This window comes from Rhodococcus tukisamuensis NBRC 100609 (assembly GCF_001894985.1).
GTDB classification, from domain to species: Bacteria; Actinomycetota; Actinomycetes; order Mycobacteriales; family Mycobacteriaceae; genus Rhodococcus_G; species Rhodococcus_G tukisamuensis.
Map to the genome: position 1 here is coordinate 1 of NZ_BCXG01000004.1, position 56,942 is coordinate 56,942.

A 56,942-nucleotide genomic window follows, 5' to 3' on the forward strand; every position below is an offset into this window, starting at 1 on the left:
CCGCAGCCGGACCGCAGCTCGATCCGCGGATCCCGGTCCTGCTCCGGCCCAGCGGCACCCTCCAGCTCGGCTGGGACCCCGAGCGCGCCCTGCTGCTCGCCGCGCCCGAGGGTGTGGCGCCCGCGGCGTTGGCGGGGCTGCTGCGCCTGCTCGACGGCCGGCACTCGCGTCCCGACGTGCTCTGGCAGGCGCACCTGATCGGCATCGGCCTCGTCGACATCGCCCGGATCCTCGCCGAACTCGCCGCGGCGGACCTGCTCGTCCCCGCCGCCAGCGGTGCGGATCGATCGGTGCACATCCACGGGCGTGGCCCGCTCTCGGACGGCCTCGCGACCGCGCTGGCCCGGGGTCGGCTGCGGTTGAGCCGGTCGCGCCCGCCCGAGGGGTCCGCGGAGCGATCGGCCCGCCGGGCGGACTGCGTCGTGCTCGCCGACGACCTGGTGCCCGACCCCGGGCTCGTCGCCGAACTCGTCGCCGCCCGGGTCCCCCACCTGCAGGTGCGGTTGCGCGACGGCCGCGGCATCGTCGGGCCACTGGTGCTGCCGGGCCGCACCAGCTGCCTGCGCTGCGCGGACCTGACCCGCAGCGACCGGGACCCCGAGTGGCCGCACCTGGCCGCCCAGCTACTCGGTGCGGTCGGACACGCCGAGCAGGCCACGGTGCTGGCGACCGTCGGCCTGGCGCTGGGCGAGCTGGACACCGTCCTCGACGTCAACCCGGCGCACCCGCCCGCCACGCTCGACACCACCCTCGAACTGGACGTCTCGTCACCGGCGCTGATCAGGCGGCGGTGGCGGCGACATCCCCGGTGCGGATGTCACGAGCCGCCCACCGAGCCCGGGGCGGTGGGCGAACCGGTGGATCGTCAGACATGATGGAGTGGTGTCTGACATCCCCCGCCGCAGCTCCGCCCGCACCGCCAAACTGGCAAGCATTCCGATCGGTATCGCGGGCCGAGCCGCCGTCGGGTTCGGACGCAAGCTGGCGGGCGGCGACCGCGGGGAGATAGACGCGAAGCTCGCCTCGCAGGCCGCCGAACAGCTGTTCACCGTGCTCGGCGAGCTCAAGGGCGGGGCCATGAAGCTCGGGCAGGCACTGAGCGTGATGGAGGCTGCGGTGCCCGAGGAGTTCGCGGAGCCGTACCGGGACGCGCTGACCAAGCTGCAGGCCGAGGCACCGCCGCTGCCCGCCCGCAAGGTGCACAAGGTGCTCGACAGCCAGCTCGGCACCAAGTGGCGCGAACGGTTCAGCAGTTTCGACGACGTGCCCACGGCCTCGGCGAGCATCGGCCAGGTGCACCGCGCGGTGTGGTCGGACGGCCGCGACGTGGCGGTGAAGGTGCAGTACCCCGGGGCCGACGAGGCGTTGCGGGCAGACCTCAAGACCCTGTCGCGGCTCGCCGGGATGTTCAACTCGGTGATGCCCGGCGCGGACGTCAAGCCGGTGCTCGACGAACTGAGCGCGCGCACCGAGGACGAACTGGACTACCGGATCGAGGCGGACAACCAGCGCGCATTCGCGGCCGAGTTCGACGGCGACCCGAAGTTCGCGATCCCCAAGATCGTCGCCAGCGCACCGAAGGTCGTGGTCAGCGAGTGGATGTCGGCGACGCCGCTGTCGACGATCATCACCACGGGGACCGTTCTTCAGCGCAACAGTGCCGGGGCCCTGCTCGCCGAGTTCCACTTCGCCTCCCCGGCCCGGGTGGGTCTGCTGCACTGCGACCCGCACCCGGGCAACTTCATGATGCTGCCCGACGGCCGACTCGGCGTGCTCGACTTCGGTGCCTGCGCCCCGATGCCCGGCGGCCTGCCCCCGGTACTGGGCCGGATGGTCCGCCTCGCCCTCGACCAGCGGTTCAAGGAGCTCACGGAACTGTTGCGCGACAACGGATTCGTGCTCCCCGGCAAGACGGTCACCCACCAGGAGATTTCCGACTACCTGCGTCCGTTCACCGACCCGATCCACACCGAGTCCTTCCATTTCACCCGGACGTGGCTGCAGCGTGCGGCGGGCACGGCGACGGACTTCTCCTCCCAGCACTTCCGTACCGCCCGGGCACTGAACATGCCGGCCGAGTACGTGATGATCTTCCGGGTGCTGCTCGGGTCCGTCGGGATCTGCGCGCAACTCGACGCGGAGGCGCCGTACATGGGGATCCTGACGCAGTGGCTGCCGGGCTTCACCGACGAGGTGCAGCGGGCCGAGTGACAACGGCCCCCTCGCCGGCGCACCGAGTGCTCGGTGCCGTCGTGAACGCGCTGCCTACACTGTGCGATCGTGCGGATCGCGACATTCAACCTCAACGGCATCCGGGCCGCGCAGCGGCGGGGTTTCGAGCAGTGGCTGCGGGAGCGGCGCCCCGACGTGGTCGCGTTGCAGGAGTTGCGAGCACCCGCGTCCGCGATTCCCCCCGACGTGTTCGGCCCGTACCACCTCGCCTACGACGCCGGGACCCTCGCCGGGCGTAACGGCGTCGCTGTCCTCACCCGGCGCGCGCCCGCGGCGGTACGGACCTGGACCGGCACCGCACTGATCCGAGCGCCCGATGAAACTCACACCGACACAGTCGAACTCGGCCCGGTTTCGCTGGCACGGGGACTGCGCGAGTTCGCCGATCAGGGCCGGTACCTCGAGGTGGACCTCGCCGACGCGCCGATCACGGTCGCGTCGCTGTACCTGCCGAAGGGCGGCCTCCCCGCACACCTGCAGAAGCCGGGGCGGATGCGTGAGGCGCCGGACGGCGGCGCCCGCTACGAGCGCAAGATGCGCTTCCTCGACGCTTTCGCGCGTCAGCTGACGCGCTCGCGCCGCGACGCCCGCGCCCAAGGCCGGGAACTGCTGCTCATGGGCGACCTCAACATCGCGCACACCCACCACGACGTGCGGAACTGGCGGCGCAGTGCTCAGGCCGAGGGCTACCTCCCCGAGGAACGTCAGTGGTTCGACTCGATCCTCTCGCCGCGCACGCTCGTGGACGTGGTCCGCAGCCGGCATCCGGACACCGACGGCCCGTACACCTGGTGGTCGTGGCTGGGGCAGTCGTTCACCAACGACGTCGGCTGGCGCATCGACTACCACCTCGCGACGCCGAGGCTCGCTCGGACAGCCGTCGCCGCCGGCACCGACCGCGAACCGGCAGCGGACCGACGGATGAGCGATCACGCCCCCGTCGTGGTCGATTACGACCTCTGATCCGCCGCCGACCCGTCGGTCAGGCGCAGACCGCCACCTTCCGGGGGCGACCGCGGGGACGCTTGCGGGCGATGACGACACCCTGGTCGAGGATCTCGCCGCCCCACACCCCCCACGGCTCGGCACGGTCGAGGGCCGCGCTCAGGCATCGGGCGCGGATGGGGCACTGCACGCACAGGGACTTGGCCTGTTCGAGTTCGGCGGGGGTCTCCGCGAACCAGAGGTCGGGGTTGTCGGCTCGGCACGGCAGCTCGCGTCGCACGACGCCGATCACGGTCGGCTCGCTCGTGGCGGTCCGGAAATCGTCTCGGCAGGTGACGGTTGGCACGTCATGCTCCTTAGGCTTCTTCGGTGGTGTCAGGTCGTGGTGCGAACCTGTAGCCGGGCCTGGAGCTTGGTGCTCGAAACAAGAAGGCCACGGTCCGCTGGTGCGTCCGTGGCCGAGAGGAAGGAGATGATTCCTACCGAGTGATGACTCGGGGTCTACTCCTGGGCACGGACGAGAGGGCTGCTGCGTCGGCTGCATGCACTGCGAGGAGTGCATCTGCTGCGCGATGGCGCAGGACGCGATTCGGCGTCGCCGACCACGCTGCCGCGGGCAGGTGAGCGGCGGGAGCGATGCGAGTGGTCGCTGCGACGCCTGGCGCGCTGCCGTTCCAATCGATCATTGCCAATCACCTCCCTTTCCCTCGTGCGGACTGTGGTTCCTTATTTGGTCCAACGACGGCGAGCCGAAGCTCGCCGCGTCGGAAACCAGGGTATGCGGTCTCCCACAAACCACACAACCCATTTTTGACCTGCGGTTTTCCTACAATCCGGTCACGGCGCCAGTTCCGGGTCGCCGACCGGGGTCTCGCCCCGCACCACCGCGAGGACGTCCTCCCCGTACCGTTCGAGCTTCGCCGCACCGATCCCGGGGATCGCCACCAGGCCGCGGTCGTCCTTCGGCTGCTGTTCGGCGATCGCGGTGAGCGTGGCGTCGCTGAACACCACGTAGGCAGGCACCTTCAGCTCCTTCGACTTCTCGGACCGCCAGGCCTTGAGCGAGTCGAACAACGCGGCGTCGAGGTTCGACGGGCAGGACTCGCAGCGCCCGAGCATCGTCGCCGCGGTGCCGAGCAGCGGCTTGCCGCACACCCGGCAGCGCGGCCGCTTCTTCGGCGTTGCCGCGGGCGCCGCGATCCGGGACGCCGGCGAGTCCTCCGGGATCAGGCCGTGCAGGAAGCGGGACCGACGCCGCGACTTGCGGCCGCCCTCGTTGCGGGCCAACGCCCAGGACAGCTGCAGGTGCTCGCGGGCGCGGGTAACGCCGACGTAGAGCAGTCGCCGCTCCTCCTCGATCGCCGCCTCGTCACCGGGTGACTTGCTGTCCCCCAGCGCGTGCGCGATGGGCAGCGTGCCGTCGGCGAGCCCGACGAGGAACACCGCGTCCCACTCGAGCCCCTTGGCCGCGTGCAGCGAGGCCAGCGTCACGCCCTGCACCGTCGGTGGGTGCCGGGCCTCGGCCCGGGCGGCGAGGTCCCGCAGCAGCCCGGCCAGGTCCAGGTCCGGCTCGTGGGTGAGCAGGTCCTCGGTGAGCTGGACCAGTGCGCCCAGCGAGGCCCAGCGCTCGCGCGCCTGCGCGCCCACCGGTTCGGTGTCGGTGAGCCCGAGCGGCACCAGGACCGCGCGGACCAGGGTGACCAGGGCCGGGCCGTGGTCGGCGCCTTCGGGCAGGTCGTCACGGGACGCGGCCTGACGCAGCGCGGAGACCGCCTGCCGGACCTCCTGCCGCATGAAGAAGCCCTCGCCACCACGCAACTGGTACGGGATGTCGAGTTCGGTCAGGGCCTGCTCGTGCGCCTCCGACTGCGCGTTGATCCGATACAACACCGCGATCTCCGCGGCCGGGGTGCCCGCGGCGATGAGCTTCTGGATCGCCTTCGCCACTCCCGCCGCCTCGGCGGGCTCGTCGTCGAACTCGGCGAACTCCGGCTCGGGCCCGGGCGCGCGCTGACCGATCAGCTGCAGCCGGGAGCCGGCGATCCGGCCGCGGGCCGCGCCGATCACCCGGTTCGCCAGGGAGACCACCTCCGGGGTGGACCGGTAGTCCCGTTCCAGGCGGACGACGGTGGCGTCCGGGAACCGTCGGGAGAAGTCGAGCAGGTAGCGCGGGGTGGCGCCGGTGAAGGAGTAGATGGTCTGGTTCGCGTCGCCGACGACGGTGAGGTCGTCGCGGTCCCCCAGCCACGCGTCGAGCACCCGCTGCTGCAGCGGCGTCACGTCCTGGTACTCGTCCACCACGAAACAGCGGTAACGGTCCCGGAACTCCTCGGCCACCGAGGAGTTCTCCTCGAGTGCGGCGGCGGTGTGCAGCAGGAGGTCGTCGAAGTCCAGCAGCATGCCGTCGCCGCGGACCTTGAGCGCCTCGTAGGCGGCGTACACGTCGGCGACCTTGCCGGGGTCCGCGGGCGGCTCACGCCGGGAGCGGGCCGCAGCCGCCGCGTAGTCCTCCGGCGCGATCAGCGACGCCTTCGACCACTCGATCTCGCCGGCGAGGTCCCGGACGCTCTCGGTGCTGGTGGACAGGCCGGCCCGGTTCGCGGCCTGCGCCACGATGGTGAACTTGCGGTCCAGCAGCTCCCACGGGGTGTCGCCGACCACCTGCGGCCAGAAGTAGCGCAGCTGGCGCAGCGCCGCGGCGTGGAAGGTGCGGGCCTGCACCTGGCTGGCGCCCTCCCCGATGCCGAGGGTGCGCAGCCGGGCCCGCATCTCGCCGGCCGCACGGGCCGTGAACGTGACCGCGAGCACCTGCCCGGCGGAGACGTGACCGCCCGCAACCAGGTGGCCGATCCGTCGGGTGATGGTGCGGGTCTTGCCCGTCCCGGCCCCCGCGAGCACGCAGACAGGGCCGCGCGGGGCCAGTACTGCGGCCGACTGCTGAGGGTCCAGACCGGTGTCGGTGTCGGCGGCTGACATGACGGCCATTCTGTCATCGGCCACCGACATAGGACCCATCGCGTGGGCAACTGGAACAACTCGCGGCCGTCGTGGTGTTGTATCCGCCGTGACTGCAACTGAAACCGCCACCGCCCTGACCATCTACTCCACCACCTGGTGCGGGTACTGCCGCCGACTCAAGAAGCAGCTCGACGAGTCCGGCATCAGCTACGTCGAGATCGACATCGAGGACGATCCCGCGTCCGCCGAGTTCGTCGGCAAGGTCAACGGCGGCAACCACGTGGTGCCGACCGTGAAGTTCGCCGACGGCAGCACCGCCACCAACCCGACGCTCGCCGACGTCAAGAAGGCCCTGGGTCTGTAGCAGTCCCCCGGCGTGGGCCGGGCCGTCAGGCCTTGGCCCACGCCTCGAGCATGCCGCGGGCAATCGACACCGACCCGGGCACCAGCAGACGCGCGTCCGTGTCCGTCGTCCAGTCGCCCGCCGCCAGGGCCGCCTGCACCTCGTCGCGGCCGAACCAGTGCGCCTCCACGATCTCGCCGTCGGCGAAGACCAGGGGCGCGTCGGGGTCCGCGACCGCGGAGAACCCGATCATCACCGACCGCGGGAACGGCCAGGGCTGGCTGCCGAGGTAGCGCACGTCGCGAACCGTGATCCCGACCTCCTCGGAGATCTCCCTGATCACGCAGGTCTCCAGCGACTCGCCCGCCTCCACGAACCCGGCCAGCACGGAGAAGCGACGCTCCGGCCAGTGCGGTCCGCGCGCGAGCAGCACCCGGTCGGCGCCGTCGTGGACCAGACAGATCACCGCCGGATCGGTGCGCGGGAACTCCTCGTGACCGGTGCTGGTGCTGTGCCGTGACCACCCGGACATCGTCGGCGTGGTCGGCGCCCCGTCGACGGCACTGAAGCCCGCGCTGTCGTGCCAGTTCAGCACCGCCACCGCGGTGGTCAGCAGGCCGGCGCTGGAGTCGTCGAGCCGGTGGCCGATCAGCCGCAGGTCGCCGAGCTCGCCGGTCAGCGCCGCGACCCGCACCGCCCACAGGTGGCGGCCGTCGCGCCTGCCCAGGAAGACCGCACCCGGCACCGGCTCGTCGCCGAGGTCGGCGGCGGGTTCGAGCAGCAGCCGGGTGCCGTCGACCCGCACCTGGCCTCGCCGCGTGACCCGCAGCACCGACGCGTCCGCCCAGCCCGCCCGCAGCGCGTCGGTGTCCGCGCGCAGTTCCTCGGCCCGGTCGAGCGCCGAACGGGACAGGAGCGGTTGGTCAGTCATCTGGAAGTCAGCCACGGACCCAACCCTAGGTGCCGACGACGGACTACTTGGTGACCCGGCGGATGTAGAGGAGCCGGTCGCCTTCCTCCACCGCGTCGACCTCGGGCTCGCCGACCCGGAACAACCGGTTCTCGCGCACCACGCCGAGCACGATGTCCGCCAGGTGCCGCGGCGAACCGCCGATCTCGTCCCGCTCGACCTCGCGTTCGGCGATGGCGAATCCGGCCTCCGGGGTGAGCAGGTCCTCGATCATCTCCACGACGGTCGGGGTGGTACGCGCGATGCCGAGCAGGCGGCCCGCGGTCTCCGACGACACGACCACCGAGTCGGCGCCCGACTGGCGCAGCAGGTGCGCGTTGTCGCTCTCCCGGATGGCGGCGACGATCTTGGCCTTCGGACCCACCTCGCGGGCGGTGAGCGTCACCAGCACCGCGGTGTCGTCGCGGTTGGTGGCGACGATGATCGACGCCGCGTTCTGCACACCCGCCAGTCGCAGCACGTCCGACTTGGTGGCGTTGCCGAGCACGGTGACCAGGCCGAGGCCGGCCGCCGCGTCGAGCATCGCCTGGTCGGTGTCGACGACCACGATGTCCGACGGCGCGATGTCGTCGCCGAGCATCGCCTCGACCGCGGTGCGGCCCTTGGTGCCGTATCCGACGACGACGGTGTGATTGCGCACGGACTGCCTCCAACGCTGGATCTTGAATGCCTGGCGGGACCGCTCGGTGAGGACCGTGAGGGTGGTGCCGACCAGGATGATGAGGAACATCACGCGCAGGGGCGTGATGAGGATGACGTTGATGAGCCGGGCGCTCGGCGTGATCGGCGTGATGTCGCCGTACCCGGTGGTCGAGAGCGAGACGGTCGCGTAGTAGAGGCAGTCCAGGAAAGAGAGCTCGTTCTCCTGCGCGTCCCGGTAGCCGTCCCGGTCGATGTAGACCACCAGCACCGCGAGCATGAGGACGGCCACCGCCATCAGGACCCGGCGGAAGATCGCCCGGGACGGGCTCCGCAGGATCTCCGGAATGCGCAGCACACCCACCAGCGTGTAGTCCGGCCGATCGTTCAGCGCGTCCTGATTGCGTAGGCGCGCACGCAATTTACCGGCCATGAGGGGCTTCCTCGTTCGCAGACATCGGCAGGGAGCCTAACCGAGGCGGGTCCGCCCGGTGCACGGACCGATGCCTGACGGTGTGGCCGGTCGTCTTCCCGTGCTCGCGGCCGCCGATCTGCCGCCCCACGCCCGGCACCGCGACGCCGTACGGTCGGGGCATCGCACTCAAATCCAGCACCGCACTCTCGGCGATCCTGCTCGGCGCGGGCACCTTGCACTTCGTGAACCCCAAGCCGTTCGACTCGATCGTGCCGCGGCAGCTGCCCGGCAGCCCCCGGGCGTACACCTACGCCTCGGGCGTCGCGGAGCTGGCGGTCGGGGCGGCGATCGCGGTGCCGCGCACCCGACGGCTCGGCGGCACCCTCGCCGCGGCACTGTTCGTCGCGGTGTTCCCCGCCAACGTGCAGATGGCGGTGGACTGGCTGGGCCGCAGCTCTACGCCCCTGCCGCTCAAGGCCGTCGCGGTCGCGCGGCTGCCCTTGCAGCTGCCCCTGATCGCCGCCGCTCTCAAGGTCCGCCGCGAAGCCGCCTGAGCACGGCGCTTTCGCAATGCGGTGATTTCCTGGTGCGGACGCCGGCTACTCGTCCCGCCCGCCCGCGCTCGCCCCGGCCGTCTCGATGAGTCGGACCAGGTCACCGGCGTCAGGTAGGTCCGCTGGGGAAATGGTGCGCGCGGTCCGCACGTAGTGGAACGCCGCCCGCACCCGTTCGAGCGCGACCGGCGGCTCACCCCGCGCGACCATCCGTGCAGACATCAGCTCCGCCCAGGCCAGCCGGTAGGCGGCCAACTGCATCGCGACGGCGCGTTCGTTCGCGGCCGTGGGTTCGGCGCCGGTCTTCCAGTCGATCACCGTCCAGCCGCCGTCGGGATCGGCGAAGACCGCGTCGATGCGGCCCCGGACCACGGTCCCCGCGAGCGACGTCTCGAACGGCACCTCCACCTCGACCGGGTTGCGGTTCGCCCACTTCGATCGCAGGAACGACTCCTGCAGGACCGACAGGTCGTCGTCGCCGCTGCCCTCGACGTCCGCGGCACCGGGCAACTCGTCCATGTCGAGCAGCGTGGTCGCCCCGAACCGACGCTCGACCCAGGCGTGGAAGGCGGTTCCCCTGCGTGCCAGGGGGTTCGGCGGGAACGGCAACGGCCGACGCAGCCGGGCCGCCAGCTCGTCGGGCGCGGCTGCCAGGTCCACCAGCTGGCTCACGGACAGCTGTGCCGGCAGGGCAACCTCGGCGCGGGCGGCGGCCCTGCGGGCCCGCTCCGCGAGCAGCGCATCCACGTCCGCGGCCCAGCCCTCGGGGTCGTCCTCGGCGGGCGTGTCGTCGGCGGCCGCGTTGTCGGAGCCGAGGGGGTCCGGCTCGCCCTCGGGTTCCGGTTCGGGTTCGGGTTCGGGTTCCGGCGACGCGAGCGCGTCGAGCACCAGCCGGACACCCGCCTGCACCCCGGCCCGCCTGGCCCCCAACGGGTCCGGCGGCCACTGCGCGGCGACGGGGTCCGCGGTCAGCGGGTTCTCCGAGTCCTCCTCGGGTGCGGGTGCCCACGCCTCGACCACCCCGATCGGCTCGTCCGTCTCGTCCGCGGCGAGCACCAACTCGCGGATCTCGCGCAGGAAGTCGGACGGACCCTTCGGCTTGGATCCCGATTCCGGCCAGTGGTGTCCGGACACGTACAGGACCCGCTCGGTACGGGTGAGCGCGACGTAGAACAGCCGCCGGTCCTCGTCGAGCTTGCGCTGGGCCAGTGCCTTCTTGTGCGCAGCGACCGCGTCCTCGAGATCCTTGCGGTCGTAGACGTTCTCCAGGTCGAGCACCGGGATGCCGTCCGCGTCGTCACCGGGCCGGGCCCGGTCCCCGCGCAGGGACGGGGGCAGCTCGCCGACCGCGCCGAGCCAGCTGCCGGAGGCCGTCGAGGACGGGAACACCCCGTCGACCACGTGCGGCACCGCGACCACCTGCCACTCGAGGCCCTTCGCCGAGTGCACGGTGAGCACCTGCACCCGGTCCGGTGCGACCTCCACCTCGCCGGGTGCCAGTCCCTTCTCCACCGTCTCCGCCGCGGCCAGGAAGGCCAGCAGCCCGGTGAGGGTGGCCGAGGGGTTACGGGCGTACCCCGCCACGGCGTCCGCGAACGCGTCGAGGTGTTCGCGACCGGCCCCGCCGGCGCCGGACCAGCTCAGCCGGGCCTGCGCCTCGATGCCGATGCCGAGGACCCGCTCGACCTCCGAGACCAGCTCGGTGAGCGGCTGCCCGATCCGCTCACGCAGCGACGCCAGTTCCCCGGCGAGCGCGCCGATCCGGGCGTAGCCGCGCTTCGAATAGCGTTGAGCGCCACCGGGGTCCGCGATCGCGTCGGCCAGACCCGCGTTCTCCGCCTGCTCCCCCGGCAGTGCCGCCTCGAGCGCCTGGTCCAAGCTTGCCGCGTCGGTGACCGTGCCGCCGGTACCACGGGAGGCGCCGATCGCGAGTTCACGTGCCCGCCGCCAGAGGGCCGCGAGGTCGGCGGCACCGAGCTGCCAACGCGCCCCGGTCAGGACCCGCATCGCGGCGCTGCCGGCCAGGGGGTCGGCCACCATCCGGAGCATCGCGATGACGTCGGCGACCTCCGGGGTGTGCAGCAGTCCGCCCAGTCCCACCACCTCGACGGGCAGGCCCCGTCTGCGCAGCGCGGCGGCCACCGGTGCCGCGTCGGCATTGCGGCGGATCAGCACCGCGGCGGTCGGCGGCGGCTCCCCCACTGCGCGCGCGGCCGCGTACTCCCCCGCGATCCGCTCTGCGACCCAGTCTCGTTCGCGGTCGACGTCCTCGGCGAGCAGCAACCGGATGTCGCCGGCCACGGCCCCGGGACGGGGGCGCAGCTGCTGCACGGGGACACCCCGTTCCCGCAACGGGGCCGAGGCCGCGTTGGCCAGGGTGAGCGCCTCCGGTGGGTTGCGCCAGCTGGTGAGCAGCTCGAGCCGCGGCGCGGGCCGACCGTCCGGCAGCGGGAAGTCGGTGGCGAACCGCGGCAGGTTGGCGGCCGACGCGCCCCGCCAGCCGTAGATGGACTGCATCGGATCGCCGACCGCGGTCAGCGCGAGTCCGCCGTCCTCGCCCCCGCCGAACAGCGACGACAGCAGCACACGCTGCGCGTGCCCGGTGTCCTGGTACTCGTCGAGGAGCACCACCCGGAACCGGTGCCGCTCGGCGCGGCCGACCTCGGGATGCTCCGCGGCGACGCGCGCGGCGAGCGACATCTGACTGCCGAAGTCCAGGGCGCCCTCCCGGCGGAGCGCCTCGGCCACCCGCCGCACCAACGGCAGCAGCGCGACCCGCTCGTGCTGGGTGTCGAGCAGCGCCAGCAGCTCCTTCTTCGGGCCGCCGCGTTGGCGGGGACCGGCGGGCAGCGTGTGCACCAGCTTGTCCAGCTCGGTGTGCGCCTCGCGCAGGTCCTCCGGCTCCACCAGGTGCTCGGCCAGCTGACCCGACAGGGCGAGCACCGCCTCGGTCAACGAGGTGGGGTTGCGGTCGGTGTCGAGGTCGCCGTCCCAGGAGCTGACCACGCGGTGCGCGAGCTGCCACAGCGCCGTCTCCGAGAGCAGTTCGGCGGACGGTTCCATCGGCAGCAGCAGTCCGTGCTCGGTGAGCAGCCGGCCCGCGTACGAGTGGTAGGTGCTGACCTCCGGTTCGCCGGCGAGGATCCGGCCGCGCAGGCCGCCGCTGGGGTCGAGCGAACGCAGCAGGTCAGAACCGGCCAACCGCGCGAGGCGCTGCCGGATTCGGCTGGTGAGTTGCTGCGCGGCCTTGCGGGTGAAGGTGAGTCCGAGGACCTGCTCGGGGTCGACCATGCCGTTCGCGACGAGCCAGACCACCCGGGCGGCCATCGTCTCGGTCTTGCCGGCGCCCGCGCCGGCGACCACCAACGTCGGGCCGATCGGCGCTGCGATCACCGCCGCCTGCTCCTCGGTGGGCGGGTGCTGGCCGAGGGCGAGTGCGAGCTGGGCGGGGCTGACCCGGGGTTCGCCCGGATGCCGGGCGGTCATTCTTCGGTCACCTGTCGTCCGGTCTCCTGGGCGGGGCAGCTCGAGAACACCGGGCAGTGCCGGCAGCCCTCGTTGGGGCGGGCCCAGAAGTGTGGGCCCTGGGTCGCGGCCGCGGCGCCGTGTACGACGTCCAGCCACTGCGCCTGCGACTCCTCGTCGAGCGGCGGTTGCAACCGCTGTGCCGCACCCTCCTTCTGGTGCGGTGCGGCCACGAACACCAGCCGGCCACCGCCCGGCGCGGTCGCCGGCTCGCCGTCGATCGCGCCCGCCAGCACCGCCAACTGGTAGGTCGCGAGCTGCGCGTGCTGCTGCGCGGCCTCCCTGCTCACCGGGGCTCGCGCCGTCTTGACGTCGACGATGACGGGCCGGCCGTCGGCGTCACGCTCGAGCCGGTCGATCCGGCCGCGCAGGTGGATCGACGGCTCCCCCTCGGCGCGCGGCTCGAGCACCCCGTCGACCGCGACCTCGACGCCGATCTCGGTGAGTTCGCGGCGCGAGAGCCGCAGCCACTCGGAGAAGGAGTCGAGCATCTGGCCGGTGCGGTCCATCTCGCGCCGCGAGTACCACTGCGACCCGAGATCCACCGCGTCCCACGCGGTCGCCAGCGCCCGGCGCACCTGGTCCGGCGGCAGGTTGCCGGCCAACGCCTGCACCAGGGTGTGCACCAGGGTGCCCGCCACCGCAGTGGTGTTCTCCCCGTCGGTGCCGCCGTGCCGCTCGAGGACCCATCGCAGCGGGCAGGCGTCGAGTTGTTCGATGGTCGAGGGCGAGAGGGGAACCGGGCCGTCCTCGACGTCCCAGAGGGTGGCCTCGGTACTGACGCCGGCCACGCCGTACCAGTGGTCCGGGTGCGCGCCGCGGACCCCGGCGCGGGCCAGTCGGGCCAGCTGCCGGGCGGCCCTGACCTGCATCTGCGGGTCACTCTCGGCCAGTTCGGGGTCACACACCACGCGCCGCAACTCGGCGACGAGCGCGGGCAGCGCCAGCACCCGTCCCGCCGGCAGCGGTGCGGGCGGCAACGTCGAGTCCGCGGGCTCGCCGTCGACCACCCCGCCGCCGAGGAGTTCGTCGACGAAGCGGGAGGGCACCAGGTCGGTGTCGCCGGTGGCGGAGTTCACCGCGGTGACCAGGAGCGAGCGCCGGGCCCGACTGCAGGCCAACAGGAACAGCCGTCGCTCCTCGGCCAGCAGGGGCGCGGTGCGCGAGAGCCGAGCCTCACTGCCCGGCGTGGCATCGCCGACACCGGCGGTGAGGTCGACAAGCGCCTCGGTGCCGAGGAGGGTCCCGCGGGACCGCAGGCCCGGCCACAAACCCTCCTGCACGCCGGCGACCACCACGACGTCCCACTCCCGGCCGACCGCCGAGTGCGCGCTGAGCACCGACACCGACTCCCCCGGCACCGCCGCCGCAGAGCGTGGGTCGCTCGGGATCTCCTGTTCGGAAAGGTATTCCACGAAACCGGCGAGGCTCGCCCGCGGCAACCGGTCCACGTAGTTGGCGGCCCGGTCGAACAGTGCCACCACCGCGTCGAGGTCCCGGTCCGCCTGCGCGCCGATGGGGCCGCCGCGGACCGACGCCGCCGCCCACCGCTTCTCCAGTCCGGTGGCGCGCCAGCAGGTCCACAGCACGGTCTCCACCCCACGGCCCTGCCGGTGCGCGGCCCGAGCCTGGCCGAGGATCTTGAGCACCCGCCGCAGCGCGGCGAACTCGACGTCGGTGAGGGCGGCGGTCAGGTCGCCGTGTTCGTCCTCCCCGTCCACGATCAGCTGCCGCAGCAGTTCTGCGGAGTCTCGTTCGCCGCCCGCGGCCAGCTCGACGCGGCGCAGTCCGCGGCGCAGCCGCCGCAGCGTCACCGGATCCGCGCCGCCGACGGGGCCGGACACCAGTGCCAGCGCGTCCTCTCCAGTGAACTCGCCGCCCGCCACGGCCCGCATCGCCAGGAGCAGACCGCCGACCGCGTGCTGGCGGGCGAGCGGCAGTTCGGACGCCGCGGTGGTCACCGGCACCCCGGCCGCCAGCAGCGCGCGGCGCAGCGGGGCCAGTGCCCGCGGCACCGACCGGACGACGACCGCCATCTTCGACCACGGCACCTCGTCGTGCAGATGCGCCCGACGCAGGGTGTCCGCGATCAATGCGGACTCCTTGCCCTGGGTGGCGAGTACCTCCACGTGCACCCGGCCCGGGTCCGCGCCGGGGACGGTGGAAGCACCGCGGTGCGGGGGCAGTCCGGGCAGCCGGCCGGCGACCGAACCCACCAGTTCCCCGATCCGTGCGGCGTTGCGGTACGCGGTGTCGAGCACCACCTGCCGGTCCGACCCGTTCTCGGCGAGGTCCATCAGGAACCGCGAGTCCGCGCCACGGAAGCCGAACACCGCCTGGTCCGGGTCCCCGGCGACCACGGCCGACTCGGCACCGGTCCCGAGCAGCCGGACCAGTTCGGCCGCCTGCGGGTCGAGGTGCTGGGCGTCGTCCACGTACAGGTGCCGGATGCGGTGGCGCTCCCGCTGGAGCAGGTCCGGGTCGGTGGCGAAGGCCGTCAGCGCGGCGCCGACCAGTTCGGCGGCGTCGAGCGCGGGCGCGGTCGCCTCCGGCGCCTCCACCCCGACGGCACCGCGCAGCAGCATCACCTGCTCGTACCGGGTGGCGAACTGCCCGGCCGCCACCCACTCCGGCCGCGAGTGGGCGTGGCCCAGCTCGATCAGGTCTTCGGGCCCGAGGCCGCGTTCACCGGCCCGCAGCATCAGGTCCCGCAACTCGACCGCGAAGCCGGTCATCGGCAGCGCGGGCCGGAGCCGCTCCGGCCAGTACTCGGCGCCGTCGGTGACGTCGCCACGCAACATCTCCCGCAGCACCGCGTCCTGCTCGGCGCCGGTGATCAGCCGCGGCGGCGGATTGGCGTGCGCCGCGGCCTGCAACCGCAGCACCGCGAAGGCATAGGAGTGCACGGTCCGCACCAGCGGTTCGCGGGTGGCGCGGGCAGGTCCCGTATCGAACAGCCCCGCGGTGATCGCCTCGCGCACCGCGGTGGCGGCCTTGCGTGAATGTGTCAGCACCAGAACCGATTCCGGGCTCCCACCGGGACCGCTGATCCGGGCCGCCGCGAGGTCCACCAGCAGTGAGGTCTTCCCGGTGCCGGGTCCGCCGAGCACCTGCCAGGGCCGCCAGCCGTAGCCGTGCTCACGCGGACCGGGCCCGTCCTGGGCCAGCAACCGCTGGACCTGCGGACCCCACTCCCGCGTCGGGGCTGCGTCGGGGGCACGGCGGACCAGCGTCGCGAGCGAACGCTCCGCCGTGTCCCGTCCACCCCTGCTCGTCATGACAGGAATTCCATCACGGGCCACCGACAGCCCCGCCGCCCGCTCGGGAACGTCGGTGGGATCGGGCAGGATGGCACCCGTGAGCGATCTCGAGATCCACCGGTACGGGCCCGCGGACGGCCCGGTCGTACTCGGCCTGCACGGGATGACCGGGCATGGGCAACGCTGGCAGCACCTGGCCGAGCGGTACCTCCCGCAGGCCCGGGTGATCGCGCCCGACCTCCGAGGGCACGGCCGCTCCACCTGGGCGCCGCCGTGGGGCCTCGCGGATCAGGTCGACAGCCTCGTCGCCCTGCTCGAGACGGAAACGAGCGAGCCCGTGGTGGTGGCCGGGCACTCGTACGGCGGCGCGATCGCCATACATCTCGCCCGCCGGGTACCGGAACGGGTGCGGGCGCTCGTCCTGCTCGATCCCGCGCTCGGCATGAACCCCGCCCAGATGCTCGAGATCGCGGACCTGACGGTGCGCTACCCCGACTACACGGACGCGGCGGAGGCCCGCTCGGAGAAGGTGCACGGAGCCTGGGCGGGCGTCGACACCGAGGTGCTCGACGCAGAGATGGCCGAGCACCTCGTCGAACTCGAGGGCGGCCGAGTCGGCTGGCGCTACTCCGTACCCGCCGTGGTGGCGTCGTGGGGCGAACTGGCCCGCCCCGCCGTGTTGCCTCCCCCGGACCTGCCGACGGTGCTGGTGCCCGCGATGCGGGTGCAGCCGCCGTACCTGTCACCCGACTACCGTTCGGAACTAGCCGCCCACCTCGGCGACCGACTGACCGTCGTGGAGATGGATGTCGACCACATGGTGGCCCAGGCCCGGCCGGGCGAGGTCGCCGCCCTGATCGAGAAGCTGCTCTAGCGGTGGCGGCCACCACCGAGGAACAGATCGAGCGGGTCCGCGCCCTCGTCGCCGCGATCCCGCCGGGCAAGGTGGCGACCTACGGTGACATCGCGGCCGCGGCCGGGTTGTCGAGCGCCCGCACGGTCGGCTGGATCATGCGGACCGACGCCGCCGACCTGCCGTGGCACCGGGTGCTCGGCGCCTCCGGCCGGCCGGCCGCACATCTCGCGCACCGACAGATCTCCAAACTCGCACTGGAAGGCGTCCCGATCAACGACGGCCGGGTGGACCTGCGCGCGGCCCGGCACCACTTCTGATCGGATTCACTCGCCGACGTCCTCCGCTCACGTCGATGCCGTGAGCAGGTCGACGCCGGGACCAGGTTGTGCGCCAACGAGGCTCGTGCCGTGCCGCCGGTCCGCCGGCGGCACGGCACGACCCGTCAGCAGGCGACGGTGATCGTGTACTCCCCTGCGCCGGACACTGGCACCGAGACCCGCGAACCGCCGGCGACCGAGCGGACCGTTCCCGCTCCGATGTTGGTACCCGAGACCTCGGGTACGGCGCAGCGAGCGGGAACCCAGAGGTCCGCCGACACCCCGGCCCGGTCCGCGACGCCCTCGACCTCGAGGGCTCCACTGGGCACGTCGGCGCGGATCGCGGTCAGCTCGCCGGGGACCGCGCGCGGGTAGGCCCGGCTCAGGATGGCCCGGATGGGGCTGTCCGCCGGGAAGCTCTCGAACTCGCCGAACTCTCCAGCCTGGCACCAGTCCGGACGGTTCTCGCGATGCTGGACGTTGTGCGGGTCACCGCACGCCTGCTTCCACTGCCACCAGGTGCCTCCGACCAGGTACGCGTCCTCCTGCGCGGCGTACCGGGCGACCTTCTCCGGGTTGCTCGCGTCGTCACCGAAGAAGCCCCACTCGCCCGAGAAGAACGGTGTTCCGCCGTAGCCTTCCGCCGCCTTCGCGGCAGCGGCAAAGCCCGACTCGATACTGCCGACCGCGAGCGGCAGCGACTCGTTGTAGATGTGCGGCGCGTAGACCAGGTTGGGATCCGAGGTGAACCTGGGTTCGCCCGACGAACCGGCCGAACCTGCCGAGCCCGTCGCCGGACCCGGTGTCGGGAGCAGGCTGGAGGCCACCGACGGCTCGAAGTACGCGGTGTGGCTGAAGCCGCCCGGCACCGATGCCTCGGCGGCCCGAATGGCAGGAATCAGTCGGTCGTACATCGCGCCGAGTCGCAGGTAGTCGTTGATGCCCACCGACAGGCCGGGACTGGGCTCGTTGAGCAGGTCGTATCCGACCACGGTCGGGTCCGCGGCGAAGCGCCGGACCACGAACTCCCACGACTTGATGAACTCGCCCTGGATGCCGTTGACGTCGTTGTAGAAGTTCTCGAACGACTGCTGCACCACCACCGACACCTCGCGCGAGTCAGCGAGTCGGCAGGTCGCCAGACCGCCCATCGTCGCGGTAGCCCAGGCCGGGGCACCGTCCCAGCCGACCGAGGTCGCCAGCGGCGCAGGGCAGCTCACGCCGTCCGGCGTGGCGACCGCGGGACCCCAGGCGTCCTGGTGCATGTCCAGGATGACGCCGATGTCGTGCGCCTTCGCCCATTCCGTCGCCTGCGCGATCTTGTCGAGGTACGAGTGGTCGAAGACGCCCCGCTGCGGCTCGATCAGCGACCAGCTCATGATCAGCCGGACGACGTTGAAGCCCTGGGTCGCGATGCCCGCGAAGTCCGCCTCCGTGAGCGGCATCGTCGGGTCGAGGTCGGGGAACTCCTGGTAGTACTCGCCGAGTCCGTTGACATTGATCCCGCGTAGGAGGACCGTCCGACCGAGGTCGTCGACGATGCGCGGTGCCCCGGAGGTGCTGGTCGACAACCGGCCGTCGCCCGGTTCGGCCGGCGCCGCGACCGCTGTCGCCCCGCCCGCTGCCATCGTCGCCGCACACAGCAGCGCCGTCACAGCCGTCTTCAATCGGAATTTGGACCGCATACGTCGGGCACTCACCTTCTTCTCGAGGCATCGCGCGGCCAGACACACCACGCCTGCCGGGACATTATTGGTCACTTGTTCAGTTCGCGTTCACATTTCGCCCAAATCGCCCCGCGCACAGCACTGATGGCAGGCTCGAGCCATGACCGGCGAACGCAACCTCGACGTCCTGCTCGCCACCATGGATCCGGTCTGCCGCGAGGGCACCTTCGTGTTCGTCTTCCTCGCAGACCCGAATGCGGCCGACGGCCTGACGGCCGCCGCCACGGTCGCCGAGGAGAACGGACTCTCGCTGGTCGTCACCAAGCGCGACGCCGACATCCGCGGCTGGACCTACCACTTCGAGGCCGGCTGGATCACCCTGCGGGTGCACTCCGCACTCGACGCGGTGGGGTTGACCGCCGCGGTGAGCGGGCGGCTCGCCGGGATCGGGATCAGCTGCAACGTGATCGCCGGGTACCACCACGACCATCTCTTGGTGCCCGTCGCCGACGTGCCGCGCGCACTGGACGCGTTGACGGAACTGGCGGGCGAGCACCGGAGATGACGGAACTCCACCTGGCCCTGGCCACACTGTCGGACCCTCGAGCAAATCGGTGTTGGAACCAGCAACGACAACCCACTGCTGCACATACCTTTTACACAGTTCACCAGGCGAAACATCATTGTTATCGAATGTGCGTGCGAGTAGAATTTGGTGTATGAAACTCGACGCCAGGCTCACCGACCCCGCCCGGGTCGAGGCATGGCGACTCGACGAAACCGAGATTCTGGCGGCGGTGCCCGAGCTGGTTCAGGACATGCGCAGACGCGACGCCCTCCTCGTCCGACTGGTCCGCGAGGCCGACCAGCGTTGCCTCCCCGAACACGCCGGCGCCGCCGACACCGCCTCCTGGCTCGCCGGCGCCACCCGGATGCACCGTGCCCGCGCCGCCCAGATCGTCCGCCTCTCACGCGAACTCCCCCTGCACCCGCAGATGGCCGACGTGCTGGACGAGGGACGGATCGAACTCGCCCACGTCCAGGTGATCGTCAACTTCCTGGACCGCCTCGCGAAACTCACCCGCGACTTCGACATCGAACCCGCCGAAACCGACTGGGAGCACCCCGACCCCGAGACCGGACGCCCAGACGACTGCGAGGCCTACCTGCTCATCGCCGCCCAGGTCGAAGACCCCACACAGCTCCGCAACAGGGCCCGTGAACTGGAGATCCTGTTCGAGCGCGACAACGACCTGCCGTCCGACGCAGAGAACCCCGAACTCAACGAGTTCCACGCCAGCGCCACCCTGGGCGGTCGGGTGCTCGTGAAGGGCAGTTTCGACGCCGAGACCGGCGAAGCCTTGCAGACCGCCCTGTCCGGCCTGTCGAAGCCGCACCCGAGCACCGACGAGCATGGGCACCTCGTACGCGACCCTCGCTCCGCTGCCAAGCGCCGCGCCGACGCCCTCGGACAGATCATCCGCGGACACCTCGACAACGCACGCGGACCGATGGAGGGCGGCGAACGACCCCATGTCACCGTGACCATCGACGTCGACGCACTACGGGATGCGGTGTCCGTGACAGCGAAGGTGCCCGTGACCGGAGCGTGGCGAGACAACGACTGGGACTACCACTCCGACAACGCAACCGGACCCGTCGACGGGCGCGAAGGCTGCACCAGCCCCGCAGGATCGAGGCCACCCCGCCGCTACCGCCGCAGACGGCACGCCACCATGCCCTGGGCCGGCCCGATCTCCGCCGCCGTCGCCGCACGCATCTCCTGCGACGCCCAGGTCACCCCGATCTTCGTCGACCGAGAAGGCAACCCCCTCGACGTAGGCCGCACCACCCGCATCATCTCCCCGAAACTACGGAAAGCCCTGGTGGCGAGGGACTGCGGCTGCGCCTTCCCCGGCTGCGGCCGACCCGCCGCCTGGACCGACGCCCACCATATTTGGCATTGGTCCAATGGCGGTCCGACCGCACTGTCGAACCTGGTGCTGCTCTGCAAGAAGCACCACACCATCATCCACAAGAACCACTGGGCAGTGAAGATCGAATCAGACGGATTTCCTTGGTTCACCCCACCCGCCTGGGTGGACCCGTTGCGAAGACCACGGCCCGCTCACAACCGGCACGCTATCCACGGAGTCTGACCCGCAGGCACGGATGCGGTACGTCACCAAGCGATGACCTGCACCCACCACAACCAGACCGGTTGCGGCCGAGAAACCCTCGGCCGCAACCGGTCTGCGCTACATCAAGGGTGGGGCCAGTCAGCACTCCTGGCCACGACCCTCGGCTTACCCGAAATCAAAGTTCCAGCCCTGGCGCGTTGGCAATGGCCTGCAACTGGTCCAGCGTCATCACCGTCCCCGGCGCCGCGTCGTCGAGGCTGACCTGGACCCGAGTCCCGGACGGCCGGGTGACGGTGACAATGCCGGGCTCGGTTCGGGTGAGCACAGAGCCGTCCGGCAGGGTGGTGAAGGTGGTGCGGCGCCGGTCACTCGGCTCCTGCGGCTCGACGGGAAGCTGGTGGCGACCACTGATCGATACCAGGAGCCGGCCGGATCCATCCGGTCCGCTCACATCCAATTCCTCGCAGACGCTGGACCGGTCGTAGGTGGACAGCTGCAGCGACCCGAGCCGGCGGTCGAGGCTCACCCCTGTCGGCGCGTGCTCGCGCCACACCTCGTCGAGCGCGGCGTTCAGTCGCTGCACTGTCTCTCGGCTCAGTGGCGTGCCGGCGTCGACACCACCGCGGCACTCCGCCGGCGGCTGCGCCGTGCCGGCCGGGACGGGCGCGGTGACCCGCAGTCCAGGCGTAGTGGCGAGGGCGGTGAGCTCGTCGACGGTCAGCGGCACAGTTCCGCTGTTCCGCCTCGCCTGCACCGGCTCCGCCCAGTTCTCGTCGCCCGCCGACGCGTCGACAAATGTGCCGTCGGGCAGGTGCGCGGTCACCCGGCGGACCAGGTTCCGGTTGCCTCCGTATTCGTTCCAGGTGTCCTGTGAGTCCACCACGGTGCCGTCCGGAAACGTGGTCCGGCGGTCGAGTTGGCCTGCAACGCATTCCGGTATCTCCCGAGCCGACTGGCGCACCCGGACATCGAGCATCCCGACGGCGGCGCCACGGGTGAGCAGTCCCTGCGCCGACGTCGAGCCGCCGATGTCCTCCGCCCTCACTCCCTCGGGCAGTTCGGAGGTGAACACCGGGATCGGCTGGAACCACAACGACTCGCTCGGGCCCGCAAACTCGAGACGGACGGTGTCCGGTAGCGCGGACCGCAGGGCGTCGGACATGGCGGTGGCCTTCGGCCCGTTGAACCACGGGTAGCTCGGGTTGTCGTAGCTCTGCTCGCCCGCGTACCCCACCATGAAGCCCTTGCCGCCCGACGGCGGCTCCACCCGCTCGCAGCCCGGTATCTCGACGGGATAGACGACGGTCGGGGTCACCCTCGACACCGGCGACGCCTCGTCCTCCGCCGAGGACGATGCACCCGGATCGTGCAGCAGACCGGCGACGATCACGCCGACCGCCACCACCGCGACCACCACCAGCGCGTCCGCCCAGCCGACCCGCCTGGCATTGCCGTCCAGCTCACCCATCAGTCCCCCGCTCCTCGCGCCCGGCCCGCGAGCCCGGGCGTCAGAGTCCTGTCGCCGGATTCTCGAGCGGCGTTACGGGTAACACGCCCCGACCCGGCGCCGACACACCCCACGAGGGCCGCTCACGGTTCGCGACAGGCCGGTTCGCCCGCGAACCCGCCGTCGCTACTACCTCCCGAGGGGCGTGTATGAGAACACCGACAGTGACTGCCGTTGTCTGTGCGGCGCTGATCGCCGCGGCAGCCACCGCCTGCGGAGGCGACACGGAGCCACCCATGCCGACCGCCCAGACCTCGGCGGTGCAGGCCTCAGCACAACCGTCCGAGACACAGTCGTCCGAGACAGTGCCGTCCGAGACACAGGCGATCGAGTCGGCGCCCTCGACAACACAATCCACCCCCACAACCGAGGACACCGAAACCGAGGACACCGACACCGCCACGACGAACCAGCCCACCGCCGACACCATCAGTGGACAGGGCCGATGCCTGGACCCGGACTCGACGGGCGTGCGCGACGCCGTCGCCGGCCTGGACCAGGCGCCTTACGGCTGGATCGTCGGCGCCGCGTCCGAGGACCCGCTGGGCTCCTGCCCCGACCTGTTGTGGGTGGTGGCGGACGTGCAGGCCGGTACCGCCAGCTCACCGCGCCACGTCCTGTTCTTCCACGACGGCCGCTACCTCGGCACCGCGACCGCCGAGCCGTACTCCTTCACCCACGTCGCGGGCACGACCGGCGACACCGTCACGGTCGAGTACCGGTGGCTCGCCGAGGACGAACCGAACTGCTGTCCCGCCGGTGGGCCGGCCGCGATCGACTACACCTGGGACGGGACCCGGGTGGTGATGGAGCAGCCGCTGCCGCAGGCGATGCTCGACTCCTACCACCGCTGAGACTCCCCAGGTTCTCCCGGCAGTCGAGCAGACCTCTGGCGCACCCGGCTTCCTACACTCGTCCCATGCCGACGCCGTCGCCCCATACCGATGCAGCCATCCAGATCCGGTGGGTCCAGGGCCCGAGTGCCTCGCGGTCCGCGCCGCCGACCACGGCGGAGGAGGCCGTCGCGCTGCTCGAACGGGGCAGCGCGGCCTTTTCCCGGGTGGGCGCGGAATCGATCGAATTTCACGTCGACCGAGAGGCTTTCGGCATCGCGCACGACGACACGGACGGCATCCTGACCCAGCGTCCGTTCGCTGCCGTGCTGAGCTGCTCGGACGCCCGCGTGCCGATCGAGCTGACCCTCGGTCGCGCGGCCAACGACCTGTTCGTGGTGCGGGTCGCGGGCAACGTCCCCGGGTCCGACTGCCGAGGCAGCCTCCACTACGCGGCCGAACACCTCCCGAGCGTGCAGCTGTTCACGGTCATCGGGCACTCGCAGTGCGGGGCCGTGACGGCGGCGGTCGACGCGATGCTCGAGCCGCACCGGTACCTGCAGATCGCCTCGGACGCGCCCCTGCGCGGGATCATCGACTCCCTGCTCGCCGGCGTGCATTTCGCCGATCGTGCGCTCACCCACGTGCACGGAACCCAGGTCCGGGACTCCCCGCACTACCGCACCCGGATGATCACCCTGGCCACCCTCGCCAACACCGCCCTCACCGCGGCCGTCCTGCGACGGGACCTGAGCCGACCGACCGCCTTCGGCGTCTACAAGCTCGCCACCCGCAACGTCGGGGTCCGCCGCGCCGAGGGCTGGGTGCCCACGCTCGAGATGGCGCCGCAGGACGACAGCGAGCTCACGGCGATCGTGGAGAACGCGGCCCGGTCCCTGACGGTGTGATCCGCCCCGACGTCCTACCGGGTGTCCGCACTCCCCGCGTGCGAGCATGGACTGATGACCCACGGCCAGGCGAGATTTGACGCGATCGTCCTAGCGGGCGGCTCCGGCAGCCGGATGGGCGGCGTCGACAAGCCCTCGATCGAGGTCGCCGGGCGGTCCATGCTCGACACCGCCCTGGACGCCGTGGCCGACGCGAGCGCCGTGGTGGTGGTCGGCCCGCACCGCGCCGGCCTCGCCCCCACCGTCCGGCAGACGCAGGAGTCGCCGCCGGGCTCCGGCCCGGTCGCGGCGGTTGCCGCGGGCCTGGCCGAACTCGGTGATGCCGAGCTGGTCGTCGTCCTGGCCGCCGACCTCCCGTTCATCACCCCCGCGGCGATCGCCACCCTCGCCGCCGCCCTGGTCTCGGGCCCCACCGCGGACGCGGCGTTCGCCGTGGACGAGTCCGGCCGGGTGCAGTTCCTGCTGGGGCTCTGGCGCGTGGACGCGCTGGCCTCCCGACTGCGTGCCCTCGGTGCCGACGGACCCGCCAACCAGCCGATGAAGGTTTTGGTCCCCAAAAACCATGCGACGGTGCTCATGTCGGGCATCTCCGACTGCGACACCGACGCGGACCTGGCCCGGGCGCGGGCTCGCAGCACCGGCCCCCTGGCGAGCGGTTCCGCCACCGAGCTGAGCCTCGACGAGGCCCGCGCTCGCGTGCACCGCGGGGTCGACATGCTGACCGTGCGCACGCTCGCCCCGGTACGGGCGCTGGGCGGCGCGCTCGCCCGACCCCTGACCGCGGCCGCTCCGCTGCCCCGCCTCGCCGTCTCCGCCATGGACGGTTACGCCGTATCCGGTTCCGGACCTTGGCAACTCGACCCGATGATCCGGTACGCCGGATCCGAGGACGAGCTCGAGCTACCGGACGGACACGCGGTACGCATCGCCACCGGCGCCCACCTGCCGACCGGCGCCGACGCGGTGCTGCGCGACGAGCACGTCGACGCCACCGGCACCACCTTGCGCCGCAGGCCCGACGCCCCGGTCCGCGACGACACCCGCCGACGCGGCGAGGACTGGCACGAGGGTGACGAGCTGGCCCCGGCCGGCACGCCGGTCACCCCCGCGCTGGCCTCGGTGGCGCTGAGCGCCGAGGTCGGCGAGCTCGCGGTCCGCGGTCCGGTGCGGGCACGAATTGTGGTCAGCGGGGACGAGATCCGCCGCGACGGCCCGCTGCGTCCAGGGCAGACCCGGGACTCGCTCGGCCCGCTGATGCCGCAGTTCCTGTCCTGGTGCGGGGTACACACCGCCACCGAGGCCCACCTGCGTGACACCGCCGGCGGCTTCGACGAACTGCTGGCCCCGTCGACCGGGCTCGCCACCGCCGAGCACCTGGTGGTGATCGTCGGCGCGACCGGGGGCGGCGCCGCCGACCACCTGCGTCTGGCCCTGGACCGACGGGGCGCCCGCACGCTGGTGGGCCGGGTGCGCTGCCGTCCCGGTGGGTCGCAGGTGGTGGCGACGCTGCCCGACGGCCGGGTGGTGCTGGGCCTGCCCGGCAACCCCTACGCGGCCGTCGTGACGCTGCTGGCAATGACGCCGACCCTGGTCGCCGCGCTGACCGGCGTGCCGCGTCCGCCTGTGGTCACCGGGGCGGTGGTCAACGCGGCGGAGGTCGGCGCGGACGTCGCCCGCCTGGTGCCGGTCACCCGGCTGGCGGACGGCCGCTGGCGAGCCGTCGCCGGGTTCCGGACCGCGCACCTCGCCGGCCTGATCGGGGCCGACGCCCTCGCGGTCATCGAACCGGGAGCACCCGACGGCGGTCACGCCGAACTGCTGACGCTGCCCCGCTGACGCGGCCTTCGTGCGTCGACTGCGCCGACCCGCGGTAGCGGTCCACGAGCAGGCGCACCAGGTCCGGGTGCACCCCGAGCGGCTGCGCCACCCCGTCGGCGCCGGCGTCACCCAGCCTCCGGTGAAAGAGCCCGTCCGCCAACAGGTACGACGCCACGAACACCCGCCGGCGGCCGCCGGCCCGAAGCCGCCGCACCACGTCCGGTACCCGCGGCTGCGCCGTCGCAACGTAGCCGATGTGGACGCGGTCCTCGACCAGCTCGGCCAGCAGCGCGGCGCCGCGGCGCACGTCCGCGAGCGCGCGCGGGTCCGAGGAGCCCGCGGCGGCAAGCACCACCGCGTCGCCCGGCCGCCAGCCCGCCTCGCGGAGCCGTTGGCGGAGCACCCGCGCCAGCACCGGGTCGGGACCCAGCGCGGCGGTGACCCGGACGTCAGGGTGCCCGGAGTCTGCGACCTCGCGCGGCACGTCAGTGTGCACGTGGTAACCGGACGCCAGGAACGCCGGCACCACGACGGCGGGCCCGTCGAGGTCCCGCAGCACCTCCGCGGGCGACGGGCCGAGCACGTCCACGAACGCGACGCGGGTGGTCCCCACCGCGGACGACACCTCGTCCGCGAGCGCGGCGACCATGTCGACACCGCGGGTACTGCGGGTGCCGTGCGCCACCAGCACGAGCGACGGCGCGCTCACGTCTGCGGCCCGTCGTCGTTCCCGCCCGCCTCGTCGCAGGTATCCGCGTGGGCACAGTCGGTGGTGTCCAGCGCCAGCCGGTAGCCGCGTTTGACTATGGTCTGCACCATCTTCGGGGCACCGAGCCCGGCCCGCAGTCGCGCGATCGCCGTCTCCACCGCGTGGGTGTCCTCGCCGCCACCAGGCAGCACGGACAGCAGTTCCTCCCGGGTGACCACCCGACCGGGGACCCGGGTCAGGGTGCGGGTCAGGGCCATCGCCGCGGGCGGCAGCGGCCGGACCTCGCCGTCGACCACGACGCAGCCGCCGCGCACCGCCAACGAGTGACCTGCCGCCTGGAGCGTCACCGACCGACGCGGCAGTTCCTCGGCGATGTGCCGGGCCAGCGACCCAAGTCGGGCCCGGCCCGGCATCGTGGTGGGGACGCCGAGCGCCTCGAGCGGCGCCGCCGTGACCGGGCCGACGCAGACCGCCAGCACGGGACCACCGAACGCCTGGAGCAACGAGTTGATCAAGCCGATCTCCTTGGCGCGCATCAGCATCGACGCCACCGCGGGCGCGCTGGTGAAGCTGACCGCGTCGAGTCCCCCGGCCGCCGTCAGCTCGATCAGCCGGTCCATCGCGGTCTGGTCGTCGGGCGGGGTCCACCGGTACACCGGCACCGGCACCACGTGGGCGCCGGCGATCCGGAGCACCTCGCACAGGTCCGGCAGCGGCTCCCACTCGGTGGCGGCGCCGTGCATCTGTACCGCGATCCGCCGGCCCTCGATTCCCTCCGCCAGCAGGTGGTCGATGACCTCGGCCGAGGACTCGGAGGCCGGCGACCACTCCTCCCGCAGGCCGGCGGCCCGGATCGCGCCCGTCGCCTTCGGTCCCCTGGCCAGCAGCCGCGACGAGGACAGCGCGCCGCGCAGGTCCTCCGCGCTGCCCCATCCCTCCGCGGCCTCCATCCATCCGCGGAACCCGATCCCGGTGGTGGCGATCGCGATCTCCGGCGGGTTGTCGATCAGGTCCTGCGTGACGCGCTCGAGTTCCGCGTCGTCGACGAGCGGGATGATCCGGATCGCGGGGGCGAGCACCACGTTCGCCCCGCGTCGGGTCAACAGGGTGGTGAACTCCTCGGAACGCCGGGCTGCGGTCACCCCGATCGTGAACCCGCGCAGCGGATCACCGGTGTTCGCAACGCTCACGCCGCGCCCGCCCCGGACACCAGGACGCTGGGCACCTGCAGGGAGTCGTGTGCCTGCAGGGAGCCATCTGCCTGCAGCGAGCTGTGCACCTGCACCACCCCTGCCCAGACCCGCACGTCGTAGACCGGCAACCGCACCGACGGCTCGTCCAGGCAGCGGCCGTCGACCAGCGAGAACGCCTGCTTGAGCAGCGGCGAGACCACGATCGGTTCGCCGGCCCGGTCCCCGACCAGGCCTCGCGACATCACCGCGGCCCGGCCGTACGGATCGATGTTCCCCACCGCGTGCAGGCTGCCGTCCTCGAGCAGGAACAGCGCCACCTGCTCGCGGCCGCGCAGCAGCACGGCGACCCCGAGTCCGGGGATCAGCCGACTCAACGGACAGGCCGAGGTCCACTCGAGCCGGCCGTCGTGCACGCTCTCGCGTCCGGCGCCGGTCATGCGGTGGGTGTTGATGTCGATCTCGGTCATGACGGTCCTCCCTTGTCCCGGCCCTATTTCTAGTTGGGGGGTGTTTCCTCGGCGTTAAGTCGGCATTCCCGCTCCGTAAGGAGTGCCCGGCACCACTTCGTTGGGGTGCCGGACACGGCTGAGGGGCCTACAGCTCGACGGGCACGGCCGGCGCAGCCGCCGGGACCGCGGGCATCCCGATCAACACCGGGACCTTCCGGGCGCCGGAGTCGTCGAACGCGACCGTGGGGTCCGCCTCGTCCGGCGCGTTGACGAAGGACACGAACCGGGAGAGCTTCTCCGGGTCGTCGAGCACCCCCGCCCACTCGTCCCGGTAGCCGTCGACGTGCTTGGCCATTGCGGCCTCGAGCTCCGCGGCGATCCCGAGGCTGTCCTCGCACACCACGGCCTTGAGGTGGTCGAGGCCGCCGTCGAGGGCCTCGACCCACGGCGCGGTGCGCTGGAGCCGGTCGGCGGTGCGGATGTAGAACATCAGGTACCGGTCGATGTAGCGGACCAGGGTCTCGTCGTCGAGCCCGCCGGCCAGCAACTGGGCGTGCTTCGGGGACTGGCCTCCGTTGCCGCCGACGTAGAGGTTCCAGCCGTTCTCGGTGGCGATGACGCCGACGTCCTTGCCCCGCGCCTCCGCGCACTCGCGGGCACAGCCCGACACCCCGAACTTCAGCTTGTGCGGCGACCGGAGACCGCGGTAGCGGTTCTCCAGGTTCACCGCCATCCCGACCGAGTCCTGCACGCCGTACCGGCACCAGGTGGACCCGACGCAGCTCTTCACGGTGCGAAGCGACTTGCCGTACGCCTGACCGGACTCCATGCCGGCGTCCACCAGGCGCTTCCAGATCGCCGGCAGCTGCTCGACGCGGGCGCCGAACAGGTCGATCCGCTGGCCACCGGTGACCTTGGTGTACAGACCGAAGTCACGGGCCACCTCGCCGATCACGATCAGCTGCTCCGGCGTGCACTCGCCGCCCGGCATCCGCGGCACCACCGAGTAGGTGCCGTTGCGCTGGATGTTGGCCAGGAAGTGGTCGTTGGTGTCCTGCAACGACGCCTGGCTGCGGTGCAGGATGTGGTCGGAGTCGGTGGAGGCAAGGATCGACGCCACCACCGGCTTGCAGATGTCGCAGCCGGACCCCTTGCCGTACTTGGCGATCAACGCGGAGAAGGTGCGGGTTCCGGTGGCCTGGACGATCTGGAACAGCTCGGCCCGGGACTGCTCGAAGTGCTCGCAGAGTGCCTTCGACATCACCACCCCGGACGACGCCAGCAGTGCCTTCACCGTCGGCAGGCAACCGCCGCAGGTGGTGCCGGCGTTGGTGCAGGCCTTCACCGCCGCGATGTCGCAGGCGCCGTCGGCGATCGCACCGCAGATCGTGCCCTTCGTGACGCCGTTGCACGAGCACACCTCGGCGTCGTCGGGAAGCGCTCCGGCACCGGGCTTCTCGCCGGCCGGCGAGATCAGGGCGGCCGGATCGCCGGGCAGTTCCCGGCCGACCAGTGGCCGCAGCGACGAGTACGCGGACGCGTCGCCGACCAGGATGCCGCCGAGCAGCGTCTTGGCGTCGTCGGAGACCACCAGCTTGGCGTAGGTCCCCTTGGCCGCGTCGCTGAGCACCACCGCGAGCGCGCCGGGCGTCTGCCCGTGCGCATCACCGAAGCTGGCGACGTCGACGCCCATCAGCTTGAGCTTGGTGGACAGGTCCGCCCCCGGGAACTCGGCCGCGCCGCCGAGCAGGCGGTCGGCGACGATCTCGGCGGTGGTGTAGCCCGGCGCCACCAGCCCGTAGCAGCGTCCCTCGACGGCGGCGCACTCACCTATCGCGTACACGTCCGGGTCGGAGGTGCGGCAGCCGAGGTCGGTGAGGATGCCGCCTCGTTCGGCGACGTCCAGTCCGGCCTCGCGGGCCAGCTGGTCGCGGGGGCGGACCCCCGCCGAGAACACCAGCACGGCCGCCTCGAGTACCGAGCCGTCGGACAGTTCGACCGAGATTCCTTCGGGCCCTTCGGTGATCGACGAGGTCGACACGCCGGTATGCACGACCAGGCCGAGGGCGGTGACCAGCCGTTCGAGCAGCGCGCCGCCGCCCTCGTCCACCTGGGCCGGCATCAGTCGCGGGTTGTACTCGACCACGTGCGGGGTCATCCCCATCAGCTTGAGCGCATTGGCGGCCTCCAGCCCCAGCAGGCCACCGCCGACCACGACGCCCACCGCGCCCGGGCCGCCCTGCTCGGCCCGCTCCCGGATTCCGTCCAGGTCGTCCAGGGTGCGGTAGACGAAGCAGCCGTCCAGTTCGTGTCCGGGGACCGGCGGCACGAAGGGGTAGGAGCCGGTGGCCATCACCAGCGAGTCGTAGGCCAGCACCTCGCCCGCCGTGGTGGTGACCGTGCGCCCTGCCCTGTCGATCGACGCCGCGGACTCGCCGACCCGCAGGTCGACCAGGACGTCGCCCGGGTAGTCGTTGCCGGCGAGCGCGAGTTCCTTTGCGTCCCACGACCCGACGTAGGACGAGAGTCCCACCCGGTCGTAGGCGGGCAGGCGCTCCTCGCACAGGACGGTCACCCGCCACTGCCCCGCGTCGTCCCGCGCACGGAGCGCCTCGACGAACCGGTGCCCCACCATTCCGTGTCCGACCACCACTACCGACTTGCTGTTCATGCCGCGTCCTCCCGGTCGATCGAATGCTGTGCTGTGTGCCCGGTGCCCGCCGGGTCTGCGATGGTCACGGCCGCTGCTGCTCAGACCAGGACCGCGGCGCGGTCGTCGTCGGCGGCGTCCGCGGCCCGACTCGGGCGGCGCAGGAACACCGCCCACGTGACGGCCAGACACACCACGTAGAAGCCGAGGAACACCCAGAACGCCATGGTCGCGGACTTCGCGGGGCTGTTGTAGGACGCCCGCAGCACCAGGTTGATGCCGACGCCGCCGAGTCCGCCGATCGCCCCGGCGAAGCCGATCAGCGCGCCGGACATGGTGCGCGACCAGGCCGCCCGGCCCGCCTTGTCGAGGTCGCCGCGCGACTGCGCCTTGGCCTCGAAGATCGAGGGGATCATCTTGTACACCGAGCCGTTGCCCAGCCCGGACAGCAGGAACAGGGCGATGAAACCGAGCACCAGCGTCACCATCACCGGCCCGCTGGCGGCACCGGCGGTCGCGTCGTCGACGGTGCCCGCCGCGACCAGCACCGAGGCCGCCAGTGCCATCGCACCGAAGGTGTAGAGGGTGATCTTGCCGCCGCCGATGCGGTCGGCGAGGGCGCCGCCGAGGGGCCGGGCGATCGAACCGAGCAGCGGGCCGATGAACGCGATCTGCGCGGCATGCAGGGCGGCCTGCGCCGGGGTGTCCCCGCTGGCGAGGAAGTTGATCTGCAGCACCTGGCCGAAGGCGAAGGAGAACCCGATGAACGACCCGAACGTGCCGATGTACAGGAACGAGATGATCCACGAGTCCCGGAACTTCAGGGCCCGTCCCATGGCCCGCAGGTCCGCGGTCTGACCGCCGAGGTTGTCCATGTACAGCGCGGCACCGACGGCCGCGACACCGCAGAACACCAGGTAGACGGCGCACACGATCCACGGGGCGGTGTTGCCGACGGTCGCGATGACGAGCAGACCGATCAGCTGGATCACCGGCACCCCGATGTTGCCGCCGCCCGCATTGAGCCCGAGCGCCCAGCCCTTTAGCCGCTGCGGGTAGAAGGCGTTGATGTTGGTCATCGAGGAGGCGAAGTTACCGCCGCCGACCCCCGCCAGCGCCGCGACCAGTAGGAACACGGTGTATGAGTAGCCCGGGTTGAGCATCAGGTAGAGGGTGGCGAGCAGCGGGACGAGGAGCACCAGCGCACTGAAGACCGTCCAGTTGCGACCACCGAACCGAGCCGTCGCGACGGTGTACGGGATCCGCATCAGCGAACCGACCAGGGTCGGGACGGCCACCAGGAAGAACTTCCCGGCGGGGTCGATGCCGTACACGTCGGCGGGCATGAAGAGCACCATCACCGACCAGATGGACCAGACCGAGAAACCGACGTGCTCGGCGATCACCGACCAGATCAGGTTGCGGCGGGCGATCTCCTTCCCGCCGGACTCCCAGGCTTCGGTGTCCTCGGCGTCCCAGTGCGGGATGTAGTGGTTGCGGGAGAGCAGGTTCTCGGCGGTCACAGGGCCTCCTCGATGGCGTGGGAGACCCGACACTACGAGCGAGATGTTGCCCCGGTGCTGCCGACCGTGACTCGGCAGTGAACTTGCGCTCACCCGGCTCCGACGCCTGCGGTGAGAACAAACCCGCAGGTAAACGGGGTGCTACCGGATGTGAACCGGTGTTACCGGGCCGTGGCCGGACCCCAGGAGTCCTCCAGGTAACGCGGCTTGCACGCCACATACCCCGACACCAGGATCACCGCGACGGCACCGAGCAACAGGCCGAACGGCCACGCCCAGCCACCGGTGACGTCGTGCAGCACTCCGAACAGCAGCGGCCCCAGGCAGGCGACGGCATAACCGAGGCCCTGGGTGAAACCGGACAGCGCGGCGGAGCCGGCGCCGGTACGGGTGCGCAGGTTGATCAGGGTCAGCGACATCGGGAAGGTGCTCGGCCCCAGGCCGACCAGGAGGATCCACAGCACCGGCGCCCCCATCGGGGCGAAGAGCAGCCCGGCGAAGCCGATCAGGTAGAACACCGCGCAGCCCACCACGACGGGGTACGGGTTCGCGATCCGCGCGCACAGCGCGGGCGCACCGATTGCGGAGATGAACCCGACCGCGGCGAACAGTCCGACCATGGTGCCGCCGAAACCGGCGCTCGCCCCGGCCTCGGTGAGGATCTTCGGCACCCAGGTGAACAGGGAGTACGTGATCAGCGAGGTCATGCCGAACATGCCGGCCATCCCCCAGGCCACCGGCGAACGCCAGGCCTGCCCGTGCGGCTCGGCCGGGTTCGCGACGTACTCGGCGCTGGTGTCGAGGCGGTCGTGGCCGCGGCGTGAGACGACGATCGAGATCCACGGGACGGCGGCCGCGAAGGCGATCAGCGACCACATGCCGAGCGAGAACCGCCAGCCCTGCGCTTCGGCGACCGGCACCGCCACCAGTGCGGGCAGCACGGTCCCGACCTGCACGCAGGTGATGTAGATGGTGCTCATCATCGCGACCCGGTCGGAGAAGTACCGCTTGACCAGCGGCGGGATCACCACGTTGCCGATGCCCATGCCGCCGAGCGCCAACGCCGAGAGAGCCAGCAGCGACCACGTGTCGGACATCGCGGACCTGGTGGCGATGCCCACTCCGGTCATCGCCACCGATGCCAGGGCCACCCGCTCGAGCCCGAATCGCAGCGCCAGCCGGGGCGTGCACAGGCCCGCGACCGCGAACAGCGCGGTGGGCAGCATGCCGAAGACACCGACGACGGTGGAGCCGAATCCGATCTCGGCGCTGATCTGGTCGAGCAGCGGGGTGAGCGAGGTGACCGCGGTGCGCAGGGTGAGCGCGGAGAGCACGATTGCGACGAGGACGGTCAGCCGTCCGGCGACCAGCGCCCGCTTCGGAATCGTCCGCCGCTGCTCGATCGCCACCGTCATCACACACCCACTCTTCTCTGTCTCGGTACGTCGTCCAAAATCATAGGATGACCCGATGATGCCGTGCAACCGGGTTAAGATGCGGCCACCACCACCCGACGGAGAGGGAACCGTGCAACCCGTTCGCCGAACCAGCCTCATCGCCCAGGTCACCGACCAGTTGCGCGACGAGATCACCGCCGGCGCCTGGCCGGTCGGGTCCCGGATCCCGACCGAACCGGAACTGGCCGAGCTGACCGGGACCGGGCGCAACACGGTCCGCGAGGCCGTCCAGGCACTGGTGCACGCGGGGATGCTCGAGCGCCGGCAGGGCTCGGGAACCTACGTCATCGGCACCAGCGACCTCGGCGGCACGCTGGCGAAGTACTTCGCGTCGGCGCACGAACGGGACGTACTCGAGCTGCGCCAGGCCCTCGACGTGACGGCGGCCGCACTGGCCGCCCGGCGCCGCGACGACGCCGACGTCGCGAACCTGCGCGAGCTGCTGGCGACCCGAAACGAGTTGTGGCGCAATCCCGAGGCGGCCACCGGCGACGCCGGCCGCGACGCGGTCGCGGCCGACCTGGCCCTGCACCGGGCGATCGTGGCCGCCAGCCACAACGAGGTCTACCTCGAGTTCTACGACTCGCTGCTGCCCGCCATCGAGCACACCATCAACCTCGGTCCGGTGGCTGCGTCACACTCCTACGAGGCCGAACACGACGAGCTGGTGCGGGCCGTGGTCGACGGGGACGTCGAGGGGGCCGCGACCGCGGCCCGGCGGTTCCTCACCGAGTTGATCGCCAAGGCAACTCCCCCCGCCGCCCCCTGACGACGCCGCAACACCACGGCGCCGCAACACCGACGATCGCGGCTACGCCCAGGCCAGGACGTCGTCGTTGGCCAGCCGCGGAAGCCGGTCGAACCAGGGGTCGACACCGGGGTGGCCGATGTTCACCACCAGCACGGACTTGAAACGGCCGTCCGGGAAGAACTCCGCGTCGACGCCGGCCTTGTCGAACCCGCCCATCGGGCCCGCCGCCAGGCCCTGCGCGCGAACGGCGAGGGTGAAGTACGCGGACTGCAGGGCCGCGTTGAACTCGGCGGCGGAGGTCCGGGCGCCGTCGTTGGCGGCGTAGACGTCCTTGAGTTCCGGCCGGAACGGCAGCAGCGCCGGGATGTGCTCGTGGAACTCGGCGTCCATCGCCAGCACCGCGACGACCGGCGCCGACTGCGCCTTGGCGCGGTTGCCCTCGGCCAGGTTCGGGACCAGCCGGGCCTTGCCCTCCTCGGTGCGCACGAACACCACCCGCAACGGCTGAGTGTTGGCGGCCGTGGGGGCCCACTTGGCCAGTTCCCAGATGCCGACGAGTTCCGCGTCCGTGACCGGTTCGGCGGAGAAGGTGTTGGCAGTGCGCGCCTGCGTGAAGAGCAGTTCCCGGCCGGCCTCGTCGAGCGGCGCGGTGGCGTGCGGGGTGAGGTCGTCGATCAGCTCGGACATGATGCTTCTTTCTCCGTGGTCGCTATGAAAAAACTAGTCGCTACACAGACGGTAGCACTCGACTAGGATGGCGGCATGGCGAGCGAGGCAGCGACAACACACGAGCCCCGGGTCTGTGACGCGGCCCTCGCGCGGGCGTTCACCTTCCTCGGCAAGCGCTGGAACGGCGTGCTGCTGGGCACCCTGATCAACGGCCCGGCCGGGTTCTCCGAACTCAAGCGGGCGGTCACGGGCATCAGCGACTCGATGCTCTCCGAGCGCCTCACCGAACTCACCGGCGCCGGCCTGGTCCAGCGCACGGTCGAGCCGGGTCCCCCGGTCGCGGTGGACTACCGGCTCACGCCCGCCGGGCACGCGCTGCTGCCCGCACTCAGCGCGCTCACCACCTGGGCCGCGGAGAACCTGCCCGAGTAGGACACCGCCGTGTCGGCCAGGAACCCAGTCGGGCGGATCGACGGACGGACTAGAGCATCAGCCGGATCAGGTCGCCGGTGCGCAGCAGTCCGGGGAACGCCTCCGACGTCGACCTCGGGTGCAGTGCATGCACCGCAAGCCGGAAGATCAAGGCACGCAACAGCATCTGCGGCCACTCCGGGAGGTCTTCCCAGCGGCCGATCAGTTCCTCGTCGGCCCCGCCCCAGGACAGCGCATCGACCACGACCACGCCCGCGGCCCAGGCCGCGGGCCGCCAGTACGGGGTGATGTCGGTGATGCCCGGCGCATCCGCACCCGAGAACAGCACCGTGCCGAACAGGTCGCCGTGCACCAACTGGTCCGGGCTGCGCACCGGCTTGCGCAGCGTCGCAAGCTGGCTGATCAGCTCGATGCTGGTGCGTCCGTCCGCCGACGACGGCTCGAACTGGCCCTTGACCCCACGCAGCGGCACCTGCTCCCAGGCCGCCCGGTCGGCCGCGACGAAGACGTCGACGTCCTCCCACGGCGCCACCGGGGGCTGCACCAGGAACCGCGGTCGCTCCAGCGCCGCGGTCGCCGCATGCAGGCGCACCGACAGCGAGACCACCTCGTCGTGCCGCGGCTCCGGCGACCCTGGAATGAATGTGTCTGCGCGCCAACCCGACACGACGTACCTGCCGTCGGTGGCCCGTACCGGCCGCGCCAGCCGGACCCCGTCCGCCTCGAGCGTCTCCCGCACCTTCGCCGACCAGGCGGCGCGGGCGTGATCGGCCACCGCCGAGAGCACCACGTCGTCGCAGAGCCAGCCGCCGTCCCAGTCACTGCCCAGCGGGATCGGGTCCACTTCTCGAAGCCCGAACGTGGACCGGACGTGCGCGGGGGGTTCGACAGAGCTCACGGCGACCACGCTACCGTTGCCAGCCCGCGCCACCGAGTAGACGCGCCCTGCCGGGACCGTTCCCGGGGCCGGTCAGTACACCGGCAGCGAACTGTCCACCTGACTCACCCAGGCCATCACGCCGCCCTGCAGGTGGGTCGCGTCGGCGAAACCGGCCTTCTTCAGCGCGGCCAACGCCTCGGCCGACCGAATTCCGGTCTTGCAGTGCAGCACGATGGGACGGTCCTGCGGCAGCTCGGCGAGCGCCTCCCCCGACAGGATCCGGTCCTTGGGGATCAACGTCGCACCCGGCAGGTGCACGATGTCCCACTCGACCGGCTCGCGCACGTCGATCAGCTCGATCTCGCGGCCGGCCGCCAGCATCGCCGCCAGTTCCGGCGCGGTGACCGTCGACCCGGTCGCGGCGGCGGCGGCGTCCTCGGAGACGACCCCGCAGAAGGCGTCGTAGTCGATCAGTTCGGTGATCGGCTCGCGCGCCGGGTCGCGGCGCAGCCGCACGGTTCGGTAGCTCATCTCGAGCGCGTCGTAGATCATCAGCCGGCCGAGCAGCGACTCGCCGATGCCGGTGATCAGCTTGATCGCCTCGGTCGCCATGATGGAACCGACGGACGCGCACAGCACGCCGAGTACGCCGCCCTCGGCGCACGACGGCACCATCCCCGGCGGCGGCGCCTCCGGGTAGAGGTCGCGATAGTTCAGCCCGCGCCCGTCCGGGGCGGCATCCCAGAACACCGACGCCTGTCCCTCGAACCGGTAGATCGAGCCCCACACGTACGGCCGGCCCGCGAGCACGGCCGCGTCGTTGACCAGGTACCGGGTCGCGAAGTTGTCGGTGCCGTCGAGGATCAGGTCGTACTGGGAGAACAGCGCGACGGCGTTGTCGGGTTCGAGCCGGAACTGGTGCAGCCGAACCTCGACGTTCGAGTTGATCCCCAGTATCGACTCGCGGGCGCTCTCGGCCTTGGGCCGACCGACGTCGGACTGCCCGTGGATGACCTGCCGCTGCAGATTCGACTCGTCCACCTCGTCGAACTCGACGATGCCGATCGTGCCCACGCCGGCCGCCGCCAGGTACAGCAGCGCCGGCGAACCGAGCCCGCCCGCGCCGATCACCAGCACGCGCGCGTTCTTGAGCCGTTTCTGCCCGACCATCCCGACGTCGGGGATGATCAGGTGACGGCTGTAGCGGGCGACCTCCTCCCGGCTCAGCTCGGCGGCCGGCTCGACCAGCGGCGGCAGCGGCCGACGCGTGGGCTGCGACTTGGGGGACGGGGTGGACGACACTTTCGGCTCCTCGGTACTGCGCTCTCCGGCGGAGCGCATTCGGCGGCGGCACTGACTGAGGTCGGCGCGCACCCCTGCAGGTGCAACGCCTCGCACGATCCCACTCTTCCACGGAACGCGGCGTCCGCGGCTACCGTCTAGCCGCACCCGAAGTCCGTCCCAGTACAAACCATGAGGAGCACGATGACCGCCGGCCACACCCCGACCAGCTACACCGCCGAGGTCCCGGTGCGGTGGTCCGACATGGACGTCTTCCAGCACGTCAACCACGCCCGCATGGTGACCCTGCTCGAGGAGTCGCGAATCGACTGGCTGCGCGGCGTGGACCCGGAGGTCGCGGCGATGCTGCAGAACTCCGTGGTCGCGCACCTCGACGTGCGCTACCGCACCCCGCTGACCCACCACGACAGCCCGCTGTCGGTGACGATGTGGCTCGAACGGGTGCGCTCCGTGGACCTGACCATCCGGTACGAGGTGCGTGCGGCCGGCGCGGCAGCCGACTCGCGGCCCGCGGTCCGGGCCACCACCCAGCTCGCGCTGGGCGACCCGCACACCCAGAGCCTGCGCCGGCTCACCGCCGAGGAGCGCGAGCAGCTGGCGCCGTGGGTGCACGAGGCCGGCAGCTGACCACTGGCCACTAGCCCCTCGGATACGGCCAGGGGTTGAAGCGGCAGGTCTTGCCGTCCATCGGGACGACGCCCTCCGGGTCCAGCTTCGCGATGTCGTTGTTGGAGGTGCCGAAGGTCTGCTGCATCATCACCGGCGCGAGACCGCCGTCCGCCTCGCACGGCTGGTGCTGCTGGTAGCCGACGGCGTGCCCGACCTCGTGGTTGATCTGGTACTGGCGGTACGAGCCGATGTCGCCCTGGAAGCCCACGGCGCCCCGCACCCAGCGCGGCTCGTTGAGCACCACCCGGTTGATGCCCGGGTTGTAGCAGGACACCTCGAGCTGGATGTCGTACCCGCAGGCCTCCCGGATCGACATCTGCGAGGTCAGCGAGATCCGGAAGGTGGGTTCCCCGCTGTCGATGCGACGGAAGGCGAACCGCTGGTCGTGGGTCCAGCTCTTCGGGTTGGACAGGGTCTCGTCGACCATCCGTCCGAAGGACTCGTCACCACCGAAACCGGCGGTGTCGACGCCGTCCTCGACCTCGACCGTGTAGGTGAAGACCTCCTCCGCACCGTGGCCGACCTGGTCTCGGGTGCCCGGCACCACGTGCCAGGTGCCCGCGCCGGTCACCGTGAACGGGCCGCCCTCGGGCAGCGAACCGGCCGGGATCGACTCCGCGAAGTTGCCGTCGGCCTTCGGCGGCACCCCGATCACGTCGGTGCCCTCGGTGCTGGTGCTGCGCGCGCCGAAGCCGGGGTCGACGGCCGCGGTCTGGTCGGTGACGACGCCGCCGCGGACCGCGTCGACAAGCACCAGCACCGTCACCACCAGCAGGATCGGGATCGCGTAGGCACGCCACCCGTACACGGCGACGAACTTCCCGAGCTTGCTCTGCTTGCGTGCCTGGCGTTCCGGACGAGGGGTCCGGGGCCGTCCGACGTCGCGGCTGGTGGGGTCCCACTGGGCCCGCAACGGCTGGTGCGAGCCCACCCGCCGGGCGTCGGAGTCGTCCGGATTCCAGCCCTCGTCGCGGTCCTCGTCCGGGTCGCCACCGTCGCCTGGACCAAGCGGGATGCTGCCCCGCAGCCGCGGTCCACCTCGATCAGTCACCCAGCCAGAATCTCACAGACCGCCGCCGGCGCCATCCGGCGCGCCGGATCCGGCCCGCTCCGCGGCACCGCGGAGCAGGTCCGCAATGGCGGCCGCGGACTCGACCGGCGCCTCCCGTTGAGCCATGTGCCCGACCCCCTCCAGCACCCGCAATCGGCCGCCGGGGATCGCCTCGGCGACCCGGCGCGCGAGCCCCACCCCGACCAGTCGATCGGCCTCGCCCCAGATCACCAGGGCCGGTGCGAGCACCGCCCGGGCCGCGCCCCAGTGGCGGCCACGACCTGCCGTCCAGCTGTGCAGCAACGAGGTGAAGGTGCGGGCGACCGCCACCGCCGACCACGACATGGCGGCCCGGTCCTCGGCCAACGTCACGTCCTGACCGAGCCGCACCGGGTCGATGCCGGACGGGTCGCCGCCCCACACCGCGGCGATCTCCGCCCGCACCTGCTGCTCCGCCGGCACCCGCGCCATCAGCCCCGCCGCCCAGCCGCCGAGGACCGGAACGGCGGGCAGCGACAGCGGCAGGTAGGCCAGCCGTCGCGGCTGCGGCCGCAGGTCGGGGAAGGCGGGCGAGATCAGTGTCAGCGTGCGTACGAGATCCGGCCGACGACCGGCGACCCGGACCGCGACCGCCCCGCCCAACGAGTTCCCCACCAGGTGCGCCGGGCCGATCCGTTCGAGGTACTCGATCGTCAGCAGCACCAGCCGGTCCACCGAGTAGTCGCCGTCGGCGGCCGGCCCGGAGTAGCCGTGCCCCGGAAAGTCGAGCGCATGCCCGTCGACGAGCGGACTCAACAACGCCGCGAGGTCGGTCCAGGCGAGCGAGGATCCGCCGAGACCGTGCAGGTACAGGCCCGGCTGGGCGCCCGCGCCGCCGGGAGTGCGGCGCACGTTCACCCGGTTCCCGCCGAGCTCGATCTCGGTGGCCGGCCACGGCGGCGAGCACTGGTCGAGGTCACCGAGTCCGCGACCTGGAATACTCATGCGTACAGCATGCGCCATTGCGCCGTTGTCCCGGAGACCGTCCGGGTAGTCTTCGATAACTTTGTGCACCCGGTGCAGGGAGCAAGCTCACCACGGCACCAGCTGCGACGGTGACAAAGCAAGATGGGAACCACCATGACTGAACTCGCCGATCGGGCCACGTCCGATCGCTCCACGGCGCCTGCCGCCCCTGCCAAGCGCAGCACCCGGCTGCCGCGCGACGCCCGCCGACTGCAGCTGCTGCAGGCGGCCAGCGAGGTGTTCGTGGCCCGCGGCTACCACTCGGCAGGCATGGACGAGATCGCCGAGTGTGCGGGCGTCAGCAAGCCGGTCCTGTACCAGCACTTCCCCGGCAAGCTCGAGCTCTACCTCGCGGTGCTGCAGAGCTACGTCGACAGCCTGATCTCCGGCGTGCGACAGGCCCTGCGCTCGACCACCGACAACCGGCAGCGCGTGCGCGCGGCGGTCCAGGCCTTCTTCGACTTCGTCGACAACGACAGCCAGGGCTACCGGCTGGTGTTCGAGTCCGACCTGATGGGCGACCCGCAGGTGCTCGCCCGCGTCGACCAGGCCACCGAGGCCTGCGTGGACGCCGTCTTCGACCTGGTCAGCCACGACTCGGGACTGGACCCCTACCGGGCCCGGATCCTGGCCGTCGGCCTCGTCGGCACCAGCCAGTTCACCGCCCGGTACTGGTTGCAGGCCAACCGGCCCATCCCCAAGGAGGAGGCGGTGGACACCACCGTCGTGCTCGCCTGGGGCGGCCTGTCCCACGTGCCCCTGCACTCCTAGGCACTCGAGCACTCCGGCACTCGAGACACCGAAGGACACGAAGACGGGGCGCGGAATTGTCCGCGCCCCGTCTTCGTGTCCGGATCCTTCTCGTTCCGGTGCGACTAGCTGGTCGAGGCGAACCCGACCTTGCGGATGTCGGACGGGCCGATCTCCACGTATGCCACCTTGCTGGCCTGGACCAGGAACTTGCGTCCCTTGTCGTCGGTGAGCGCGAGCATCCCGGCCGAGTCGCCACTGAACGCGGCGGCCACCAGCGCCTCGACCTCTTCCGAGGTCTGGCTGCTGTTCACGTTGAGCTCACGCGGGCTGTCAGAAACGCCGATCTTGACCTCCACGGCCAACCTCCGAAATCTCGTGCCATCACTACCGCTGCCCAGGCTAGTGCAGCGACCGGGCCCGACGCGGCGTCCACGCTGTGCCGAGAGCGAACAGCGCGCGACCGTGCGGGTCAGACCAGTCCGAGGACCGCCATCCGTTCGGCGTGCCGTTCCTGCATGCGGTCGAACAGCGCCGCGATGCCGTTGAGGTCGCCGCTGGCGGTGATCACCAGTTCCGTCAACGCCTCGCGCTGCGCCATCACGTACTGCGCCTGGGTGATCGCCTCGCCGAGCAGGCGCCGGCCCCAGAGCATCAGCCGGTCCTTGACCTGGGTGCTCGACGCGACGGCCGCGCTCACCTCGTGCACCACGAACTCCGAGTGCCCGGTCTCGGCCAGCACCTCCCGCACCACGTCGGCCACCGACGGGTCCAGCGAGTCCGCGATCTCGCGGTAGAAGTCGGCGGCGATCCCGTCGCCGACGTGCGCCTTGACCAGGGCTTCGAGCCAGGTCGACGGGTGGGTGGCGGAGTGGAAGTCGTCGAGCGGCGTGACGAACGGCGCCATCGCCTCGTACACGTCGTGGCCGCGGGCGGTGATCGTCGTCTCGAGCGTCTCGAAGTGCTGCATCTCCGCGCCCGCCATCCGGGCGAGCGCGACCCGGCCCTGCAGCGTCGGGGACATCCGCGCGTCCTCCGCGAGGCGGTAGAAGGCGGAGATCTCGCCGTACGCGAGAACGGCGAACAGTTCGCCCACTCCCGGGTGATCGGCGGCGATGGCTGGCGTCAACGAATCCGAGGAATTGGCTCCCATGCGGACAGCCTAGACGTACGGTTGCCCGCCGATTCCGCGGCGCGGCCACCCGACGCGCGGGTGACATTCGCCATGCATGCACCCGATCCGGCAGTGGCGCAAGTTACCATGGACGCGGGCAGCCGCCCGTTGCCCGCCACAACAGGGCCGACGAGTTCTCACCGGCGGCCCACAGATAATGTGCGCGCACCTGATCTCGAGGTCCCTTCCCGCGCCGCGCCGAGATCCCCGTGATCTCCCCGCTGGCAGCAGGAAGCGCGACTCACGGACGAGGGCACCGACATCGGCCGACACCCGGCCTGGCCCCCAAGCTCGTGCGCGCGTGCCAACGAGGAAGGCCAGACCCCTGAGCAAGATCACTATCGACCACGAAGACGACGCGACCGAAACAACGTTGTCCGCCCAGCTCGACGAGACGCACATTGCCCCCACCTTCGCCGAACTCGGCGTCCGGGACGAGATCGTCCGGGCCCTCGCCGAGATCGGCATCGACCGCACCTTCGCGATCCAGGAACTGACGCTGCCGCTCGCGTTGGCCGGCGACGACCTGATCGGCCAGGCCCGCACCGGCATGGGCAAGACCTTCGGCTTCGGCGTGCCGCTGCTGCACCGCATCGCCACCGGCGACACGGGCACCGCGACGCTCGACGGCACCCCCCGCGCGCTGATCATCGTGCCGACCCGCGAGCTGTGCGTCCAGGTCACCGAGGACCTGGTCAACGCGAGCAAGTACCTGAAGGCAGGCGACCGCAAGCTCGAGGTGCTCTCGATCTACGGCGGACGCCCGTACGAGACCCAGATCGCCGCGCTCCAGAAGGGTGTCGACGTCGTCGTCGGCACCCCGGGCCGGCTGCTCGACCTGGCCAAGCAGGGCCATCTGATCCTGGGCAAGATCGGCGTCCTGGTGCTCGACGAGGCCGACGAGATGCTCGACCTCGGCTTCCTGCCGGACATCGAGCGGATCCTCGGCATGGTCCCCACCAAGCGTCAGACGATGCTGTTCTCGGCCACCATGCCGGGCCCGATCATCACCCTCGCGCGCACCTTCCTGACGCAGCCGACGCACATCCGCGCCGAGGAGCCCGAGTCCTCCGCCGTCCACGACCGCACCACCCAGCACGTCTACCGCGCGCACGCGCTGGACAAGGCCGAGATGGTCGCCCGCGTGCTGCAGGCCGAGGGCCGCGGCGCCACCATGATCTTCACCCGCACCAAGCGGACCGCGCAGAAGGTCGCCGACGACCTCGCGGAGCGTGGCTTCTCGGTCGGCGCCGTGCACGGCGACCTCGGCCAGGTCGCCCGTGAGAAGGCGCTCAAGGGCTTCCGCACCGGCAAGGTCGACGTCCTGGTCGCCACCGACGTGGCCGCCCGCGGCATCGACATCGACGACGTCACGCACGTCATCAACTACCAGTGCCCCGAGGACGAGAAGACCTACGTGCACCGGATCGGCCGCACCGGCCGCGCGGGCCGCACCGGCATCGCGGTCACCCTGGTCGACTGGGACGACATCCCCCGCTGGCAGCTGATCGACAAGGCCCTCGACCTGGGCATGCCGGACCCCGTCGAGACGTACTCCAGCTCCGAGCACCTGTACGCGGACCTGGCCATCCCGGCAGGCGCGAAGGGCACGGTCCGCCGGCAGAAGGCCGAGCGCGCCGAGTCCGAGTCCACCGACGAGACCAGCTCGACCGCGACGCGTTCCGCCGAGACGGCCGAGAAGTCGGAGCGGCCGCGTCGCGCCCACCCCCGCAAGCGCACCCGCGGCGGACGCAGCACCGACGAGACCAACGCTGCCGCAGCGGTTTCCGACGCTCCGGCCACGGACACCACCGCGCCGTCCGGCGACGGCACCGCCCCCGCTCGGCGTCGGCGTCGTCGCCGCAAGCCCGCTGCGGCGGCGGGCGCGGCCACCGCAGTCGCAGCCTCGGAGTAACCGACTGCCGATGCTCGCACCCGAGCGGCGCACCCGCGTCGACCTGTTGGCCGCCGGCGCGATCGCGCTCGTTGTGCTGCTCGCGGCCGGGGTGATCTGGCTCCGTAGCGATGCCCGGGGTACCACCTCGGTCACCGCGCGGACGCCGGCCACCCCGGCCGACTCGGCACTGTCCGTGCCCGAGTCCCTGACCGAGGCGTGGCGCGCCGCCAGCGGCGCCACCACCGCCCCGATCGTCGTCGGCGGTGCCGTCGTCACCGCCGACGACGGCACCGTCACCGGACGCGACCGCGCGACCGGCGACGAGATCTGGCACTACCGGCGGGACATGCCGCTGTGCGGCGCGATCGGGGCCTGGAACACCGCCGTCGCGGTGTACCGGGACCGGTCCGGCTGCGGCCAGGTCACCCAGCTCGACGGCTCGACCGGAACCCGTGAGGCCCAGCGCAACAGCGAAGCCGACGACGTGGTGGCGCTCTCCGAGGACGGCACCTACGCGACGGCCCGCGGCTCCACCCGGCTGGAGGTGTGGCGTTCCGACCTGGTCCGCACCCTCGAGTACGGGCGGGTGGACGCGCCGGTGAACCCGAAGGCACAGCCGCGCACCGGGTGCGAGCTCCTCTCCTCCGGCTCGAGCAGCGGCCGCCTCGCGGTGGTCGAGCGGTGCCCGGACGAGACGGCGGCCCGGCTGAGCGTGCAGAACCCGGCCCCCAAGGACAACACCGAGCCCGAGGAGTACGGCACCACCCTGCTCGACGACGCCGGCGAGGACGTCCGGGTGATCGCGGTCTCCGGCGACCGCACCGCGTTGTACCTGCCCCCGGGGCCGGCCTCGACTCCCGGCAGCGGCGGACGGATCGGGGTCTACGACGGCACCGGCGCGATCGTGGACCAGTTCCCGGTCGCCGGCGAGGTCTCCCCCACAGCTGTGGCCGTCAAGGTCGGATCCACCTTCACGTGGTGGACCGGTTCACGCGTGATTGCTTTGCGCACAACAGATTTAACGCCGACCTGGACGTTCGACGGAGCGCTCGGCCCCGGCACCGCGATGGCCGGCCAGATCCTGGTGCCGGTGGCCGACGCCGTCGCCGTGCTCGACGCCGCCACCGGCGCCCAGATCCACCGCATCCCGGTGGACCGCTCGCCCGCACCGACCGGCGCGGGCGACCCGATCAGGTCCGCCGCGCTCGGGTCGATGCTCCTCGAGCAGCGCGGCGACGAGGTCGTCGCGCTGCACTGAGCTGAGCCGGGGCGCCGGCTAGCCCGCCGGGTTGAACGTCTCGAGCGCCGCGCCCGTGTCCCAGTGCGCCGTCAACTGCCGGGCCAACTCGCGATAAGCCTGCGCTCCCTTGGACTTTCGGCCAGCCAGTACCGTCGCCCCGGAGGCCGTCGCCTCCGCGAACTTCACGGTCCGTGGGATCGGCGGCGCCAGGACCGGCAGCTCGTAGCGGTCCGCGACGTCGGAGAGCACGTCCCGGCTGTGGGTGGTGCGCGCGTCGTACAGGGTCGGCAGGGCACCGAGCAGCTGCAGGTTCGGGTTGGTGATCTGCTGGACCTCGCTGACCGTCCGCAGCAGCTGTCCGACGCCGCGGTGCGCCAGCGTCTCGCACTGCAACGGCACGAGCACGGCGTCCGCAGCGGTCAGGCCGTTGAGGGTGAGCACGCCGAGGGACGGCGGGCAGTCGATCAGCACGGTGTCGAAATCGCCGTCCAGCGTCGCGATGGCGCGCTTGAGCGCGAACTCACGCCCCGGGCGCATCAGCAGCACCGCCTCCGCGCCGGCCAGGTCGATGGTCGCGGGCGCCAGCGACAGCCCTTCGGAGGTCGGCAGGATCACCTCACGCAGGGACACCTCGCCGGTCAGCACGTCGTGCACCGACGACTCCAACCGGTCGGGGTTGTGCCCCAACGAGAAGGTCAGGCAGCCCTGCGGGTCGAGGTCGACCACCAAGACCTTGCGTCCGAGCGCGGCCAAAGCCGCCCCCAGAGACGCCACCGTGGTCGTCTTGGCGACCCCACCCTTTTGATTCGCCACAGCGAGCACAGTTGTCACGGCTGTGATCTTTGCGCAATTCACGCCGGGTGGCGAGCGCTGGAACTTAATGGCCCTGGCATCATCGAGTCCATGACCGTCGCCGACCCCCGCATCGTCCTGCTCCGGCACGGCGAGACGGAGTGGTCGCGCACCGGCCGCCACACCGGCCGCACCGACGTCCCGATGACCACCGCCGGCCAGGAGCAGGCCCGGCGCGCGGGGGCGCGGGTGGCCGCGCTCGGCCTGCGTGACCCGCTGGTGCTCTCCAGCCCCCGGCAGCGGTCCGTACGGACGGCGGAACTCGCCGGTCTCGACGCCCGCGAGTGGGACGCGCTGGCCGAGTGGGACTACGGGCAGTACGAGGGCCTGACGACGCCGCAGATCCGCGAGCAGGTCCCGCAGTGGACCGTCTGGACCCATCCGTGCCCGGGCGGCGAGCCCGCCGACACCGTGGCTGCCCGGGCCGACATGGTGCTGGCCATCGCGCTCTCACGACTCGACGACCGGGACGTGGTCCTGGTCGGGCACGGCCACTTCTCCCGCGCCCTGCTGGCGCGCTGGGCGGGTCTGCCGGTCGCGGCCGGCAACCGGTTCGGCATGTTCCCCGGCGCGGTCTCCGTGCTCGGTTTCGAACACGGCGTCCAGCAGGTCGTCTCCCACAACCTCACCTGACCCGGCAACCGAACAGAAACCGGCCACCCGAGAAGAAAGCAGGCAACACATGATCCGGCGGGCCACCCCCGACGACGTCACGGCCGTCACCGGCCTGATCTACGACCTCGCCGAGTACGAGAAGGCCCGGCACGAGTGCACGGTCACCGAGGAGCAGATCGCCACGGCGCTGTTCGGCGACACACCCGCGGCGTTCTGCCACGTCGCCGAGGAGTCGGGCAAGGTGGTCGGCCTGGCCCTGTGGTTCCTGAACTTCTCCACCTGGGACGGCGTGCACGGGATCTACCTCGAGGACCTGTTCGTGCAGCCCGAGTTCCGCGGCGCCGGGCACGGCAAGTCGCTGCTGACGGCACTGGCCCGCGAGTGCGTGGACCGCGGCTACTCGCGGATGAGCTGGGCGGTGCTGAAGTGGAACACGCCGTCGATCGAGTTCTACGACTCGCTCGGCGCGCAGCCGCAGGACGAGTGGACCACCTACCGGCTCTCCGGCGCCCCGCTCGCGGCGCTCGGCGGACGCTAGTCGGCGTCCTTCTCTCCGAACTCCTCGTCGACCCCGTACGCCGCGGCCATCCAGCGGCTGGTCGGGCCGCTGAACAAAAGCAGCAGCGCGGGCACCACCACGAGGCCCAGCAGGGTGCCGTAGACCGGCTGGTCGGAGCCGGTCATCAACGACCACACCACTGGCAGCAGCAGCAGCTGGGCGAGCACGGCGAGGGAGCGACCCCAGCGGCGCCCCCGCAGCAGCGCGATGCCGCCGGCGAGCACACCACCGCCGAGGACGCCCGCCCAGGCGGCGGTGCCGTAGCTGCTGGCGATGCTCTGGTCGTGTCCCTGCAGGCCGCGCACGACCAGGATCGCGGCCAGTACCAGCGCGACGACCCCCTCCAGGGTCACCAGCACACCCGCCCAACGGACGGTGTTCGGCAGGACGGGTGAGACGGACGACGGTTGCTCGGACACGCCGCCAGCCTAGCCGGGCTAGGGTTGCTACCCGTGCGTGCGCTGCTGATCGTCAACCCCAATGCGACTTCCACCACTCCCGCGGCCCGCGACCTGCTCGCGCATGCGCTGTCGAGCCGGGTCGAGGTCCGGGTGGTGACGACCACACATCGCGGTCACGCCGCGGAGCTCGCGCGGAGGGCATCCCTCGAGGGCGTCCGGCTGATCATCGTGCACGGCGGCGACGGGACCGTGAACGAGGTGATCAACGGCCTTCTCGGCGCACCGGAACCCGACACCATGAGCGCGGTGACGTTCGGGCCGACGCCGCTGGTCGCCGTCGTGCCGGGCGGGTCCGCGAATGTGTTCGCCCGTTCACTCGGCATCGACGCCGACCCGGTGGTCGCGACGAACCAGCTGATCGAACTGCTCGAACTGCGGGAGCGTCGACGCGTCGGGCTCGGCCACTGCGACGGCCGCTGGTTCACCTTCAACGCCGGAATGGGGTTCGACGCGCAGGTGTGCGAGGCCATCGACGCGAGCCGCGCCAATGGGCACGCGGCGACGCCGAGCCGGTATGTCCGCACCGCCCTCCGCGCCTTCCTGCGCAACCGCCGCCTCGCGCCGACGCTGACGGTGCACACCCCGGGGCACGAACCGGTCGACGGCGTGCACTACGCCTTCGTGTCCAATTCGAGCCCGTGGACGTACCTGAACGCCCGGCCGGTCCGGGTCAACCCGGAGACCGCGTTCGAGACCGGCCTCGGCGTCTTCGCGATGCGGACGACGAGCGTCACGACCACCCTGCGACTGATCCGGCAGATGCTGACCCCGGGCTCACAACCGAAGTCCCGCAAGCTTTTTCGGACCGACAACGTGCCCCGGGTGCGAATCGTCGCGACTGCGCCGATCGGCCTGCAACTGGACGGCGACTACATCGGGATGCGCAGCGAAGTGGAGTTCGTCTCGGTGCCGGACGCCCTGACGGTCATTGCCCCCAGCCGAGCGTGACGAGATTGCCCACAGCCGGGCCTGGCGGACCGTCCGACCGGACAAAGTTCAGGGGAAATTCTACGCTACTAGTGCATTACCGCCTCGCGCGGGGTAGAAAGTAACGCACACCACAGCTGCGGCAAACGTAGAGTGAGTTACCCCACGGAGTGGTCAAATTCTATTGACTTCCAGCGTGTTCGTGAAAGCATTCACAAGCAACAGCGTGGAAACAATGTCCACCGAGCGCATGAACGATGCGATACGAAACGAAGCGGTGCCGAACGCACCCGTACTAAGGAGCAGAGCCATGGACTGGCGCCACAATGCAATCTGTCGCGACGAGGACCCGGAACTGTTCTTCCCCGTGGGAAACAGTGGCCCGGCCATCGCGCAGATCGCGGACGCCAAGCTGGTGTGCAACCGCTGCCCCGTGACCGCCGACTGCCTGTCCTGGGCCCTCGAGTCCGGCCAGGACGCGGGCGTCTGGGGCGGCATGGGCGAGGACGAGCGTCGCGCCCTCAAGCGTCGCAACGCGCGCACCCGGGCACGCAGCGCGGTCTGACCAGCAGTATACGAATGGGCCCGGCACCTGGTGGTGCCGGGCCTCAGTCGTCTCCGGGGACCTGCCGTCCGGGTGGCTCAGCCGTCGCCGTTCCGCAGCCGGGGCCGCTCGCTCAGGACCGGCCGGCGCGTCGACCCAACGGCACCCGCAGCGACGCGTCCGTGCCGCTGCCCTCGGCCGGTTCCAGGCCCACCGATCCACCCAGTTCCGCCGACACCAGGGTGCGGACGATCTGCAGCCCCAGCCGGTCGGAGCCTTCCAGGCTGAACCCCGGCGGCAGGCCCTTCCCGTCGTCGTGGATGACCACGTCCAGCCAGCGGGCCGAACGCCGCACGATCATCGTCACCGTCCCGGGCACTCCCGGGTCGAAGGCGTGCTCGATGGCGTTCTGGACCAGTTCCGTCAGCACCATCACCAGCGGGGTGGCCCGTTCGGCCGGGAAGACGCCGAAGCTGCCCTCCCGTCGGATCTGGACGGGGCTCCCCACCACCGCGACGTCGGCCATGATCGGGGTGAGCCGGTCGACCACCTCGTCGAGGTTGACCTCCTCGTCGACCGACATCGACAGCGTGTCGTGCACCAGCGCGATCGAACTGACCCTGCGGACCGACTCGCTCAGTGCCTGACGGGCCTCCTCGTTGTTGGTGCGCCTGGCCTGCAGCCGCAGCAGCGCCGCCACCGTCTGCAGGTTGTTCTTCACCCGGTGGTGGATCTCCCGGATGGTGGCGTCCTTGCTCAGCAACGCCCGGTCCCGGCGCTTGACCTCCGTGACGTCGCGGATCAGCACCACCGCACCCGACGGCTGCCCGCCCGGGCGCAGCACCAGGGTGCGCAGCAACACGGTGGCGCCTCGCGCCTCCACCTCCATCCGCTTGCCGGCCTTGCCCTCGAGCGCGCCGCGGATGTCGTCGGCGATGTACTGGGCGTCGAACGGGTCGGTGATCAGCGTCCGCATCACCGCCGGCAGGTCGCGGCTCTTGAGGCTCGTCGTGGTCAGCCCCATCCGGTGGTACGCGGACAGCGCGTTCGGGCTGGCGTAGATGACCGTCCCGTCGGTGTCGAGCCGGATGAACCCGTCACCCGCCCGCGGACTCGACAGAATCTCGCTGTGCTCCTCGGGCGTCGGGAACGTGCCCTCGCTGATCATCTGGCACAGTTCCCCCGCGCAGTCGAGGTAGGCGACCTCGAGCGGGCTGGACTGCCGCTTCTGAGTGGGGTTGGTGTCGCGGCTCAGGACGGCGATGACCTCGCCGGCGCAGCGGACCGGCACGGCCTCGCGGCGAACCGGGGTCCCCTCCGCGGCGGGGTCGTCGTCGACGCGGATGATCCGCCACTCCTCGAAGGCCTTGCGCACGTGTGGGTGCTCGTCGTCTGAGACCACCGAACCGACGGCGTCCTCCGCGAAGGCGGTCGGCGCGGTGGTCGGCCGGCACTGCGCGACGCACACCACCTCACCCACGCCGGGCGCGTCGGGGTCGTCGCGGTCGGCGGCGACCCAGAGCAATACGTCGGCGAAGGACAGGTCGGCCAGCAGCTGCCACTCCCCGACCACCCGCTGCAGGTGGTCCACCGCCTCGCCGGGCAGGTCGGTGTGTTCGGCCAGCAGGTCACTGAGAGTGGACATCGTCGTCTGCGCGTCGGGTCAGGAGATGACGGCGATCAGGTCGCCCTGCTGGATCACGTCGCCCACCGTCACGCCGAGCGAGGTGACCGTGCCCGGCACCTCCGCGAGCACCGGAATCTCCATCTTCATCGACTCCAGGATCACCAGGGTGTCGCCCTCCTGGACCTCGTCGCCTTCGGCGACAACGACCTGGTAGACGGTGGAAACCATCTCCGCACGCACATCTTCCGCCATCGAGCACCTCGCTTGTATCGACCGTCAGTGAAGTACAGCCAACCACACGTGGGAGAATGTCCCGGAGCGAGATCTGAGGGAAGGAGACAACCATGGGTAAGCGTGGTCGCAAGAAGCGCAGCCGTAAGGGCAACAAGGCCAACCACGGCAAGCGTCCCAACGCCTGACGCGTCGTAGGTAGCAACACCCAGAAGGCCGGGGCACCGCAAGGTGCCCCGGCATTCTGGCGTATCCGAGCACTGAGGGGTCCCGCACGTAGTCCGCCCTTCGAGTTCCCGTTCGTTCGTTCTGCCACCAAGGCTCGACCATCGTCCATAGGATGTCCCGAACGTGTTCGGGGGCATGCGATTCCAAGGAACCTCGGCGCGGATCCCGCGTCACCTGCCCTCGATCGGAGACCCGTGCCCCTCTCGTCGACAACTATGGTCCGCCCCAGCCTGCGCCGCCTCACCGCGGCGGTGGTCACCGCCGCACTGCTCGCCGGTGGACTCGCTGCCGGCGCCGGCACCTCGGGGGCCACCGGGTCGGCGATTCTTCTCGGCGAGGCCACCGGATCCGCCGACCTCACCGCCGGATCCTCCGGCCTGACGGCCGGGTCCACGGACCTGGTGGCTGCCACCGGGTCGTCGAGCAACAATCCCGACCTTCCCCGCACCGCCACCCGCACGGTCGAGAACGTCTCCGCCACCCGGGAAGTGATCGGCGACAACACGGGCCTGCCCGGCGACACCGTGACCTACCGCACCACCGTCGCCGCGACGGCGGCACCGGACCGTCTGGTCACCCGGATAGCCGATCTGCCCAGCCACGTCCAGGTCTACGTCCCCGGCAGCGCGAAGGTCACCTACACGGCCGCCGACGGCACCCGGACGACCGAGGCCGTCACCCCGGTCCGGACCACCGCGGCAAACGGCCTCGACTCCTTGGCGGTCTCGGGTCCCGGTTGGCCGATCTCCGCCGAGTCCGGCGCCACGCTGGTCTACGAGATCACCTACCGGTGGACAGACGACAACGTCGTCAACCTCACCATGTTCCCCACCACGCGACTCGACACCGGCGTCGCCCTCGACGTCACCGGACTCGGCACCGTCGGCTGGACCGCGATGGGCGCCCTCGCCGGTTGCGAGCAGTACTGCGTGTGGAGGCTGTTCGACGCATTCGAGTTCATCGGCCAACGGTCCGGCAGCTGAACCACTGGGCATCGAAATGCCGTGATCCACAACGAGATTGAATGTCAGGGCACTACCTCATTCATCCAGGGCGGACCGCCTCGCGCAACTGCTCCACCGCCTTGCCGCGGGCGGACGAAGTGTCCCGAGGATGCGATGCACGAGGGCCGGGGCACCGCTGCATGCCCCGGCCCTCGTGCGTCTGCCGAACGGGCGGCTTCCTGACCAACGGTCGAGAGCACACCCCGACAACCGCCCGGTCGTGCGGCCGCGCAATTCCCCCGTTCGTCCACCACGTCGGGCATCCGCCCATAGGCTGACGCGCACACGGCCGGGAGGACCAGCCGGTCTGTTTGTGCCCATGCCTTCCACTCCTTCACCCCCCCCCACTCGAACCCCTCGTCCTTCCGCTGCCGAACGGAGATCCGATGCCCCGCCCGTCCCTGCTCACCCGCCCGACGGCCCGCCGCCTCGCGGATCGATCTCCGCGGCAGGCCCTCCATGGAGGACGGGGTGACCTACACCGGCGTCGGTATCGACGTCACCGGGCTGGGCACCCTGGACTGACCCCTCATGACCACCTCCTTCGGCAGCCCCCACAGGGCCCGTTCGAGAGCCGACCCAGCCAGCTCCGGCTTCCGTCGTCTAAATACCATTAGACACAACAGTTTTCACAATTGCCGTCCAGGCAGGACGGTCATCCATACGATGGCCACAGCATGGCCGAGGGATCAATCTCCCGCCCCGGCTTGCATCGAAGAATTCACCCCAGAACGGAGACCCATGTCCTCACCGACCCGTCCCGCGGTCCGACGTCTCGCGTCGGTCCTCGCGGCCACCGCACTGCTCACCGGCGGCATCGTCGCAGGAGCCGGCACCGCCGCAGCCAGCCTGCCCGTCACCGACGATTGCGAGGGTCAGTACTACCCCTGCCACGGCCCACAAGGATCCGCGGAAATTGCATTGCGGGAGGCCACTACAGCCATTCTCAACCCAGTGCTGGTGCCGTTGCTGTCTGCCTACAAATCCGTTTTCAACAACACAGGCTCACTAGCCGAATGACGAACGAGGGCCGCCCGAGACAGCTTCCCGGGCCGCCCCCTTCGTCGCATGCGGCTCTGGTCGGGGCCTATCCTGGCGATGATCGTGGTGATGCAGAGCTGGATCCGCAGGCGCCCACGCAGTCCGTCCGGGCGTATCCGCATCACACCGGCTACTTGGCGCCGCGGTGCTTCGCACGGCGAATCACCGTTTAACAGAACAATTTCCACGTTTCGTCACCGGTCGGTCGCCGCTCTCGTACGCTGATCCGCGCGCAGTCGCGGACCAGCCGGAACGATTCGCCTCACGACATCGTGCTCCGCAGGGAAGTACTGGCCGCCCGCACTCGACCACGGCACCCAACCCGAATCGGAGAACGCTGCATGCCCCTCGCCACCCTCACCCGCCTCGCCGCCGCCGCGGCGACGGCCACAGTCCTGCTCCTCACCGGCACCGGGGTCGCCGGCGCCGCCGGATCGGCGGACCTGCTCAACGGCCTCGGCTCCACGGTGAACAACCCCGACCTCACCGCGACCGCCACCAAGGCGCACGGCAACCTGTCGGTCACCCGCGAGATCATCGGCAAGAACACCGGGCACGCCGGCGAAACCCTCACCTACCGCACCACGGTCTCCGCCGCCGACGGCCCCGCGCGCAACGTCACCCGCATCAAGGAGCTCATCGAAAAGCCACACAACGGCACCTATCTCACCGAGGTCTCGGGAAAGCTCACCTACACCGACGCCACGGGTGCGCGGGTCACCGACGCCCTGCGTCCGTCCGGCATCGGCACCGTCACCGGGTCGTGGCCGGTCGACGCCGCCACCGGCGCCACCGTGGTCCACGAGACCACCTACCAGTGGAACGATCCGAATGTGGGCCTCGGACCCAAGCCGCCCTGCTCCGGCGAGTGCCCTCCCGTGGACCCGGCGGCCCTGAACAGTTCGGTGAGCGTCGACGTCACCGGCCTCGCCACCCTCGACTGGAACCCGACGGGAGTACTGGCCAGCTGCACCTTCGACTGCTCGAACCTCTGGCCGCTCGCTCCGGTGCTCGGGCCCTTCAGCATGCTCACCTCGCAGAGCTGATCGCCGCGACCACAGGCTTCCGCCGACTCCGGCGCCACCGCGGTCCTCGAGATCACTGTCGGTGGATGGATTTCCGAGGCAGGCCTCCATGGAGGAGGGGGTGACCCCTGATGACGACCTCCTTCGGCAGGCTCCACAAGGGCCCTTTCGACAGCTGACCCCGCCGACCCTGCATCCGGCTCTCGATCGTCTAAATACAGTTATGCACAACGATTTTCACCGTTTCCGACCGGGCAGGCCGGTCATCCATACGATGGCCACAGCATGGCCGGGGGATCAATCGCCAACTCCGGCCCGCATCGAAGAATTCACCCTACGAACGGAGACCCATGCCCTCACCGACCCGTCCCGCGGTCCGACGGCTGGCGTCGGCTCTCGCCGCCACCGCACTGCTCACCGGCGGCATCGCCGCAGGAACCGGCACTGCCGCAGCCGGCCTGCCCGTCACGGACGTGTGCGGTGGCCCCCCGCCGTGCGTGCAACCCCCAACCGGATCCGCGGCAGTCGGCATGGAAGCCTTGGCATTCGTCGTCCTCCCCGTGAATTCCTGGTTCGCCGCGAACTTCACCGACGCGGGCTCACTGGACGGCGGACTACCCGGATCCGGGACCTGAACGACAGACGAGGGCCGTCCCGGGACACTTCCGGGGCGGCCCTCGTCGTCGCTGCTGAGCTAGCTTTCCAGATCGGCGGTCGGGGCGAGGATCGTGTGGTGCGCAGTCGAAATACTGTTCAACAGAACACTTTTCGAGTTTCACGTCACCCACCGCTCCCACCCGCTACGATGACTCGCACGCGGTCGGGGGACCATTCGGTGCGTTTTCGTGCCTCTACGGCTCGGTCCTCCAGGCCGCACACCGTCCAGACGCGATGCGCAGGAGATCGCGCGTCTGCCGACCAGCAGACACATTCCTCTCACCCTCATGCCACGATCCTCGGTCTTCCGCCGCACTCGCGGCGGCAGACGCGGGCTCGCCCGCCTCGTCACGGTGGCCGCGACCGCCCTCCTCGCCACCGGCGCAGTGACCGGAGTCGCAGGCGCAGCCGGATCCGCAGACCTCGGCTCGCTGTCAGACGACTCGTCACGGACCGCGACGAAGGTGTACGACAACATCACCGTCACCCGCGAGATCGTCGACACGAACGTCGGACTCCCCGGCGACACCTTCACCTACCGCACCACCATCTCTGCCGTCGACGGCCCCGCCCGTCAGGTCACCCGCATCGAGGAAACTCCTGAAGGCCCGGCACCGCGCCTCCGCAACTGCTACCACCGAACCGGCGCCACAGTGACGTACACGGATGCAACCGGTAGCCGAGTCACCGATACCGTCATGCGCGTGGCCGCGACCGGTTCGTGGACCGTCGATGCCGCCACGGGCGCCACCGTGGTCTACGAGAGCACGTACCTGGATCGATCCGAACATCGGCACCATGGAGGGAATTGATTGCGGGGTCCGTGTCCGTCCGTGGACTCGGTGGACCTCGACACCGCGGTGAGCATCGACATCAGCGGCCTCGGCACCCTCGACTGGCACCCGACCGGCGTGACAGCCACCTGCCTCTCCAGCTGCAGCTCGATGCTGACCGCGCCGCTCCAAATTGCACGCGACCCCCTGCGGCTGTTCACCGCACAGAGCTGACCACCGCGCCTGTCGGGGGCGTGCTCACCTCCACACTTGCGGGCGAGCAGCGACTTCACCTTGGCCTCGATGCGTACGCCTCGAAGCAGGATCCGCAGTCCTTCATGTGCCGGCGCAGCCAGCGCGGGTGGACTCGTTGCACTCGTTGTCCAGCATCAATCAGACGTCGGCGATCACCACAGAGCAGTCCAACTTCTCGAACTCGTTGGAATGCGACCGGAGTCCCCTCGGTGGGCTGCGACCCGAGCGAGGATTCGACAAACATGGACTCCGGGATTGCCGTCCCGGCAGACGGCCCCGACCCCCTCACCTGGGCCACGGCGAATCCGTCAATTCGCCTTCTCGACCGCCGCGTATGGGCTAGCGTTCCGCGCCAGAGTCGGGGGACCAATCGGTATGTTTCGGTGTCGCCACGTCCTCCGCCTCCTGACCGTTCACCACACGACCACCCAGGAGAACCCGTGCCCCACACCTC

General features: G+C 71.1%; 55 protein-coding genes and 1 pseudogene (1 of these 56 running past the window's edge). 30 read left to right on the forward strand and 26 right to left on the reverse strand.

The window, feature by feature from the left end:
- From RT2_RS05510 to RT2_RS05520, 3 genes are all read left to right on the forward strand, one after another.
- Positions 1-875, forward strand: an 875-nt coding sequence (locus tag RT2_RS05510) for a hypothetical protein (RefSeq protein WP_072843547.1), incomplete at its 5' end; no start/stop codon positions are given.
- Positions 876-882: 7 nt separating this feature from the next.
- A complete protein-coding gene (locus RT2_RS05515; protein ID WP_072843780.1) occupies positions 883-2,211 on the forward strand; it encodes an ABC1 kinase family protein in 1,329 nt (442 codons plus the stop codon).
- 69 nt (positions 2,212-2,280) lie between these two features.
- Positions 2,281-3,195 (forward strand): exodeoxyribonuclease III, encoded by a 915-nt coding sequence (locus RT2_RS05520; protein ID WP_072843548.1) that lies wholly within the window; start codon positions 2,281-2,283, stop codon positions 3,193-3,195.
- 19 nt (positions 3,196-3,214) lie between these two features.
- Here the strand turns inward: RT2_RS05520 and RT2_RS05525 are convergent, their stop codons facing one another.
- Both RT2_RS05525 and RT2_RS05530 read right to left on the reverse strand, forming a co-directional pair.
- Positions 3,215-3,469: a WhiB family transcriptional regulator gene (locus RT2_RS05525; protein WP_174556673.1), complete on the reverse strand. Its 255-nt coding sequence runs from the start codon at positions 3,467-3,469 to the stop codon at positions 3,215-3,217.
- Between the two features lie 545 nt (positions 3,470-4,014).
- Complete coding sequence (locus RT2_RS05530) at positions 4,015-6,153, reverse strand: ATP-dependent DNA helicase UvrD2 (protein WP_245709368.1); 2,139 nt, start codon at positions 6,151-6,153, stop codon at positions 4,015-4,017.
- An 88-nt stretch (positions 6,154-6,241) separates the two neighbouring features.
- Between RT2_RS05530 and RT2_RS05535 the strand changes: the two genes are divergently transcribed.
- Positions 6,242-6,499, forward strand: a complete 258-nt coding sequence (locus tag RT2_RS05535; protein ID WP_072843551.1) for a mycoredoxin — start codon at positions 6,242-6,244, stop codon at positions 6,497-6,499.
- A 25-nt stretch (positions 6,500-6,524) separates the two neighbouring features.
- On the opposite strand, the gene nudC is transcribed toward RT2_RS05535, so the two are convergent.
- Both nudC and RT2_RS05545 read right to left on the reverse strand, forming a co-directional pair.
- Positions 6,525-7,409, reverse strand: a complete 885-nt coding sequence (nudC, locus tag RT2_RS05540) for an NAD(+) diphosphatase (RefSeq protein WP_072843781.1) — start codon at positions 7,407-7,409, stop codon at positions 6,525-6,527.
- A gap of 43 nt (positions 7,410-7,452) precedes the next feature.
- Positions 7,453-8,520 carry a potassium channel family protein gene (locus RT2_RS05545; RefSeq protein WP_072843552.1) on the reverse strand — a complete coding sequence of 356 codons (1,068 nt, stop codon included), beginning with the start codon at positions 8,518-8,520 and terminating at the stop codon, positions 7,453-7,455.
- A gap of 161 nt (positions 8,521-8,681) precedes the next feature.
- Between RT2_RS05545 and RT2_RS05550 the strand changes: the two genes are divergently transcribed.
- Entirely contained in the window at positions 8,682-9,056 is a 375-nt protein-coding gene (locus RT2_RS05550; RefSeq protein ID WP_083577136.1) for a DoxX family protein, read from the forward strand.
- A 45-nt stretch (positions 9,057-9,101) separates the two neighbouring features.
- Here the strand turns inward: RT2_RS05550 and RT2_RS05555 are convergent, their stop codons facing one another.
- On the reverse strand, positions 9,102-12,542 hold the full coding sequence (locus RT2_RS05555; protein ID WP_072843553.1) for an ATP-dependent helicase: 3,441 nt from the start codon (positions 12,540-12,542) through the stop codon (positions 9,102-9,104).
- Positions 12,539-15,859 (reverse strand): ATP-dependent helicase, encoded by a 3,321-nt coding sequence (locus RT2_RS05560; RefSeq protein WP_083577091.1) that lies wholly within the window; start codon positions 15,857-15,859, stop codon positions 12,539-12,541. Before RT2_RS05560 ends, RT2_RS05555 begins: the two co-directional genes overlap by 4 nt.
- 70 nt (positions 15,860-15,929) lie before the next feature.
- Here RT2_RS05560 and RT2_RS05565 point away from each other — a divergent pair, with 70 nt between their 5' ends.
- Positions 15,930-16,715, forward strand: a complete 786-nt coding sequence (locus RT2_RS05565) for an alpha/beta fold hydrolase (RefSeq protein ID WP_072843784.1) — start codon at positions 15,930-15,932, stop codon at positions 16,713-16,715.
- A gap of 2 nt (positions 16,716-16,717) precedes the next feature.
- Positions 16,718-17,014 carry an MGMT family protein gene (locus RT2_RS05570; protein ID WP_072843554.1) on the forward strand — a complete coding sequence of 99 codons (297 nt, stop codon included), beginning with the start codon at positions 16,718-16,720 and terminating at the stop codon, positions 17,012-17,014.
- A 125-nt stretch (positions 17,015-17,139) separates the two neighbouring features.
- On the opposite strand, the gene RT2_RS05575 is transcribed toward RT2_RS05570, so the two are convergent.
- Positions 17,140-18,681, reverse strand: a complete 1,542-nt coding sequence (locus RT2_RS05575) for a glycoside hydrolase family 5 protein (protein ID WP_169888170.1) — start codon at positions 18,679-18,681, stop codon at positions 17,140-17,142.
- A 160-nt stretch (positions 18,682-18,841) separates the two neighbouring features.
- Between RT2_RS05575 and RT2_RS05580 the strand changes: the two genes are divergently transcribed.
- On the forward strand, positions 18,842-19,246 hold the full coding sequence (locus RT2_RS05580; RefSeq protein WP_072843556.1) for an ACT domain-containing protein: 405 nt from the start codon (positions 18,842-18,844) through the stop codon (positions 19,244-19,246).
- A 154-nt stretch (positions 19,247-19,400) separates the two neighbouring features.
- A complete protein-coding gene (locus tag RT2_RS05585; protein WP_072843557.1) occupies positions 19,401-20,840 on the forward strand; it encodes an HNH endonuclease signature motif containing protein in 1,440 nt (479 codons plus the stop codon).
- 157 nt (positions 20,841-20,997) lie between these two features.
- Here the strand turns inward: RT2_RS05585 and RT2_RS05590 are convergent, their stop codons facing one another.
- Positions 20,998-22,290 carry a hypothetical protein gene (locus tag RT2_RS05590; protein ID WP_072843558.1) on the reverse strand — a complete coding sequence of 431 codons (1,293 nt, stop codon included), beginning with the start codon at positions 22,288-22,290 and terminating at the stop codon, positions 20,998-21,000.
- A 275-nt stretch (positions 22,291-22,565) separates the two neighbouring features.
- Between RT2_RS05590 and RT2_RS05595 the strand changes: the two genes are divergently transcribed.
- The 3 genes from RT2_RS05595 to RT2_RS05605 all read left to right on the forward strand — a co-directional run bounded on the left by RT2_RS05595 (position 22,566) and on the right by RT2_RS05605 (position 25,906).
- Positions 22,566-23,183: an LppP/LprE family lipoprotein gene (locus RT2_RS05595; protein ID WP_083577137.1), complete on the forward strand. Its 618-nt coding sequence runs from the start codon at positions 22,566-22,568 to the stop codon at positions 23,181-23,183.
- 65 nt (positions 23,184-23,248) lie between these two features.
- Entirely contained in the window at positions 23,249-24,070 is an 822-nt protein-coding gene (locus tag RT2_RS05600; protein ID WP_072843560.1) for a carbonic anhydrase, read from the forward strand.
- Between the two features lie 54 nt (positions 24,071-24,124).
- Complete coding sequence (locus RT2_RS05605) at positions 24,125-25,906, forward strand: NTP transferase domain-containing protein (RefSeq protein ID WP_072843561.1); 1,782 nt, start codon at positions 24,125-24,127, stop codon at positions 25,904-25,906.
- Here the strand turns inward: RT2_RS05605 and RT2_RS05610 are convergent.
- From RT2_RS05610 to RT2_RS05635, 6 genes are all read right to left on the reverse strand, one after another.
- Entirely contained in the window at positions 25,848-26,597 is a 750-nt protein-coding gene (locus RT2_RS05610; protein ID WP_072843562.1) for a sirohydrochlorin chelatase, read from the reverse strand. The two genes, RT2_RS05605 and RT2_RS05610, sit on opposite strands and share 59 nt — an antisense overlap.
- On the reverse strand, positions 26,594-27,787 hold the full coding sequence (locus RT2_RS05615) for a uroporphyrinogen-III synthase (protein WP_072843563.1): 1,194 nt from the start codon (positions 27,785-27,787) through the stop codon (positions 26,594-26,596). The genes RT2_RS05610 and RT2_RS05615 overlap by 4 nt, the downstream gene beginning before the upstream one ends.
- Positions 27,784-28,257, reverse strand: a complete 474-nt coding sequence (gene nirD / locus RT2_RS05620; protein WP_072843564.1) for a nitrite reductase small subunit NirD — start codon at positions 28,255-28,257, stop codon at positions 27,784-27,786. Before nirD ends, RT2_RS05615 begins: the two co-directional genes overlap by 4 nt.
- 127 nt (positions 28,258-28,384) lie before the next feature.
- Entirely contained in the window at positions 28,385-30,910 is a 2,526-nt protein-coding gene (gene nirB / locus RT2_RS05625; protein WP_072843565.1) for a nitrite reductase large subunit NirB, read from the reverse strand.
- 80 nt (positions 30,911-30,990) lie between these two features.
- Positions 30,991-32,412, reverse strand: coding sequence for an MFS transporter (locus tag RT2_RS05630; RefSeq protein ID WP_072843566.1), 1,422 nt, complete (start codon positions 32,410-32,412; stop codon positions 30,991-30,993).
- Positions 32,413-32,573: 161 nt separating this feature from the next.
- Positions 32,574-33,827: a CynX/NimT family MFS transporter gene (locus RT2_RS05635; RefSeq protein ID WP_072843567.1), complete on the reverse strand. Its 1,254-nt coding sequence runs from the start codon at positions 33,825-33,827 to the stop codon at positions 32,574-32,576.
- A 112-nt stretch (positions 33,828-33,939) separates the two neighbouring features.
- Here RT2_RS05635 and RT2_RS05640 point away from each other — a divergent pair, with 112 nt between their 5' ends.
- Complete coding sequence (locus RT2_RS05640) at positions 33,940-34,638, forward strand: FadR/GntR family transcriptional regulator (RefSeq protein ID WP_072843568.1); 699 nt, start codon at positions 33,940-33,942, stop codon at positions 34,636-34,638.
- 42 nt (positions 34,639-34,680) lie between these two features.
- Here the strand turns inward: RT2_RS05640 and RT2_RS05645 are convergent, their stop codons facing one another.
- A complete protein-coding gene (locus RT2_RS05645) occupies positions 34,681-35,307 on the reverse strand; it encodes a malonic semialdehyde reductase (protein ID WP_072843569.1) in 627 nt (208 codons plus the stop codon).
- Between the two features lie 75 nt (positions 35,308-35,382).
- On the opposite strand from RT2_RS05645, the gene RT2_RS05650 reads away from it, so the two are divergent.
- Entirely contained in the window at positions 35,383-35,721 is a 339-nt protein-coding gene (locus RT2_RS05650) for a winged helix-turn-helix transcriptional regulator (protein ID WP_072843570.1), read from the forward strand.
- 49 nt (positions 35,722-35,770) lie between these two features.
- Here RT2_RS05650 and RT2_RS05655 read toward each other — a convergent pair whose 3' ends face one another.
- Positions 35,771-36,619 carry a TIGR02569 family protein gene (locus RT2_RS05655; RefSeq protein WP_072843785.1) on the reverse strand — a complete coding sequence of 283 codons (849 nt, stop codon included), beginning with the start codon at positions 36,617-36,619 and terminating at the stop codon, positions 35,771-35,773.
- A 72-nt stretch (positions 36,620-36,691) separates the two neighbouring features.
- Positions 36,692-37,942: an adenylyltransferase/sulfurtransferase MoeZ gene (moeZ, locus tag RT2_RS05660; RefSeq protein WP_083577093.1), complete on the reverse strand. Its 1,251-nt coding sequence runs from the start codon at positions 37,940-37,942 to the stop codon at positions 36,692-36,694.
- 144 nt (positions 37,943-38,086) lie between these two features.
- Between moeZ and RT2_RS05665 the strand changes: the two genes are divergently transcribed.
- A complete protein-coding gene (locus tag RT2_RS05665) occupies positions 38,087-38,530 on the forward strand; it encodes an acyl-CoA thioesterase (RefSeq protein WP_072843571.1) in 444 nt (147 codons plus the stop codon).
- A gap of 10 nt (positions 38,531-38,540) precedes the next feature.
- Here RT2_RS05665 and RT2_RS25280 read toward each other — a convergent pair whose 3' ends face one another.
- Positions 38,541-39,503 carry a DUF3152 domain-containing protein gene (locus RT2_RS25280; RefSeq protein WP_245709425.1) on the reverse strand — a complete coding sequence of 321 codons (963 nt, stop codon included), beginning with the start codon at positions 39,501-39,503 and terminating at the stop codon, positions 38,541-38,543.
- Positions 39,504-39,635: 132 nt separating this feature from the next.
- Positions 39,636-40,607 carry an alpha/beta fold hydrolase gene (locus RT2_RS25285; protein WP_072843787.1) on the reverse strand — a complete coding sequence of 324 codons (972 nt, stop codon included), beginning with the start codon at positions 40,605-40,607 and terminating at the stop codon, positions 39,636-39,638.
- A 135-nt stretch (positions 40,608-40,742) separates the two neighbouring features.
- Between RT2_RS25285 and fasR the strand changes: the two genes are divergently transcribed.
- Positions 40,743-41,399, forward strand: coding sequence for an HTH-type transcriptional activator FasR (gene fasR, locus RT2_RS05680; protein WP_072843788.1), 657 nt, complete (start codon positions 40,743-40,745; stop codon positions 41,397-41,399).
- 104 nt (positions 41,400-41,503) lie between these two features.
- On the opposite strand, the gene RT2_RS05685 is transcribed toward fasR, so the two are convergent.
- Positions 41,504-41,737 (reverse strand): DUF3107 domain-containing protein, encoded by a 234-nt coding sequence (locus tag RT2_RS05685; protein ID WP_072843573.1) that lies wholly within the window; start codon positions 41,735-41,737, stop codon positions 41,504-41,506.
- 113 nt (positions 41,738-41,850) lie between these two features.
- The gene (locus RT2_RS05690) at positions 41,851-42,531 is read right to left on the reverse strand and encodes a ferritin-like fold-containing protein (protein WP_072843574.1); all 681 of its coding nucleotides are present in this window, start codon (positions 42,529-42,531) and stop codon (positions 41,851-41,853) included.
- A 322-nt stretch (positions 42,532-42,853) separates the two neighbouring features.
- Here RT2_RS05690 and RT2_RS05695 point away from each other — a divergent pair, with 322 nt between their 5' ends.
- Both RT2_RS05695 and RT2_RS05700 read left to right on the forward strand, forming a co-directional pair.
- Entirely contained in the window at positions 42,854-44,467 is a 1,614-nt protein-coding gene (locus RT2_RS05695) for a DEAD/DEAH box helicase (protein WP_072843575.1), read from the forward strand.
- A gap of 10 nt (positions 44,468-44,477) precedes the next feature.
- Positions 44,478-45,707 (forward strand): Rv3212 family protein, encoded by a 1,230-nt coding sequence (locus RT2_RS05700; protein WP_072843576.1) that lies wholly within the window; start codon positions 44,478-44,480, stop codon positions 45,705-45,707.
- Between the two features lie 18 nt (positions 45,708-45,725).
- On the opposite strand, the gene RT2_RS05705 is transcribed toward RT2_RS05700, so the two are convergent.
- Complete coding sequence (locus tag RT2_RS05705) at positions 45,726-46,520, reverse strand: ParA family protein (RefSeq protein WP_072843577.1); 795 nt, start codon at positions 46,518-46,520, stop codon at positions 45,726-45,728.
- Between the two features lie 72 nt (positions 46,521-46,592).
- On the opposite strand from RT2_RS05705, the gene RT2_RS05710 reads away from it, so the two are divergent.
- Together RT2_RS05710 and RT2_RS05715 are read left to right on the forward strand one after the other, a co-directional pair.
- Positions 46,593-47,174 carry an acid phosphatase gene (locus tag RT2_RS05710; RefSeq protein WP_072843578.1) on the forward strand — a complete coding sequence of 194 codons (582 nt, stop codon included), beginning with the start codon at positions 46,593-46,595 and terminating at the stop codon, positions 47,172-47,174.
- Between the two features lie 49 nt (positions 47,175-47,223).
- Positions 47,224-47,694, forward strand: coding sequence for a GNAT family N-acetyltransferase (locus tag RT2_RS05715; protein WP_072843579.1), 471 nt, complete (start codon positions 47,224-47,226; stop codon positions 47,692-47,694).
- Here RT2_RS05715 and RT2_RS05720 read toward each other — a convergent pair.
- Entirely contained in the window at positions 47,691-48,134 is a 444-nt protein-coding gene (locus RT2_RS05720) for a hypothetical protein (protein WP_072843580.1), read from the reverse strand. The two genes, RT2_RS05715 and RT2_RS05720, sit on opposite strands and share 4 nt — an antisense overlap.
- A 33-nt stretch (positions 48,135-48,167) precedes the next feature.
- Between RT2_RS05720 and RT2_RS05725 the strand changes: the two genes are divergently transcribed.
- Positions 48,168-49,124, forward strand: a complete 957-nt coding sequence (locus RT2_RS05725; protein ID WP_072843581.1) for a diacylglycerol/lipid kinase family protein — start codon at positions 48,168-48,170, stop codon at positions 49,122-49,124.
- A gap of 289 nt (positions 49,125-49,413) precedes the next feature.
- A complete protein-coding gene (locus tag RT2_RS05730; RefSeq protein ID WP_072843582.1) occupies positions 49,414-49,668 on the forward strand; it encodes a WhiB family transcriptional regulator in 255 nt (84 codons plus the stop codon).
- Positions 49,669-49,780: 112 nt separating this feature from the next.
- Here the strand turns inward: RT2_RS05730 and RT2_RS05735 are convergent, their stop codons facing one another.
- Entirely contained in the window at positions 49,781-51,292 is a 1,512-nt protein-coding gene (locus RT2_RS05735) for a sensor histidine kinase (protein ID WP_072843583.1), read from the reverse strand.
- A gap of 18 nt (positions 51,293-51,310) precedes the next feature.
- The gene (locus tag RT2_RS05740; protein ID WP_072843584.1) at positions 51,311-51,526 is read right to left on the reverse strand and encodes a biotin/lipoyl-binding carrier protein; all 216 of its coding nucleotides are present in this window, start codon (positions 51,524-51,526) and stop codon (positions 51,311-51,313) included.
- Between the two features lie 92 nt (positions 51,527-51,618).
- Between RT2_RS05740 and RT2_RS26790 the strand changes: the two genes are divergently transcribed.
- From RT2_RS26790 to RT2_RS25745, 7 genes are all read left to right on the forward strand, one after another.
- Positions 51,619-51,693, forward strand: a complete 75-nt coding sequence (locus tag RT2_RS26790) for a 50S ribosomal protein bL37 (protein ID WP_095413260.1) — start codon at positions 51,619-51,621, stop codon at positions 51,691-51,693.
- Between the two features lie 255 nt (positions 51,694-51,948).
- Positions 51,949-52,716, forward strand: a complete 768-nt coding sequence (locus RT2_RS25295; protein ID WP_072843585.1) for a hypothetical protein — start codon at positions 51,949-51,951, stop codon at positions 52,714-52,716.
- Between the two features lie 762 nt (positions 52,717-53,478).
- Entirely contained in the window at positions 53,479-53,757 is a 279-nt protein-coding gene (locus RT2_RS25300; RefSeq protein ID WP_139191220.1) for a hypothetical protein, read from the forward strand.
- Between the two features lie 362 nt (positions 53,758-54,119).
- Positions 54,120-54,824, forward strand: a complete 705-nt coding sequence (locus RT2_RS05750; protein WP_072843586.1) for a hypothetical protein — start codon at positions 54,120-54,122, stop codon at positions 54,822-54,824.
- 329 nt (positions 54,825-55,153) lie between these two features.
- Positions 55,154-55,438: a hypothetical protein gene (locus RT2_RS05755; RefSeq protein ID WP_072843587.1), complete on the forward strand. Its 285-nt coding sequence runs from the start codon at positions 55,154-55,156 to the stop codon at positions 55,436-55,438.
- Positions 55,439-55,747: 309 nt separating this feature from the next.
- A complete protein-coding gene (locus tag RT2_RS05760; protein ID WP_072843588.1) occupies positions 55,748-56,272 on the forward strand; it encodes a hypothetical protein in 525 nt (174 codons plus the stop codon).
- Positions 56,273-56,293: 21 nt separating this feature from the next.
- Positions 56,294-56,467, forward strand: coding sequence for a hypothetical protein (locus tag RT2_RS25745; RefSeq protein ID WP_169888172.1), 174 nt, complete (start codon positions 56,294-56,296; stop codon positions 56,465-56,467).
- A gap of 11 nt (positions 56,468-56,478) precedes the next feature.
- Here the strand turns inward: RT2_RS25745 and rsrA are convergent.
- A pseudogene (gene rsrA / locus RT2_RS26295) lies at positions 56,479-56,623 on the reverse strand (mycothiol system anti-sigma-R factor); the annotation flags it as partial.
- Between the two features lie 107 nt (positions 56,624-56,730).
- Between rsrA and RT2_RS05765 the strand changes: the two are divergent.
- A protein-coding gene (locus tag RT2_RS05765; RefSeq protein ID WP_139191219.1) for a hypothetical protein crosses the window boundary here: on the forward strand, positions 56,731-56,942 show its beginning. 682 nt of this gene lie beyond the right edge of the window; 212 of the gene's 894 nt are visible here — the first part of the coding sequence; its start codon is at positions 56,731-56,733; the stop codon falls past the right edge of the window.

What these genes read in the sequence shown, in the direction of transcription:
- RT2_RS05530 (WP_245709368.1), bottom strand. Translation starts at nt 6,153, where the DNA reads ATGTCAGCCGCCGACACCGACACCGGTCTGGACCCTCAGCAGTCGGCC.
- nudC (WP_072843781.1), bottom strand. Translation starts at nt 7,409, where the DNA reads ATGACTGACCAACCGCTCCTGTCCCGTTCGGCGCTCGACCGGGCCGAG.
- RT2_RS05545 (WP_072843552.1), bottom strand. Translation starts at nt 8,520, where the DNA reads ATGGCCGGTAAATTGCGTGCGCGCCTACGCAATCAGGACGCGCTGAAC.
- RT2_RS05555 (WP_072843553.1), bottom strand. Translation starts at nt 12,542, where the DNA reads ATGACCGCCCGGCATCCGGGCGAACCCCGGGTCAGCCCCGCCCAGCTC.
- RT2_RS05560 (WP_083577091.1), bottom strand. Translation starts at nt 15,859, where the DNA reads ATGACGAGCAGGGGTGGACGGGACACGGCGGAGCGTTCGCTCGCGACG.
- RT2_RS05565 (WP_072843784.1), top strand. Translation starts at nt 15,930, where the DNA reads ATGGCACCCGTGAGCGATCTCGAGATCCACCGGTACGGGCCCGCGGAC.
- RT2_RS05580 (WP_072843556.1), top strand. Translation starts at nt 18,842, where the DNA reads ATGACCGGCGAACGCAACCTCGACGTCCTGCTCGCCACCATGGATCCG.
- RT2_RS05585 (WP_072843557.1), top strand. Translation starts at nt 19,401, where the DNA reads ATGAAACTCGACGCCAGGCTCACCGACCCCGCCCGGGTCGAGGCATGG.
- RT2_RS05590 (WP_072843558.1), bottom strand. Translation starts at nt 22,290, where the DNA reads ATGGGTGAGCTGGACGGCAATGCCAGGCGGGTCGGCTGGGCGGACGCG.
- RT2_RS05595 (WP_083577137.1), top strand. Translation starts at nt 22,566, where the DNA reads ATGCCGACCGCCCAGACCTCGGCGGTGCAGGCCTCAGCACAACCGTCC.
- RT2_RS05600 (WP_072843560.1), top strand. Translation starts at nt 23,249, where the DNA reads ATGCCGACGCCGTCGCCCCATACCGATGCAGCCATCCAGATCCGGTGG.
- RT2_RS05605 (WP_072843561.1), top strand. Translation starts at nt 24,125, where the DNA reads ATGACCCACGGCCAGGCGAGATTTGACGCGATCGTCCTAGCGGGCGGC.
- nirD (WP_072843564.1), bottom strand. Translation starts at nt 28,257, where the DNA reads ATGACCGAGATCGACATCAACACCCACCGCATGACCGGCGCCGGACGC.
- nirB (WP_072843565.1), bottom strand. Translation starts at nt 30,910, where the DNA reads ATGAACAGCAAGTCGGTAGTGGTGGTCGGACACGGAATGGTGGGGCAC.
- RT2_RS05635 (WP_072843567.1), bottom strand. Translation starts at nt 33,827, where the DNA reads ATGACGGTGGCGATCGAGCAGCGGCGGACGATTCCGAAGCGGGCGCTG.
- RT2_RS05645 (WP_072843569.1), bottom strand. Translation starts at nt 35,307, where the DNA reads ATGTCCGAGCTGATCGACGACCTCACCCCGCACGCCACCGCGCCGCTC.
- RT2_RS05650 (WP_072843570.1), top strand. Translation starts at nt 35,383, where the DNA reads ATGGCGAGCGAGGCAGCGACAACACACGAGCCCCGGGTCTGTGACGCG.
- moeZ (WP_083577093.1), bottom strand. Translation starts at nt 37,942, where the DNA reads ATGCGCTCCGCCGGAGAGCGCAGTACCGAGGAGCCGAAAGTGTCGTCC.
- RT2_RS05665 (WP_072843571.1), top strand. Translation starts at nt 38,087, where the DNA reads ATGACCGCCGGCCACACCCCGACCAGCTACACCGCCGAGGTCCCGGTG.
- RT2_RS25285 (WP_072843787.1), bottom strand. Translation starts at nt 40,607, where the DNA reads ATGAGTATTCCAGGTCGCGGACTCGGTGACCTCGACCAGTGCTCGCCG.
- fasR (WP_072843788.1), top strand. Translation starts at nt 40,743, where the DNA reads ATGACTGAACTCGCCGATCGGGCCACGTCCGATCGCTCCACGGCGCCT.
- RT2_RS05690 (WP_072843574.1), bottom strand. Translation starts at nt 42,531, where the DNA reads ATGGGAGCCAATTCCTCGGATTCGTTGACGCCAGCCATCGCCGCCGAT.
- RT2_RS05700 (WP_072843576.1), top strand. Translation starts at nt 44,478, where the DNA reads ATGCTCGCACCCGAGCGGCGCACCCGCGTCGACCTGTTGGCCGCCGGC.
- RT2_RS05710 (WP_072843578.1), top strand. Translation starts at nt 46,593, where the DNA reads ATGACCGTCGCCGACCCCCGCATCGTCCTGCTCCGGCACGGCGAGACG.
- RT2_RS05715 (WP_072843579.1), top strand. Translation starts at nt 47,224, where the DNA reads ATGATCCGGCGGGCCACCCCCGACGACGTCACGGCCGTCACCGGCCTG.
- RT2_RS05730 (WP_072843582.1), top strand. Translation starts at nt 49,414, where the DNA reads ATGGACTGGCGCCACAATGCAATCTGTCGCGACGAGGACCCGGAACTG.
- RT2_RS05735 (WP_072843583.1), bottom strand. Translation starts at nt 51,292, where the DNA reads ATGTCCACTCTCAGTGACCTGCTGGCCGAACACACCGACCTGCCCGGC.
- RT2_RS05740 (WP_072843584.1), bottom strand. Translation starts at nt 51,526, where the DNA reads ATGGCGGAAGATGTGCGTGCGGAGATGGTTTCCACCGTCTACCAGGTC.
- RT2_RS25295 (WP_072843585.1), top strand. Translation starts at nt 51,949, where the DNA reads ATGGTCCGCCCCAGCCTGCGCCGCCTCACCGCGGCGGTGGTCACCGCC.
- RT2_RS25300 (WP_139191220.1), top strand. Translation starts at nt 53,479, where the DNA reads ATGTCCTCACCGACCCGTCCCGCGGTCCGACGTCTCGCGTCGGTCCTC.
- RT2_RS05750 (WP_072843586.1), top strand. Translation starts at nt 54,120, where the DNA reads ATGCCCCTCGCCACCCTCACCCGCCTCGCCGCCGCCGCGGCGACGGCC.
- RT2_RS05755 (WP_072843587.1), top strand. Translation starts at nt 55,154, where the DNA reads ATGCCCTCACCGACCCGTCCCGCGGTCCGACGGCTGGCGTCGGCTCTC.
- RT2_RS05760 (WP_072843588.1), top strand. Translation starts at nt 55,748, where the DNA reads ATGCCACGATCCTCGGTCTTCCGCCGCACTCGCGGCGGCAGACGCGGG.